55 protein-coding genes and 1 other annotated feature (1 of these 56 running past the window's edge) are annotated in these 57671 nt (G+C 39.8%); of the genes, 10 read left to right on the plus strand and 45 right to left on the minus strand.

The window, feature by feature from the left end; genetic code table 11:
- The 8 genes from AC1D0Y_RS24150 to AC1D0Y_RS24185 all read right to left on the minus strand — a co-directional run.
- Nucleotides 1-970: T7SS effector LXG polymorphic toxin (locus tag AC1D0Y_RS24150; protein ID WP_477707971.1), on the minus strand; the 970-nt coding region annotated here is incomplete at its 3' end.
- 18 nt (nucleotides 971-988) lie between these two features.
- Nucleotides 989-1246, minus strand: a complete 258-nt coding sequence (locus AC1D0Y_RS24155; protein WP_013083474.1) for a YwqI/YxiC family protein — start codon at nucleotides 1244-1246, stop codon at nucleotides 989-991.
- On the minus strand, nucleotides 1243-1674 hold the full coding sequence (locus tag AC1D0Y_RS24160; RefSeq protein ID WP_013057382.1) for a YwqH-like family protein: 432 nt from the start codon (nucleotides 1672-1674) through the stop codon (nucleotides 1243-1245). Before AC1D0Y_RS24160 ends, AC1D0Y_RS24155 begins: the two co-directional genes overlap by 4 nt.
- 336 nt (nucleotides 1675-2010) lie before the next feature.
- On the minus strand, nucleotides 2011-3405 hold the full coding sequence (locus AC1D0Y_RS24165; protein ID WP_014459767.1) for an MATE family efflux transporter: 1395 nt from the start codon (nucleotides 3403-3405) through the stop codon (nucleotides 2011-2013).
- 154 nt (nucleotides 3406-3559) lie between these two features.
- Nucleotides 3560-4192: a biotin/lipoyl-containing protein gene (locus tag AC1D0Y_RS24170; protein WP_060746666.1), complete on the minus strand. Its 633-nt coding sequence runs from the start codon at nucleotides 4190-4192 to the stop codon at nucleotides 3560-3562.
- 29 nt (nucleotides 4193-4221) lie between these two features.
- Entirely contained in the window at nucleotides 4222-5877 is a 1656-nt protein-coding gene (locus AC1D0Y_RS24175; RefSeq protein ID WP_060746665.1) for an MFS transporter, read from the minus strand.
- Nucleotides 5878-6070: 193 nt separating this feature from the next.
- Nucleotides 6071-6508, minus strand: coding sequence for a MarR family winged helix-turn-helix transcriptional regulator (locus AC1D0Y_RS24180; RefSeq protein ID WP_060746664.1), 438 nt, complete (start codon nucleotides 6506-6508; stop codon nucleotides 6071-6073).
- A 117-nt stretch (nucleotides 6509-6625) separates the two neighbouring features.
- Entirely contained in the window at nucleotides 6626-7387 is a 762-nt protein-coding gene (locus AC1D0Y_RS24185; RefSeq protein WP_060746663.1) for an exodeoxyribonuclease III, read from the minus strand.
- Between the two features lie 171 nt (nucleotides 7388-7558).
- Between AC1D0Y_RS24185 and AC1D0Y_RS24190 the strand changes: the two genes are divergently transcribed.
- Complete coding sequence (locus AC1D0Y_RS24190; RefSeq protein WP_165802510.1) at nucleotides 7559-7717, plus strand: hypothetical protein; 159 nt, start codon at nucleotides 7559-7561, stop codon at nucleotides 7715-7717.
- Nucleotides 7718-7803: 86 nt separating this feature from the next.
- Nucleotides 7804-9063, plus strand: a complete 1260-nt coding sequence (locus AC1D0Y_RS24195) for an erythromycin esterase family protein (RefSeq protein ID WP_060746662.1) — start codon at nucleotides 7804-7806, stop codon at nucleotides 9061-9063.
- A gap of 30 nt (nucleotides 9064-9093) precedes the next feature.
- Here AC1D0Y_RS24195 and AC1D0Y_RS24200 read toward each other — a convergent pair whose 3' ends face one another.
- From AC1D0Y_RS24200 to AC1D0Y_RS24265, 14 genes are all read right to left on the minus strand, one after another.
- Nucleotides 9094-9573 (minus strand): heme-degrading domain-containing protein, encoded by a 480-nt coding sequence (locus AC1D0Y_RS24200; RefSeq protein WP_132018890.1) that lies wholly within the window; start codon nucleotides 9571-9573, stop codon nucleotides 9094-9096.
- Nucleotides 9574-9586: 13 nt separating this feature from the next.
- Nucleotides 9587-10621, minus strand: a complete 1035-nt coding sequence (locus AC1D0Y_RS24205; RefSeq protein ID WP_477707972.1) for an oxidoreductase — start codon at nucleotides 10619-10621, stop codon at nucleotides 9587-9589.
- Entirely contained in the window at nucleotides 10618-11388 is a 771-nt protein-coding gene (locus tag AC1D0Y_RS24210) for a DeoR/GlpR family DNA-binding transcription regulator (RefSeq protein ID WP_060746659.1), read from the minus strand. Before AC1D0Y_RS24210 ends, AC1D0Y_RS24205 begins: the two co-directional genes overlap by 4 nt.
- A 274-nt stretch (nucleotides 11389-11662) precedes the next feature.
- Nucleotides 11663-12754: a toxic anion resistance protein gene (locus tag AC1D0Y_RS24215; RefSeq protein ID WP_060746658.1), complete on the minus strand. Its 1092-nt coding sequence runs from the start codon at nucleotides 12752-12754 to the stop codon at nucleotides 11663-11665.
- Nucleotides 12755-12772: 18 nt separating this feature from the next.
- The gene (locus tag AC1D0Y_RS24220) at nucleotides 12773-14389 is read right to left on the minus strand and encodes a YceG family protein (RefSeq protein WP_060746657.1); all 1617 of its coding nucleotides are present in this window, start codon (nucleotides 14387-14389) and stop codon (nucleotides 12773-12775) included.
- Between the two features lie 94 nt (nucleotides 14390-14483).
- The gene (locus tag AC1D0Y_RS24225) at nucleotides 14484-15062 is read right to left on the minus strand and encodes a TerD family protein (RefSeq protein ID WP_025751617.1); all 579 of its coding nucleotides are present in this window, start codon (nucleotides 15060-15062) and stop codon (nucleotides 14484-14486) included.
- Between the two features lie 35 nt (nucleotides 15063-15097).
- Nucleotides 15098-15676, minus strand: a complete 579-nt coding sequence (locus tag AC1D0Y_RS24230; protein ID WP_025751616.1) for a TerD family protein — start codon at nucleotides 15674-15676, stop codon at nucleotides 15098-15100.
- A 23-nt stretch (nucleotides 15677-15699) separates the two neighbouring features.
- Nucleotides 15700-16296 carry a TerD family protein gene (locus AC1D0Y_RS24235; RefSeq protein ID WP_043983012.1) on the minus strand — a complete coding sequence of 199 codons (597 nt, stop codon included), beginning with the start codon at nucleotides 16294-16296 and terminating at the stop codon, nucleotides 15700-15702.
- 285 nt (nucleotides 16297-16581) lie between these two features.
- Entirely contained in the window at nucleotides 16582-20220 is a 3639-nt protein-coding gene (locus tag AC1D0Y_RS24240) for a multifunctional 2',3'-cyclic-nucleotide 2'-phosphodiesterase/3'-nucleotidase/5'-nucleotidase (RefSeq protein ID WP_060746656.1), read from the minus strand.
- Between the two features lie 627 nt (nucleotides 20221-20847).
- Nucleotides 20848-21294: a DUF6376 family protein gene (locus AC1D0Y_RS24245; protein WP_028408237.1), complete on the minus strand. Its 447-nt coding sequence runs from the start codon at nucleotides 21292-21294 to the stop codon at nucleotides 20848-20850.
- A gap of 397 nt (nucleotides 21295-21691) precedes the next feature.
- Nucleotides 21692-22672, minus strand: coding sequence for an ABC transporter permease (locus AC1D0Y_RS24250; RefSeq protein WP_013057401.1), 981 nt, complete (start codon nucleotides 22670-22672; stop codon nucleotides 21692-21694).
- Nucleotides 22665-23576, minus strand: a complete 912-nt coding sequence (locus AC1D0Y_RS24255) for an ABC transporter ATP-binding protein (protein WP_060746655.1) — start codon at nucleotides 23574-23576, stop codon at nucleotides 22665-22667. The genes AC1D0Y_RS24250 and AC1D0Y_RS24255 overlap by 8 nt, the downstream gene beginning before the upstream one ends.
- Before the next feature lie 13 nt (nucleotides 23577-23589).
- Entirely contained in the window at nucleotides 23590-24384 is a 795-nt protein-coding gene (locus AC1D0Y_RS24260; RefSeq protein ID WP_060746654.1) for an SGNH/GDSL hydrolase family protein, read from the minus strand.
- A 23-nt stretch (nucleotides 24385-24407) separates the two neighbouring features.
- Nucleotides 24408-25286 carry an NAD(P)-dependent oxidoreductase gene (locus AC1D0Y_RS24265; RefSeq protein ID WP_060746653.1) on the minus strand — a complete coding sequence of 293 codons (879 nt, stop codon included), beginning with the start codon at nucleotides 25284-25286 and terminating at the stop codon, nucleotides 24408-24410.
- Between the two features lie 348 nt (nucleotides 25287-25634).
- Between AC1D0Y_RS24265 and AC1D0Y_RS24270 the strand changes: the two genes are divergently transcribed.
- Nucleotides 25635-25835: a cold-shock protein gene (locus tag AC1D0Y_RS24270; protein ID WP_013057405.1), complete on the plus strand. Its 201-nt coding sequence runs from the start codon at nucleotides 25635-25637 to the stop codon at nucleotides 25833-25835.
- Nucleotides 25836-26039: 204 nt separating this feature from the next.
- On the opposite strand, the gene pdxR is transcribed toward AC1D0Y_RS24270, so the two are convergent.
- The 3 genes from pdxR to AC1D0Y_RS24285 form a co-directional block, all read right to left on the minus strand.
- The gene (gene pdxR / locus AC1D0Y_RS24275; RefSeq protein ID WP_034651371.1) at nucleotides 26040-27473 is read right to left on the minus strand and encodes a MocR-like pyridoxine biosynthesis transcription factor PdxR; all 1434 of its coding nucleotides are present in this window, start codon (nucleotides 27471-27473) and stop codon (nucleotides 26040-26042) included.
- A 186-nt stretch (nucleotides 27474-27659) separates the two neighbouring features.
- The gene (locus tag AC1D0Y_RS24280; RefSeq protein WP_081085286.1) at nucleotides 27660-27902 is read right to left on the minus strand and encodes a hypothetical protein; all 243 of its coding nucleotides are present in this window, start codon (nucleotides 27900-27902) and stop codon (nucleotides 27660-27662) included.
- A gap of 137 nt (nucleotides 27903-28039) precedes the next feature.
- Nucleotides 28040-29740 (minus strand): pyruvate oxidase, encoded by a 1701-nt coding sequence (locus AC1D0Y_RS24285; protein WP_025751607.1) that lies wholly within the window; start codon nucleotides 29738-29740, stop codon nucleotides 28040-28042.
- Between the two features lie 282 nt (nucleotides 29741-30022).
- On the opposite strand from AC1D0Y_RS24285, the gene AC1D0Y_RS24290 reads away from it, so the two are divergent.
- On the plus strand, nucleotides 30023-30223 hold the full coding sequence (locus AC1D0Y_RS24290) for a cold-shock protein (protein ID WP_013057408.1): 201 nt from the start codon (nucleotides 30023-30025) through the stop codon (nucleotides 30221-30223).
- A gap of 192 nt (nucleotides 30224-30415) precedes the next feature.
- Here the strand turns inward: AC1D0Y_RS24290 and yjcZ are convergent, their stop codons facing one another.
- Nucleotides 30416-30553: a sporulation protein YjcZ gene (gene yjcZ / locus AC1D0Y_RS24295; RefSeq protein WP_013057409.1), complete on the minus strand. Its 138-nt coding sequence runs from the start codon at nucleotides 30551-30553 to the stop codon at nucleotides 30416-30418.
- A gap of 267 nt (nucleotides 30554-30820) precedes the next feature.
- Between yjcZ and AC1D0Y_RS24300 the strand changes: the two genes are divergently transcribed.
- Entirely contained in the window at nucleotides 30821-31057 is a 237-nt protein-coding gene (locus tag AC1D0Y_RS24300; RefSeq protein WP_060746652.1) for a hypothetical protein, read from the plus strand.
- Nucleotides 31058-31086: 29 nt separating this feature from the next.
- On the opposite strand, the gene AC1D0Y_RS24305 is transcribed toward AC1D0Y_RS24300, so the two are convergent.
- Nucleotides 31087-31359 carry a hypothetical protein gene (locus AC1D0Y_RS24305; protein WP_060746651.1) on the minus strand — a complete coding sequence of 91 codons (273 nt, stop codon included), beginning with the start codon at nucleotides 31357-31359 and terminating at the stop codon, nucleotides 31087-31089.
- 143 nt (nucleotides 31360-31502) lie between these two features.
- The gene (locus AC1D0Y_RS24310; protein WP_013057412.1) at nucleotides 31503-31700 is read right to left on the minus strand and encodes a hypothetical protein; all 198 of its coding nucleotides are present in this window, start codon (nucleotides 31698-31700) and stop codon (nucleotides 31503-31505) included.
- Nucleotides 31701-32007: 307 nt separating this feature from the next.
- On the opposite strand from AC1D0Y_RS24310, the gene AC1D0Y_RS24315 reads away from it, so the two are divergent.
- Complete coding sequence (locus tag AC1D0Y_RS24315) at nucleotides 32008-32790, plus strand: SDR family oxidoreductase (RefSeq protein WP_028408229.1); 783 nt, start codon at nucleotides 32008-32010, stop codon at nucleotides 32788-32790.
- Nucleotides 32791-32812: 22 nt separating this feature from the next.
- On the opposite strand, the gene AC1D0Y_RS24320 is transcribed toward AC1D0Y_RS24315, so the two are convergent.
- The 4 genes from AC1D0Y_RS24320 to AC1D0Y_RS24335 form a co-directional block, all read right to left on the minus strand.
- Nucleotides 32813-33583, minus strand: a complete 771-nt coding sequence (locus AC1D0Y_RS24320; RefSeq protein ID WP_060746650.1) for an SDR family oxidoreductase — start codon at nucleotides 33581-33583, stop codon at nucleotides 32813-32815.
- Nucleotides 33584-33687: 104 nt separating this feature from the next.
- Nucleotides 33688-34650 carry a quinone oxidoreductase family protein gene (locus AC1D0Y_RS24325; RefSeq protein WP_060746649.1) on the minus strand — a complete coding sequence of 321 codons (963 nt, stop codon included), beginning with the start codon at nucleotides 34648-34650 and terminating at the stop codon, nucleotides 33688-33690.
- Between the two features lie 118 nt (nucleotides 34651-34768).
- Nucleotides 34769-36283 carry an acetyl-CoA hydrolase/transferase family protein gene (locus AC1D0Y_RS24330; protein WP_060746648.1) on the minus strand — a complete coding sequence of 505 codons (1515 nt, stop codon included), beginning with the start codon at nucleotides 36281-36283 and terminating at the stop codon, nucleotides 34769-34771.
- A 131-nt stretch (nucleotides 36284-36414) separates the two neighbouring features.
- Entirely contained in the window at nucleotides 36415-37059 is a 645-nt protein-coding gene (locus AC1D0Y_RS24335) for a LytTR family DNA-binding domain-containing protein (RefSeq protein ID WP_014459738.1), read from the minus strand.
- Between the two features lie 158 nt (nucleotides 37060-37217).
- On the opposite strand from AC1D0Y_RS24335, the gene AC1D0Y_RS24340 reads away from it, so the two are divergent.
- Nucleotides 37218-37898, plus strand: coding sequence for a DUF421 domain-containing protein (locus tag AC1D0Y_RS24340; protein ID WP_098331817.1), 681 nt, complete (start codon nucleotides 37218-37220; stop codon nucleotides 37896-37898).
- Nucleotides 37899-37930: 32 nt separating this feature from the next.
- Here the strand turns inward: AC1D0Y_RS24340 and AC1D0Y_RS24345 are convergent, their stop codons facing one another.
- The 4 genes from AC1D0Y_RS24345 to AC1D0Y_RS24360 form a co-directional block, all read right to left on the minus strand.
- The gene (locus AC1D0Y_RS24345; protein WP_050690644.1) at nucleotides 37931-39418 is read right to left on the minus strand and encodes a DHA2 family efflux MFS transporter permease subunit; all 1488 of its coding nucleotides are present in this window, start codon (nucleotides 39416-39418) and stop codon (nucleotides 37931-37933) included.
- Between the two features lie 280 nt (nucleotides 39419-39698).
- Nucleotides 39699-40256, minus strand: coding sequence for a 3D domain-containing protein (locus AC1D0Y_RS24350; protein ID WP_014459735.1), 558 nt, complete (start codon nucleotides 40254-40256; stop codon nucleotides 39699-39701).
- A 559-nt stretch (nucleotides 40257-40815) separates the two neighbouring features.
- Nucleotides 40816-41700 (minus strand): superoxide dismutase, encoded by an 885-nt coding sequence (locus tag AC1D0Y_RS24355; protein ID WP_060746646.1) that lies wholly within the window; start codon nucleotides 41698-41700, stop codon nucleotides 40816-40818.
- A gap of 139 nt (nucleotides 41701-41839) precedes the next feature.
- Nucleotides 41840-42670: a hypothetical protein gene (locus tag AC1D0Y_RS24360; RefSeq protein WP_060746645.1), complete on the minus strand. Its 831-nt coding sequence runs from the start codon at nucleotides 42668-42670 to the stop codon at nucleotides 41840-41842.
- A gap of 231 nt (nucleotides 42671-42901) precedes the next feature.
- On the opposite strand from AC1D0Y_RS24360, the gene AC1D0Y_RS24365 reads away from it, so the two are divergent.
- Nucleotides 42902-43567 carry a cupin domain-containing protein gene (locus tag AC1D0Y_RS24365; protein ID WP_060746644.1) on the plus strand — a complete coding sequence of 222 codons (666 nt, stop codon included), beginning with the start codon at nucleotides 42902-42904 and terminating at the stop codon, nucleotides 43565-43567.
- Between the two features lie 56 nt (nucleotides 43568-43623).
- Here the strand turns inward: AC1D0Y_RS24365 and AC1D0Y_RS24370 are convergent, their stop codons facing one another.
- The 3 genes from AC1D0Y_RS24370 to AC1D0Y_RS24380 all read right to left on the minus strand — a co-directional run bounded on the left by AC1D0Y_RS24370 (nucleotide 43624) and on the right by AC1D0Y_RS24380 (nucleotide 45292).
- Nucleotides 43624-43860: a hypothetical protein gene (locus AC1D0Y_RS24370; RefSeq protein ID WP_477707973.1), complete on the minus strand. Its 237-nt coding sequence runs from the start codon at nucleotides 43858-43860 to the stop codon at nucleotides 43624-43626.
- Nucleotides 43861-43915: 55 nt separating this feature from the next.
- Entirely contained in the window at nucleotides 43916-44500 is a 585-nt protein-coding gene (locus AC1D0Y_RS24375) for a hypothetical protein (RefSeq protein WP_060746642.1), read from the minus strand.
- Nucleotides 44501-44584: 84 nt separating this feature from the next.
- On the minus strand, nucleotides 44585-45292 hold the full coding sequence (locus AC1D0Y_RS24380) for a Type 1 glutamine amidotransferase-like domain-containing protein (protein WP_060746641.1): 708 nt from the start codon (nucleotides 45290-45292) through the stop codon (nucleotides 44585-44587).
- A gap of 109 nt (nucleotides 45293-45401) precedes the next feature.
- Between AC1D0Y_RS24380 and AC1D0Y_RS24385 the strand changes: the two genes are divergently transcribed.
- Nucleotides 45402-45905, plus strand: a complete 504-nt coding sequence (locus AC1D0Y_RS24385; protein WP_060746640.1) for an immunoglobulin-like domain-containing protein — start codon at nucleotides 45402-45404, stop codon at nucleotides 45903-45905.
- A gap of 42 nt (nucleotides 45906-45947) precedes the next feature.
- Here AC1D0Y_RS24385 and ileS read toward each other — a convergent pair whose 3' ends face one another.
- From ileS to AC1D0Y_RS24405, 4 genes are all read right to left on the minus strand, one after another.
- Nucleotides 45948-49037, minus strand: coding sequence for an isoleucine--tRNA ligase (ileS, locus tag AC1D0Y_RS24390; RefSeq protein WP_477707974.1), 3090 nt, complete (start codon nucleotides 49035-49037; stop codon nucleotides 45948-45950).
- Nucleotides 49038-49089: 52 nt separating this feature from the next.
- Nucleotides 49090-49331, minus strand: a binding site (T-box leader).
- Between the two features lie 217 nt (nucleotides 49332-49548).
- Nucleotides 49549-50898 (minus strand): FAD-binding oxidoreductase, encoded by a 1350-nt coding sequence (locus AC1D0Y_RS24395; RefSeq protein ID WP_060746638.1) that lies wholly within the window; start codon nucleotides 50896-50898, stop codon nucleotides 49549-49551.
- 214 nt (nucleotides 50899-51112) lie between these two features.
- Complete coding sequence (locus AC1D0Y_RS24400) at nucleotides 51113-51994, minus strand: phosphorothioated DNA-binding restriction endonuclease (protein ID WP_060746637.1); 882 nt, start codon at nucleotides 51992-51994, stop codon at nucleotides 51113-51115.
- A gap of 337 nt (nucleotides 51995-52331) precedes the next feature.
- Entirely contained in the window at nucleotides 52332-53795 is a 1464-nt protein-coding gene (locus tag AC1D0Y_RS24405; RefSeq protein WP_235593606.1) for a sunset domain-containing protein, read from the minus strand.
- Between the two features lie 509 nt (nucleotides 53796-54304).
- Here AC1D0Y_RS24405 and AC1D0Y_RS24410 point away from each other — a divergent pair.
- Nucleotides 54305-55264 carry a patatin-like phospholipase family protein gene (locus tag AC1D0Y_RS24410; RefSeq protein WP_060746636.1) on the plus strand — a complete coding sequence of 320 codons (960 nt, stop codon included), beginning with the start codon at nucleotides 54305-54307 and terminating at the stop codon, nucleotides 55262-55264.
- 154 nt (nucleotides 55265-55418) lie between these two features.
- Here AC1D0Y_RS24410 and AC1D0Y_RS24415 read toward each other — a convergent pair whose 3' ends face one another.
- A complete protein-coding gene (locus AC1D0Y_RS24415; protein ID WP_477707975.1) occupies nucleotides 55419-56090 on the minus strand; it encodes a hypothetical protein in 672 nt (223 codons plus the stop codon).
- A 207-nt stretch (nucleotides 56091-56297) separates the two neighbouring features.
- Nucleotides 56298-57671 carry the 3' portion of a TcaA NTF2-like domain-containing protein gene (locus AC1D0Y_RS24420; protein WP_477707976.1) on the minus strand. The gene runs 339 nt beyond the window's last position, so 1374 of the gene's 1713 nt are visible here — the last part of the coding sequence; its start codon lies beyond the right edge, outside the window; its stop codon occupies nucleotides 56298-56300.

Raw genomic sequence — 57671 nt, forward strand, 5'->3', positions numbered from 1 at the left:
AGATGGCTTTTCCGCCTTTTGCGGCTCTTCCTACCCAGCCGACAACCGGAATGAAGCCGGCTGCTGCCATGGCTCCTGCTGCGACGCGCTGTGAGGTAGAAAGTTTTTCACCCGTAACAGGGTCCACGCCTTCTGCTGCTCGTTTATAATCATAATATCCGCTGACCTCTCCTGTAAAGGTAGAAACCGCGTCCCACGTTTTTTCATACCACGGCTTTTTTGCTTCTGCTTCTTGCTTTTTTTCCAGCTCGTATACTTCTTCTTGCTGCTTGTTATAGTCAACATATGAAGTTGCATAGTCGTTTAGTTTTGTTTGAACTTTATACAGCTCGCTGTCGTGATAGGCTTTTTCGTCAAAGGCAAGCTGATAGACACTTCCTCCTTGACTCGTAGCAAGCTCTAAGCCGCTTACTAGCGTATCCACTACCGCATAGAAATCGTCCATTTCGCTGTATTCTTTTGACCATTCAGCGTCAAGCTGGTTCACTGCTTCAATTGTATCGGTGCGTTTTTTCTCTGCTTCTTCTATTTTATCGTTAAACTCACTCGTTGAAAACGCTGAAATAGAGACGATATCATCGATGCCGTTTAAAATACTCTGCAGATCGTCGTGCTGCTGCGCAACCATTTCTTTAGCATTGCTATTGGCGTTTTTTAGCTCTGTTTCTAAAAATGATTCATCTACAATCGTGCTTCCTGATAGCTTTGCTTTTTCAGCTTTAACGTGAAGCGTTGAAAAATAGCTTTGCTGCATTTTAATTAAGTTTTCCCACTGTCCGGCCGTATCGGCGTGCTGCTTATAAAAAGATTTTATATTGTCAGCGCCTTTTCCTTCTAAGCTGCCATCTAAGTCCGCTACGCCCTGCAGCGCTTTTTTCAGTTCACCCAGCTGGCTTAGTAACTCATCGTAGGCTTTTTCCCTGTCTTGTGCTACATCAAACAGCGCTTTTGCATCGTATACTTTTCCCACAGTCATCCCCCTTTGCTGCTACGAATGGATAATAGATTCGTCTTGTTCTTTTAGTAAGTCTACATTAGATTTTGTATCTTTTACGTTTTTGTTTAGTGCTTTTATATAAGTAGAAATAAGCGTTTGAATTTCTTCTTCGCGCGCTTCCCATTTCTCTGTAGTATCAAGGCTGTTTTTTCCAAGGTCAGGCATTTTGCTAATGGATAAATTTCCAATCGCTGTGCTGACTGCTTCAAGCTTTTTGATAACGTCAGCGTGATCAAGCTTAATTGTCATGAAAACAGCCCCCTTCTAATTTCACTAATCTTGTTTTCTACTGCGTCATAGGCTTCTTCACCTTTAGCTAATAAAGAATCCGCTTCTCCAATAACGGCGTTCAAGCCGCTCAAAGCTCCTTTTTCAGCTTCTAGCGCCCATATCTTTGTTTCAATTTCACGAATGTATCCATCGTAATCACCGTCTAAAATGCCTTTTATGTTGTCGTAGGCTGCCGTACGTTTTTCGTCAAAATCATCCGATAACGTACCCGTCCATTTGTCTCCCAGCTCAGGCTTTTTGATATGTTCAATTTCTTTTAATGAAACAGCTTGTTCATGCTCAATTTTACTTTTAGCCGTTCTTAGCTTAGAAATTTTCCCTTCTACATCTGAGACTCTTCCAGATACTTCACCCAGCAGTCCGTCTAATACGCTTCCTAACCCCATATCGTTCCTCCTGTTCCGCACATTTCGAGTTTAATCCAATAATTATAAGTATAAAATTTGTCTCATTATAGCTAAATAGGAAAAAACTCTCTTTTTTATGCTTCTAGTTTCATGAATTGAGATAAAAATGGAAAATCAGAGAAAAAAGACTCATGTCTAAATACGTCATCCAACCATATACCGTTATCTAAAACAAAGAATAAGTAGAATAAAACCATTTCTTTGTACCTATACCCGTTTTTTCCCACAAATTAAAGCTTTTTGCGTAAAAAGACCAGCTTCACTTCGTTTTTTTACACAGCAAAAAACCTCTGCACATCCTGCAGAGGTTTCGTTTTATACTTGAACCGGCGTTGGTTCTTCAGCTGTTTGTTCGTGCTGTATAAGTCCGTAGTTTTCCCATGCTCGGCTTTTCCAGCGGAAAAACATAATAACTGCGCGCGTCCATTCATCGGCTGCGATGGCAAGCCAAATGCCAGCGAGCCCCATGTCTAAATGGAAAACGAAGAAATAACCGAGCGGCAAGCTCATCATGACCATCGACATCGCACCAATTAACACCGGATATTTGGCATCTCCCGCTGCCCGCAGCGAGTTAATCAGCACAATGTTCATCGTTCTTCCCGTTTCAAGCACAATGCTCAGAAGCAGCACCGTCGCCCCAAGCTCAATAATATGCGGATTGTCTGTAAACACGCTGATCAGCTGTGTTCTGAATGTCATCACAAGAACAACCATCATCATCGTTACGGCACTGGCCCATTTGACGCTTTTCCATACGCGATGGTACGCTTCATCTTTTTCGTTTCCGCCTACTAAACGGCCGACAATAATCGCTGTACCCATTCCAATTGCAATGGCAAATAAGTAAATGAACATTGAAATATTCATCGCGTACTGTCTCGCAGCAAGTGATTCTGCTCCTAAGTACGTCGCATAGTATAAAAAGACAATTTGACAGCCTTGATACATCACTTGTTCAAAAGCCGATGGAATACCGATTTTTAAAATTTTACCGATATATTCTTTTGAAAGCGTAATGTAGTATTGAAATTTCACTCTATATTCCATCACTTGATACAGCAGCCAAAAGAACACAATAAGGGCAACAAATCGGCTGAACGCAGATGAAATCGCTGCTCCTTGCACACCCATTTCCGGAAAGCCGAACTTCCCGAAAATTAAAGCATAGTTTCCTGCAATATGAAAAATGTTCATTCCAAGTGAAACAAACATCGCCTGCTTCGTAAAGCCATGTACGCGAATAATCGCTGCAAGAGAGTTAATAATCGCTTGAAGAAAAATAGCTCCTCCAACGATGGATAAATAGCTTTGTGCATACATCAGCACGTCACCTTGTAAGTTCATCGCTTCCATCATATGTCTGGAAAACAAAAGAAAACCCGCGCTAATGACTAGCCCGACTCCTAAATTTAACGTAACGGCCAAAGCAGAAATCTTTGACGCTTCCATATACCGTTTTGATCCTAAATACTGAGAGACAACAATTGCCGCTCCGTTACCAATGACCTCTAACACCAAAATCGCAATGTGAAGGTATTGATTGGCTGCTCCGACTCCTGATACGGCATCATCTGACAGCGCACTTAGCATAAAGGTATCAGCAATCCCCATTAACATAAAAAGAAACACTTCTAAAAAGATCGGCCACGTTAAGAAAAACAAATTCAGCTTTTCTTTTGGCCCTTTTTTTGTTTCGACCGCGGTCATCCCATCACCTTCTTTACCGATATCCAATTTCAAACAAGAAGTATCTTACCACACATTTCCTTTGTATACATCCCCTTTTTAGCACATTTTTTATTTTATTTGTTTAGGCATAAAAAAAGCCGCTCCCTTAGAGGAAGCAGCTTTTTTCCCGTTATTAAATTGAAATTTTCACTTCCGCATTCATACCTGGAAGAACTTTATCTGATGCGTCATCAATTGAAATTTTCACCGGTACTTTTTGCGTTACTTTTGTGTAGTTTCCTGTATTTTGAGCAGGAAGCATAGAAGACACTGAGTTTGTTGCGCGGCCGATTGCTTCAACATGGCCTTTAAAGACTTTACCTGAATCTCCGTCCACTGTAATGTCGACGCTGTCTCCTTCTTCTAAGTCACCTAGGTCTGTTTCTTTAATGTTTGCATTGATGTAGATTTTAGATAAATCAGCTGTTTGTGCTAACACATCGCCAGCTTTTACTAATTGATTTTGAGATGCGTTGTTTTTAATAATTGTTCCGTCAATCATAGACGTTACGTCTGTTGATTTTTCGCCTTCTTTTAAGTTTCCAACAGAATCACCTTGTGAAACGCTATCTCCTTCTTTTACATTCCATTCGCTTAACTGACCGTTAGCTGAAGCGATGACTTGTGAAAGCGGTGCTTCTACCTGCGCTTCATCTGTTTTAACGTAATTTGCTTTTTCGTAGAAATAATATCCACCAAAGCCTACTAGTAATAAAATCACAATGATTCCAACAATGTTAGTAACCAATAAACGACTTTTACTCATCGGAATTCCTTCTTTCTATAGTTAGTATATTATACAGAGGTTTCTTCTGTTTGAGGTGCCGGCAGCATTTTTCTTTCTTCTTGCGGCTCAGCTTCTTCTTGAACCTCTTCTTTTTGAACAAGAATTCTATTTTCACCGCTCCACGCTTTACTTAGTGAAGCAATGAGCATAATTACGCCTAAAATACCAAGCATGAAAAATAAGTTGTGATACGCATGTAAAATTGACGCTTTTTTAGCGCCTGCTACAACAGCCGTCACGGCCGATGTTTTTGCGTCTGCTTGACTCATTCCCATACCCATATAGCGTTTGATCATTTCAGATAACTGCAGCTTCACCTGAGGATCTACTGAGCTAATTTGACCTCGAAAATCTTCATAATAAATCGCATTTTGTCGAACAACAAACCACCCAATCACAGGTGCTACAATCGCTCCTAATAAATTTCGAATGGAGTGCAGTGAAATGGACCGCATCGAAGCTTGATGTAAATCTCCGGCTAGTGCCGCTCCTAGCGCGCCGGATACCAGTGCCATACTAACACCCATACCAAAGAGCATAATGTGAACATATAAACTTACTAGTGATGTATCAGCTGATACGTTCACCCAGCTAAATCCTACAATGACAATAAGAAGTGATCCAATTGCTCCAAGGTAACCTGGACCAAATTTGTCATATAAGAATGTCGTTGCAAATGCTGAAATCAGTACCCCAACAAAAAAGTATAAATAAAAATAAGAAAGCGTGGTATACGATGCATTTTGCACATTTTGCATGACGCCATTAATACCTGCAATGGCTAGAATATACGCCATATGACCGCCAATTGCCATAATTGTACCTGCAACTGGTTTTACGGCTAGCAGCGATTTTAATGGTACTAGCGGATTTTCAGCCGCTAAATCAACTAAGACAAAAATGACAACTAATCCTGCTGCAGCCAGTAAGAACGGCCACACTTGAATAGAAGCAAATCCTTCGTATCTTAGTTCATACAGTGGATACACTAATAAAATCATAATAAGACTAAGAATAAAAATACTTTTCTTATCCACTGGTCGATCTTCTTGCTGAGTTGGGTCGTGAGCAGGTAATACCTTATATCCAATAAACAGACATACAAGAGAAGCAAGTATTCCTAAAACAAAAACCCAGCGCCAATTATCCATGCTAAGAGATACAGCACCTAAAAAGGCTCCAATCGCCGTTGAACCGAACAGTCCGCCGATTGCTAACACTAAAAAGAAGTTTCGGATTTTATTCGGAAACGAGATCAGCGCAGCTGGAATAATGGTTAAAAACAGCATTCCTGAACTTAAGCCTTGAATCAGACGACCAAGGGATAAAAACGCAACGTTTTCGGAAAAAACGTTGATAATTGAACCCGCTAAAAAGACTAAAACGAACGTTAAGTATGCTTTACGCACGCCATATTTTTTCGTCAGCATCGGACCAATAGGTACCCCAAGTCCAAATGCCAAGTTAGAAATAATAGATGGCAATAGTAAGCTTTGTGTACTCGCATCAAATCGATTTTGAATCAATACTTGATTGACCGTGTAAGATAAATTCAAAAAATACTGAGGGCCAATTGAAAATAGCGTTAAAATCGCCATAATCAAGTATTTAGGTACGCTTAAACCTTGTTTGTCGGAGGCTACTGCTGGATTATTCTCACTCATATTTATTCCTCCTTTTATTAAATTCTTTTCATATGACTAACAATTCCTTACATATTTTATTGTACAAGTTGTATCATGCAAGTTATAGCAGCACTACATATTATACATCTTTTAAAGAAGAAATCAACTTCTTTGTTTCAACTTAAAAAGACTATTTTTCAATAGCCTTTTTGTTCATCTATATGTATTCGCTTTAACATCCATTACTGCGCCATTTTTTAAAATCGAGATTCAAGCGGGATAAACTTTTTTCCAGTGCTAAAACCTCTTCTTCCGACCAATCTTCTAATACTTCAGCATAGGCCTGTTTACGCTTGTTTTGTACATGCTGCAAAATCTCTTTTCCTGAATCCGTCATTTCAATTAAACTAATTCGCCCGTTTTCCGGACTTGGAAAGCGGCGGACAAACTGTTTAGTCTCAAGCGCAGATACTTGCCGGCTAGCTGTAGATAAGCTCAGCTTTAAATTTTCAGCTAATGCATTAATCCCGAGCGGACTGCGCTGATCTAGCTCGCTTAACAGTAAATACTCAGAACGGTCCAAGCTTCCAAGCTTAGGACTGTGCGTCGTTGTTAGACGAACAAGCAGCGCAATTTCGTGCTCAATGGTTTGCAGCGAGTCTCGCTTCACCTCTGTCTCCCCCTTTATCTTATAAAACATTCTGTACTTTTTAATATGTTTACTATACCGCAACCGTTCGCGTGAACCAACCTTTTTTCCGTTTTTCTTCTATTATATAGAAAGATATCATAGATGGGGTACATTTAATTCTAGCATCACAGGGCAGTGATCGCTTCCCATTACATGCGGATGAATAGCAGCTTCTTGAATAACGGATTTGATTCTCTCGGATACGATAAAATAATCAATGCGCCACCCGATATTTCGTTCTCTCACTTTGTTCATATACGACCACCACGTATAGGCTTCTTCTTGATTCGGATACAAATAACGAAATGTATCAAGAAATCCGCTAGCAAGAAGCGTCGTCATTTTCCCTCGCTCTTCTATGGTAAAACCAGAATTGCCTCGGTTTGGCTTTGGATTACGCAAGTCAATTTCTTCGTGTGCTACATTTAGGTCTCCGCATAAAATCACTGCTTTACGGGTATTTAATTTTTTTAAGTACACGAGCAGATCATCTTCCCATTGAAGCCTTTCTTCAAGCCTTGCTAAGTCTCTTTTAGAATTTGGCGTATACACGTTTACTACATAGCATTGTTCAAACTCAAGCGTGATAATACGTCCTTCGTCTTCCGATTCTTTATCCACACCGTATGAAACGGATAAAGGCTTTTGCTTTGTAAAAACAGCCGTTCCGGAATACCCTTTTTTCACGGCATAATTCCAGTACTGATAATACCCTTCTAGCTGCAAATCAATTTGGCCTTCCTGCAGCTTCGTCTCTTGAATACAAAATACATCCGCATTCACTTCTTGAAAATAATCTAAAAATCCTTTTCGCACACACGCGCGAATGCCATTTACGTTCCACGAAATCAACTTCATAAACTTTTCACGTTCTCCTCACTCGATTTATGTATCAGTGTTTAGTGTAGACAATTTTTTGCATGAGTTCAAATAATTTAAAGCGTATACTTTTCTTTTCAAGGTATTCCTGATATTTCTTCTTATTTTATTTTCTGTACCTCAAACACTAGATACAAGAGGTGAAACATAATGTCAACAAACCACACGTATGAAAATAACGAAGAAGTTTCTGCTGTTTCTAAAAAAGAAGAGCATCCTACTAAAGAGTGCGAAACACAGAATCAAACGGCGCTTACTAAAGAAGATTTTTCTTTAAATGATTCTGCTATTAAGCACTTTAGCAGGTAATTCATAAAAATAAAAACGCGTTAACTGGTAGCAAGACTCGCTGTCTCAAGCTCTTGCTATCCATTTCTTAAACATAAGGTGGTCGTATGCTAAAAACCATTCAAATGATAGAAGCCATTAAAAAACATTCTATGCCTTTTGCTGATGTCGATGACTTACTGCCGCTTATTAACACAGCAAGCCGCGCTCAATACGTACTTCTCGGAGAAGCCTCTCACGGCACATCTGAATTTTACGAAATTCGAGCAGCTATTACGAAAGAATTAATTCAGCACTATGATTTTTCCTTTATAGCAGTGGAAGGAGACTGGCCTTCATGTTTTGAAGTTAATCGCTACATTAAAGGATATACAACTCAATACGCGAATGCCGAAGATGTCTTAAAATCTTTTAGCCGCTGGCCTTCATGGATGTGGGCCAATCAAGAAATAAAAGAATTGATTGAATGGCTTCGTGATTATAACAACAACTTGCCAGCACATCAGCCAAAAGTAGGTTTTTACGGCTTAGATGTATACAGCCTGTGGGAATCGATGGAAGCCATTATTGAGTACTTAGAAAACAACCACGCTTCTGATGCTAAGAAAGCGAAAAAAGCCTTTGAATGCTTTGAACCTTTTCATCGCGAAGCACAGATGTACGGAATTTCTTCTGCCCTTTACGGGAAAAACTGCATGGTAGAAATCTTAGAGCTTTTACAAACCATTCAGCAAAAGAAAGATACCTATACTCATGAGCCTGAGGCTGCGCTTAGTATGCAGGTAAATGCGCTGGTAGCAAGCAATGCTGAAGCTTATTATCATACGATGATTACCAACGACAATGAATCGTGGAATATTCGCGATCGTCATATGGTAGAAGCTTTAAAATATATTCAAGCTTACTACAAAGATAGCGCTAAAGGAATTGTATGGGAGCATAACACTCACATCGGAGATGCAAGAGCAACGGACATGAAAAGCAGCGGCATGGTGAATGTAGGTCAGCTTACCCGTGAAGAATACGGACAGAAGCATGTTTACGCCGTCGGATTCGGAACTCATCACGGCACGGTCATTGCTTCTGATAGCTGGGGTAATCCTCATCAGGAATTAACCGTTCCTCCAGCTATAGAAGGAAGCTGGGAAGATGCCATTCACCGAGCAGGTGCTTTTGATCAATACCTCATGTTCACAGAGGAAAACCGAACATTTTTTCATTCAACGATAGGCCATCGCGCCATTGGTGTTGTATACGACCCAGAGATTGAACAATACGGAAATTATGTTCCTTCTCGCTTGTCAAAACGATATGATGCTTTTATGTATGTAGAAAAAACACACGCCTTATCGCCACTCATCTTTTAATGAAATAAGCGGACTTCCAACGAAGTCCGCTTATTTTTGTTGCAAAAAGCTACGAATCGTATCTGCCACAAGTGCATGATCTTCTTCTTGCGACATGCCTGATACGGTAATGGTTCCGATTACGCCGACGTTTTTAACCGAAATTGGAAATGACCCTCCTACTGCTTCGAATTCCTGAGGATCCGCTGCGTAAAACTGCGCGTAAGAACGATCTTTTAACTCGCAGTACAGCTTCATATAATACGAGCTGTGATGGTGACGAAGAACGGTGTTTGATTTTCGTTTAATCCATTCTTCATGATCGGGAATAGCCCCTTCCATCGCATGTTGAAAGAGAGTTTGACCATTTCGTTTAATGCTTACTGTAACGGCTTTCCCTTTACTTTTTGCTTCATTAATAAGGGCCGTTCCGATCTGTAAAGCCTGGTCATTTGTAAATTGATGAAAGATCAGTTCTTTTTCCTGCTGAACCACTTTTTCAAGCAGTTTCTCTGCCGAATGATTACTCACTGTTTCTCGCTCCTTAGTTAAAATAAACCGTTCGTTTTTCTTTGCTGCTTTCAAATGCCGCTTCAATGACTTTAACCACGTCACGAGCTTCTTCTGCTGAAACCGGAAGTTTTTCTCCTCGAAGCAGGCTGTCGGCAATTTTTTGATAATACGTCACATAAGAACCGTGCAGCGTTGGAATTTCTTTCGTTTCGCCTTCGCCAGTGGTCAGCTTACCGTAGTGTTCAGGGCTGTCGGCTCCCCACGTATCATCCACAGGCTTCTTGCCAGCTCTCAGCATATCTTCTTGGCCGTCAATGCCGTATTTAATATAGCTTGCTTTTGTTCCGTGAACTTGAAAGCGCGGCCCGTTGCTTGGCACAATGGCACTTGAATGTAAAATAACGCGAAGAGAACCGTATCCAAGCACTACGTGGAAGTAATCATCCGTACGTGCATGATCTCGCTGACCAAACACATCTCCTTGAACAAAGTCAGGCATTCCAAAAAGATGTAAAGCTTGGTCAATTAAATGAGATCCTAAATCGTAAAGCGCTCCTGACCCAGGTCCTTCATTTTCTCTCCAGCGGTCTCGAACAGCTGGACGATAGCGGTCAAAATGCGCTTCATACATTTTAACGTCGCCTAATTTCCCTTCTTCAATCAGCTGTTTCACCGTCAAATAATCATTATCCCATCTGCGGTTATGATAGACGCTTAGTTGAACATCCTGTTCTTTTGCTAATTGAATTAATTCATTTGCTTCTTTTTCTGATACGACCATCGGCTTTTCAACAATTACATGCTTGCCTGCGCGTAGTGCGTCTTTCACCATTTCATAGTGCATGCCGCTAGGCGTTGTAATAATAACTAAATCAATGCTGTCATCTTCTAAAAGTTCAGAGAGAGTACTCACTACTTCAACATCCTCTAAGTCACTCTTTACTTTTTCAGGATTTGAACTCATTACCTTTGAAATATGAAATTCGTCTAACACGCTTAAAAGCGGCGTGTGAAAGACCGTTGCTGAAAATCCGTATCCTACTAATCCTACTTTTATTTTCTTCATTGTGTTTCCTCTCCTTTATCAAAATCTGTTACGATAAGCCGCACTTGATTTTGTTCTATTTTTTCTTTTACATCCACTTCTGGCGCTTTATTTGTAATTAGGATATCAATGTCGCTCATATCACATACTCGATGTAAAAATTCACGTTCAAACTTTGTATGATCCGCAAGCATAATAACTTGTCTTGCGCATTGAATCATCTGTCTTTTTAAAAACGCTTCTTCTTCACTTGGAGATGTAATACCATCTGCACCAACGCCGCACGTACCTAAAAACAGCTGATCTACTTTGTATTCCTGCAACGTAGAAATCGTTCTTGGCCCAGTGACGTTACGGTTTTTCCCGTTAAACTTGCCCGGCAGCAAAAACGTATCACACGCTGTATATTGATCGAGCAAATCCACATTATCAATGGAATTCGTAATAACGGTTACATGCTTTACATCCATATACTTCGCCATCAGTACGATGGTCGAGGACGTATCTAAAAGCACGTCATACCCCTCCGACATTAACGCAGCTGCTTCTTTAGCAATTTGTTCTTTCGCTTTGGTAGGCGTCCGTTCACTGTAATCAATGATATGACTTGACGATAGCGTTGCTCCGCCTTTAACTCTCATAACCTCGCCGTTTTCTTCAAGCTTGACTAAATCACGCCTCGCCGTATCTTTTGAAACGGTGAACATATCGCAAATTTCGTCTAATGTAATCGTGCGGTGTGTGTGAAGGTATTCAATAATCGCACTCATGCGCTGTTCTTGATACACCCGAATACCCTCCTTTTTTACTTTGATATGAGCTAATTGTAGCGCAAAGAAAAGTTAAAAACCAGCAAAAAAACTTAAAATAATTAAGTTTTTTGCATTTTTAACTTAAATTATAAACGTACACGAACGCCTTTTGGAAATAACTATCTTATTTTGGATAATACTTCTTTTATATCTGATACCCTTTCACGCTTTTCACTAATCTCTTACGGTTCAGACTTCTAGCAAACGTATAGGCAAAAAAGCGGGAATCGTAAAGATTCCCGCTTTTTCGTTACATCTTATGTTCAAGCGCCTTGAAGTTTTCTTGAAATTGCGCTAAGCGAACAAGTCCTTCTTCACGAAGGCGTTTGTTTTCCTCTTCGATTGCTTTTGTTTCCTGCATTCCTTTCATAATAATATTCCACGTTTGTTCCATCGTTTCTACTTTTACGCTAGGAGCACCGGACATTTTGGCAATTTTAACGCTTTGCTGTGAAATGTTTTCTGCATTGCGAATGAGCAGCTCATTTGTGCGTTTGTCTAATTCGTTCATAGACTCCGCTACTAAATTTTGACGTTTTGCTGCGATTGCGTTAATGAGTCCATTTTTAAAAATAGGAATCGTTGTAATAAACGCAGAATTGATTTTGCCGATCAGCTTTGTATTTCCTCGCTGCAGCATACGGATTTGAGGAGCGGATTGATAAGATACTTGTTTTGCCATTTCTAAATCATATAATCGCTGCTCCATCAGCTCAACCGCATTTTTTAAGGTTTGAAGCTCCATTGCCGCCAGCTGATTTCCACTCGACGCTCTTTCTTCAAGCACCTTTACCTCTTGTTTTAACTCTTCTACTTTCACTTCGCCCGCTACAATGTATTTTTCAAGCTCCATATAATACTGATAGTTTTGCTCGTAAAGCTGTTCAAGCGTCGTGGTTGAATGCTTCATTTCAGTTTCATATTTTGTAATCTCTACATATACTTTATCAATTTCAGAGCCCATTGTTTCATATTTTTGAAACAGCTTATCCACTATTTTTTGACCGCGTTTAAAAAGCTTAGAGAAAAACCCTTTATCTTCAACAAAATCCTTTGCATCAAATTTGTCCATAATCTTTCCAAGCTGCTTTAATAATTGACTTGACTCTTCCATGCTAGACGATTTAATTGTACTAAGCACTTTTCCGGAAAACGAGGAAATTTCATTGGCTGTTTCTTTCCCATACTCAAGTAAAGCCAGCTGATTTTTATAATCAATTTGTTCTGCTAAGCGACGTACTTCCGGCTCTTCTCGCAGTTTTGCTTTTACTTCATTAGGCTTTGTTTCTAAAACTTCTTCGGCTTCGTTTACATCTAAAGGCTGTAATTCGTTTGTTGCCATTTAAAAACCCTTCTTTCTTTAAAAGATTCGTTTTAACCATTTTTGAATGAGCGACGGCTCTTTGAATTCTTCATTAAAGCTAATTTCTTCTAGCCAATGTATATCGAAATATTTTTCTTCGACAAACGCTTCTATATCTATTTGACCGGTCGGATTAAAAAGAACAATGTCAACGCCAAATTCATTTAATAGAAGCAGTAAAGCTGCATCTTCACGCGTAAACGTTTCATGTTCATTTCCGTGATAAATAATGAGCCGAGGGACGTGCTGCGTATAATCAAATTTTTGAAGCATGCGAAGCACGTTGTTTGGAAGCTTCAAAGACTGATTAAACAAGTACATTTGATGCTGATACGCATCTTCATGATCCAACCGAAGGAGCTTTGAATGTGCACAGTATCTGGAAATAGCTGCAGCTAGCCCTTGTTGAAGCCCGATAGGCAGCTCTTTATAGCGCCACCAGTTGCTTTCAATCATTTTATCTGGACTGAGTGTCCCATCACTTCTGAGAGCGCCTTGGTAGTGAAAGTGATTATTTCCTTCTATTTTTTGGGCAAAAGGAACAGAGTCAACAGTAAGAGCTAACTCATTTTCTGTTTGCATGAGCTCATGCACTTTACTCCAGTACTCTTTTCGGTTTTTGGAAATGCCAAGCACTTTTGAAAACAGAACCGGCACGTATACATATGGCTTTGACACTTCAAAATTAGGACGAATAAACGCCCGTTCTCTCATTAATAAAAAAATCTCATCATACGTCGTTTTAAGAGTAACTGAAGTTGGAAAATACGAACGAAATTGCCACGGTTTATACAGCATAGACTCCTCTGAATGAAGCACTTGCTCAATTTCTTGAGAAGCTCGAAATGCTACCGTACCTTTTCGAACCGGTTTATCCGTTGGAAAAGGTAAAAGCGAGCTAGTAGAAGGAAACGTATAAACCGTTGTTAAATGTTGATTCTTATCTACTTCTTTTAAATGATCCTTTCCTTCTGGATGAAAGGTAAGGACGTCAAAACCTAGTAAAATCAAATAATAGAGAAAATACTGCTCGCTTTTATTCGCATCTCCATACCACATGATGCGAGGCGCGTGCTCAGGAAAGGCTTTATCGACCATCCAAGGTTTTACATGATTCCACTGCCACTTTATTAAATCGATTAATACGCGTTGAAAATGCCCGTCCATAAACCCCTCTGCGTGCTGTTCTTTAAAACACGTTAACGTTTCAATAAATTTTTCACGTATTCTTCTATGTATAGCGGGATTTTCTGACTTCACGATCAGCTTTTTTCCTTCTAAAAAAGCAAACAGTCGATTGACAGAAAGGCCGCGTTCTTCTTGATTAATTTTAAGAATCGTTTGTACTTCTTTTAATCTATCATTTGAAATGGACTTATCAAGCTTATCGTGCAGGACAAGGATCGATGATGATGAATGCGCAAGTTCATAAAGAAAAGCTGCGTACTCGTCCGCATCAAGATGGGTGCCTACATATCTTCCTGCCACTTGTTTATAGGAAATTTGCTGCTCATTTTGTATAAAGTCACCTCGCAGAGAAACATCTTGAGAAAAAAGAGAAGTTCCATTTTGCTCGTTAAGATTAATGATATGAGGATCAATTAGTTTACTCACGCCTTACAGCTCCTTTCTTTTCAGACATATACATGCTAAAAAGAAAGGGTACTCGTTAAAGCACCCTTTCTTTTTCATTTATCCCATGCCTTTTTTATACGGATAATCCGTAGTTGCGGCAAAGGTCGGCCAAGCCACCGGAAAATCCGCTGCCAATGGCATTAAACTTCCAGTCGTTTCCGTGCTTGTATAGCTCGCATACAACGACAGCTGTTTCGATTGAAAAATCTTCACCTAAATCATAGCGCAGTACTTCTTCATTTGTTTCAGCATCAATCAGACGAACAAACGCGTTGGATACTTGTCCAAAGTTTTGTCCGCGAGCATCTGCGTCGTGAATCGTGACGCTAATTCCGATTTTTTCAACGTAGTCAGGAAGAAGAGAAAAATCAACGGCTATTTGCTCATCGTCTCCATCTCCTGCACCCGTACGGTTGTCACCGGTATGCTCCACAGCGCCATTTGGACTTTTCAAATTGTTGTAAAAAACAAACTCTTCGTCATTTACAACCTGACTTGATTTATTGGCTAAAAATGCACATGCATCTAAATCGAAATCCTGAGATCCAGCATATTTATTTGTATCCCACCCAAGACCTACTATTACTTTTGTTAAGCCTGGGTTCGTTTTGGTTAGGTCAATGCGCTGACCTTTTGATAAAGAAATTGACATAAAAATATCCTCCGTACGTTTTCTTACTTTAATGATTAGGCGTTTAAACCAAAGTCGTTGACAAGTGCCGCTAAGCCGCCTTGATAGCCGCTGCCAATAGCATTAAACTTCCATTCTCCGCCGTGTCGGTACAGCTCTCCTACTACAACGGCTGTTTCGATCGAGAAGTCTTCACCTAAATCATAACGAATTAACTCTTCGTCATTTGTTGCATTTAAAATACGAACGTAGGCGTTGCTTACTTGGCCAAAGTTTTGACCGCGTGCTTCCCCTTCATGGATCGTAATGGTAAACGCGATACGTTCAATAGATTGAGGCACATTTTTCAAATCTACTTGAACCTGCTCATCGTCTCCTTCACCTACGCCTGTACGGTTATCTCCGGTATGCTCAACCGCTCCGTTTGCACCCGTCGTATTGTTGTAAAAAATAAAATCAGATTCTGAAGCGCATTTTCCTGCTCCGTTTAATAAAAAGACAGATGAATCTAAATCAAAATCGTTTCCACCGTCATACTTATTTACATCCCACCCAAGACCTACTACTACGTTTGTCAATCCTGGATTTGTTTTTGTTAAATCTACTTTTTGTCCTTTTGAAAGATTAATAGCCATTTTATTCCCTCTTTTCTAGTTGTTTATTTTGTATATTTGTTTGCAATTTCTCCTAATCCAGTATCTCTCGTTGCATCTCCAGTTGCTGAAAACTTCCATTCATTCCCGTCTCGGTAAATTTCACCTGCAAATAAAGCTGTTGCTCCTGAATGATCTTCAGATAGATTAAAGTGTACAAGCTCTTCGTTTTTAGCGCTGTCCACAACGCGGATAAAAGCATTTTTAATCATACCGAAATCTTGGTTTCGCTCAACACACTGATAGATGTTGACCACAAACACAAGTTTATGTACGTTTCCGGGAACATTTTTTAAATTAACAAAAATTTGTTCATCGTCCCCTTCACCTGCTCCGGTAAGATTATCGCCTGAATGCTTAACGCTCCCGCAGTTACTATGACGATTCCCAAAATACACAACGGCTGAGTTACTTACAAGCTTATCGTTCGAATTGAGCATAAGAACAGACGCATCGCAGTCGATGCTTGGTCCGTTTCCTCCGAAACCAAAAAAGCTGCGTTTTTTTACAGGATCCCATCCTAATCCAACCGTAATAGAAGATAGGCCTTCTCTTCCTTTTGTTAAATCAATTTTTTGACCTTTTTGTAGATTAATAGCCACTTTTATTTACTCCTTTACTATAGCGAACACGTTCTTTTACAGGTTCTATATAACTTTACATAATAGCGTAGATAAATGAAAAAATAGTGAAATCTTTGATACTATTTTTAACGTTTACGTAAGTCTTCTTATGGAGAGAATACCACAATTTGGTGATTGTTTCAAAAATTAAGCTATGTTTTATAACGTAAATTCATTGACTGAGAGTTTAAAATTTAAGTTAAACTATTAAAAAAAGACTGTCTCTAAACTGGAAATCCGAGTTATGAGACAGTCTTTTTTGGCTTATTGAGCTATTTTCAAAGTAGGTTCTTGCTGTTCAGCTGTTTTAGCAGCTGCCACGTTTTGAATACGGCCTTCAGCTTTGTATTCAAACGGGCTGTTGAGTGTTTTAATATAGTTTACCGTTGCTTGTAAATCTTCTGGTCCCACTTCCATATCTGAAGAAAGTGCACCAATACCGTATTTTTCATTTCCATACATATAGTTATTGACTACTACCGTGTATTCTTTTTCTTTGTCGATTTTACTTCCATCTGGAAGCGTGATATCGACTACTTTATTCGTACTTCCATCCCACGTATAGTTAAATCCTGCAATATGAAAATCTAGTCCGGATGATGTAATTTGATTGTTTAACACCGTTTCTAAATCTGCTCCGCTTAGCTTTACTTTATTTAAGACGTTACCAAACGGCTGAATTGCAAACAAATCACCGTATGTCACGTCACCTGCATCAAGCTGTGAACGAACGCCTCCGCCATTCATTAAAGCAAAATCTGCGTTCATTTCTGCTTTCATGCCGTCAGCAATTAAGTTTCCAAGTGCGATATCACCTGTTGGCCCGCTAGACGGATAGCCTTTTGCTAAATCAGTAGATGACTTTCCAACCACTTCTGCTTTAATAGGTGCCGCTAAGTCTTCATATTTTTGCATAATCTTTGAAACTTCAGGATCTGGCGTATAGTCTTTTTGATATACGGTTACAATTTTTGCATCTTTTTTTACGATGTCACCCGTGTTATCGATTTCAACGTCTACGTCAGAAAACGCTGAGCCGTATGAATAAGCTTGAACAATTAGTTTGTTATCTACTACTTTGTTGTTGTATACGTGATTGTGAGCTGAAAAGATCACGTCAACTTCATCATCAACTTTTTTAGCGATATCTGCTGCATCAAACTCGGTAGACGTTCCATTTTGATTAGATGGATTATGAGCAAGTACTAAAATGGCTTTAATACCTTGTTTTTTCAACTCTGCCGTGTATTTATCAATCGCTTCTGCTTCGTCCGTAATTTTTAAGTTTTCATTTCCTTTACGAACAATCATGCTTGGCGTTTCTTGTGTTACAACGCCGATGAAGCCGATTTTCTTGCCGCCTACTTCTTTTATTGCATAAGGTTCCGTAATTAATTTATTCGTTGACGTATCATAAGCATTTGCCGCTACTACTGGGAAATTCATGCCGTCGTATCCTTTTGTTCCTTTTGGATGGTCTCCGCCTTCAATCATGCGGTGAAGCTCAGCAATGCCTTCATCAAACTCATGATTTCCAAGCGTACCCACATCAAATCCAAGTGATTCCATCACTTCAACCGTTGGCTCGTCTTGAAACAGCGCTGAAACTAACGGGCTTCCGCCAATCATGTCTCCAGCATGAACTAAAAGCGTATTCGGATTTTCAGCTTCTTGTTTACGAATAGCTGCTGCTGTATATTTCATATTTCCAGCTAACAGCGATTGGCCATTTGAATTGATTTTTGTATCTGTATCGAGCTGACCGTGCAGGTCGTTCATGCCTAACAGCTGAATCTTTGTATTATCTTTTGATTCGCCGTTTAAATTAATTTTGTAAATGCCGAATCCTTTGTCATCCGTTTTATTTGTATACGTAATGTTGCTTCCTTCAGTTAAATAGCTTTCTCCGCGCGGTGAGCTTGTGAACGTCACGTTAGCCGTTCCGTTAATTGGTGCAATGGACCAGTTATCGTCAGCTGTTGGTGTAATTTCTTTTTGCTCGGTGATGTAGTCCATTAGAATTTGACGGTTTTCATCCGCTGAATCCACCACGAGCTCGCTTCCTTTTAGACCAGGGAAGTTTCCGCCTCCGCCAGCTCGGTAGTTATTTGTCACAACGATAAACTCTTGGTTCGGATCAACCGGCTTGCCGTTATACGTTAAGTTAACAACGCGGCTTGAATCTCCGTGAATCACGTTTCCATTCACATCGTATTTTGCTGGTTTTGTGACGTCGATTTGGTATTGAACGCCGTCAATTACGTCGAAGTTATAAACAGGGAAGCTTGGGTTTAATAATTCCTGCTCTTCTGTTTTGTTCGGTGTAATTTGATTAAATTTACCGGCAGACATATCAATCCAGTCTTTTACAACAGAACCTTTTACTTTAACCGCTTTTAACGTGTTGTCATATAGATACAGGTCGCCAGCGCTTCGGATCGTTAAGTCACCTTTTTTAATTTCCGTATATTCATCCACGCCGTTTCTTCCTGCTTTAAAAGGCGCTCCCACTGATAAAATCGGAAGGTCTTTATATTCCGGCTTGTTTTGAGAAACGTATTTTTCTACGTAATCTTTTTGTGCATTTGTTACCACTTGAATAGATGGATCATCTTTTACAAGAGAAAAATAGCTGTGAATATCATCCGTCGTTTTACCAATTGGTGTGTTCACATATTTAACCGTTGCATCGTGATCTTTTTGAACTGCTTTAACAACACCTTTATCCGGTTCTACCGTACTTTGCGTAACCGTTTTCCCTGACGCATCTTTTACGTCTTTATACGTTTCACGCGTGGACGATTGAGAGCTTACTACTTTCCATTTTCCTTTTTCTTCTTTTAACGTTAAGTCGATTAAACCAAGTGACCCTCCGCCGTAACCTGCTTGAACAGCTGGAACGCCGTTGATCGTTCCTTTTGCATTATCAACGCCAGGAAGAGGTTTTTTATCTGCTCCAAGAAACAAACCGTCTAGCGAAGCTTCCGTTTTAGCAGGGAAGACTTTATGCGTGTGTGAAAACGTAATAGCGTCAATGCCTTTTACTTCACTTAATGAGTAAATGACATCTTCCGTGTTTTGCTTGTTGCTGCTAAACCCAGAGTGAGTCATTGCAACAACTACGTCCGCGCCTTTTTTCTTCATTTCTGGAATATATTTGTTGGCTGTTTCCACAATGCCTTTTGTAATGACTTTTCCATCAAGGTTTGCTTTATCCCAATCGTTAATTTGAGGCGGCACAAAACCAATGAAACCAACTTTAATCGTTCGTTTCTTTCCATTTTCATCGACGACTTTTTTATTCATAATTTTATAAGGCGTAAATTTATTTTTATCATTTTTCGGGTTGTTGTCATGATCATCAACGTAGACATTGGCATTTATGTAAGGGAAATTTGCATCGTTGTACGCTTCTGTTAAGAAGTCTAATCCATAGTTGAACTCATGATTTCCAAGCGTTGCAATATCGTAATCCAGCTGATTCATTGCTTTAAATACAGGATGAACTTCACCTTTTTTCAGCGGGTTAATCTTGGCTTTATACGTGCCTAGAGGCGTTCCTTGAATGAGGTCTCCGTTATCTACTAATAAGCTGTTTTTTACTTCTTTTCGAGCATTTTTGATTAAGGTAGCGGTTTTAGCTAAACCTACTTTTTCATAAGGGGCGTCTTTGAAATAATCATAGTTTAATAGATTCGTATGAACGTCGGTTGTTTCCATCAGGCGTATGTTCACAAGCGCATCTTTTTTATTGTGGCCTTGATGCTTGCTTTGCTGTGAGCTTTGTCCAGGATGACGTTCTTCCGCTCCTGCCTGTGTAGTTAAAAGAGGCATAGATAATAGAGAAAGTGCCAGTGATGTGGATAGGATTTTCTTCGTTTTACTGCGAGTATTCTTTTTCATCTACCATTCACCTTTCAAGTAAGTTATCATCGCTATAAATCTAGCAACTGTTCAAAAATAGTATAGCAGAAAAGATTTATAAAGGATGTAAATTTTTTGATTTTTTAGTAAACCATTTGTATGCGTTTTATTAACTTTTTGTAAACGGAAAAAATTTTTTTAGTTTCTCTCTTCAAAACCAAGGACTATAGTTTTTATTAATTGGATGAACCCTCCTTTTAAAATGAGTCTTATTACCTAATACATCAACGTTCCCACGCCCCCTTTTCATTCAAAAAAAATTTATTTCAAGCGGTGTGTATATATGTACTATACATAGGGTATGAAAAGCAGACATTAAGTTTGTCACAGCTTCTAACAAAATTTCGTAGATATAAAAAAGAAAGAGAAGGTTTTTGTCTTCTAATAAATAGATATATTTATATAATTTTACATTTATAACACGGAAACGAGGTTGAGTTATAAGACATACCTACTATATCAATCCAACCTAAAGCATCTATACACATGAAACCTACGTTCACCCTACAAATAAAAAAATCCGAACGAAGTTGATTCTCCATCAAGAATCTCGATTCATCGTTCGGATTTTCTTCAACTACATACTTTTGTCCCAGGCTCGCTTTTTTACTGACCTAATTCTTTAATTTGTTTCATAATACTTGATACATCTTGAATTGATTGAAACAATTCACTGTTTTTTAGCGCTTCTGGATTGAAGCTGCCATCCTTTATATTGGCTTCATACGCTTCAATTCCACTAATGATTTTTTCATTTTGTTGAACAAGCTGATCGTGCACATCAGAAGCGATGTCAGGAGCTTTTGTTTGATTAAATTCTTCAGCTTTTCCTTTCATTTCCTGTAGCTTTTGCTCTAGCTTCTTTATTGCCTCGTCATCATTAACAGCTTTTTCCGCTAGAGGCGGTATTTCTTCAGCAAACTTTTGTGCTTCACTCACGTAATCTTTCGCATCGTTTGCGTAGTTCAGCGTACTGCTTGTATCTTCAAGAAAAGAACAGCCGCCGACCATAAAAAGAACAGCAGTTGATATGACTAGCATCCACTTTTTCACTTAGCACTCAACCTTTCTTATTTTCTTTTCTGCTATCTTCTTTTCGATTTTCGTTTCTTTAACTCTTTCATAATAATGGGTACAGCTTTTTTTATTCCTTTTTTTACAGCGGGGCTTTTTAACAGTCTCGATAGTTTTGACATTTTTAAGCTCCTCTCTCATTTTGAAATAACAAAAAACACCTTTACCACATGTGGTAAAGGTGTTTTTATCCAGACCTTTACCAATGGCAACATTGGCAAAGGTCTCGCTAACAATTTGCATTGTCAATAAAGCCGGAGATAATAATCTCGAAATGACGACTTTACTGCAAGAGCTACTCCCCTTTGAGCAAAACAGCATTTTTTGTTAACACAATCATAACGCACGTTCCTGATTATCGTCAACTTATACGGAATTAGTACACGTCTTTTTTGGTGAATACCAGAAACGACACGAGCAGCCCGGCAAGTCCCCAAATGGTTAAAACACCCAAGGAAAACCCTAATGTCATTCCTTCAGTCGGAGGAGCTGTTCCTTGCAGATAAGAAGTTAAATTTAAATTAACCATAAACAAATACTTAGCCGAATGCCATGAAGAAACCATGCTGCTTAAAATCGTACCTGCAATCAAACAAGCAAGCATCACACCCATACCCGCAGCCGTACTTTTAATTAAAACAGACAGCATAAAAGCAAGCGTTCCAACCACCAGAGATACAAACCAAGCAAGACCAAACTCCATTAAAATATATCTCCACTGCGAAATTAAATGAACGTCCGCTGTATTCAAATCATTGCCCTGCACGCTAAATCCCGTAAGAATAGGCGCTGTCCAGCCTTTAAATCCAAATACAACGCCAGAAATGAGATACGACAAAACGCCAAACATTAAAATTAAAAACGAGACGGACATGACGAGCGTGATGTATTTACTAAGCAGGATTTTCCACCGTTTCACAGGCCTCGTCAACAATACCTTGATGGATCCCAAGCTGTACTCTGAAGACACTAAATCCGCTGCAATAATCATAATCATCAGCGGCAGCAAAAGCTGAATGGCGTTTTCAATGAATCCTCGCACAAACGTTGGTGCCCCTGGTTCCGAAGGATTGATATCATTATCTAAATAATACTGTTGCTGCGCCACGCGAATTTCAAGCTGCTTGCGCCAATCATCTGAAATTTGGCTTCCGCTCAGCCGGTTTTGCGTATCGATAATTTCTTGCTGCAGCGTACTGCGCCAATCGGTCGTTCCTAGCTTTTCTTGAAGGCGCTGTGTTTCGCGAAGCTGAGCATAGGTGAACATGGAAATCAAAACGCCCATAATAAGAGTAACGATTAACAGGCGCTTTTTTCGAACGAGCTTGATCATTTCATTTTGAACCAAACTAATCAATCGATTCGCCTCCTGTCATTTCGATAAATAAATCTTCAAGAGTTGGAAGCTTTCGATTCATTTCTTTTACCGTTACTCCTGCTGCAATGAGCTGTTTATTCCACTCTCCCGCTTCAGCTTCTTCATAAAACGTCGTGACGTACTCCCCCTGCACTTGTACAAAGTCCGTCACTTGTTTTAAAACGTCTATTCCTGCAGGCTGCGGATCTAGCTTCCACAGTAAACGCTCTTGCTGAGTTAACAGGGTCTTCACCGATTCTGTGTGAATAACTTCTCCTTTTGCGATAATCGCTACTCGGTCACACATTAGCTGAATCTCGCTCAGTAAATGACTCGATACTAAGACGCTTAGACCTTCACTTTCAGCTAAAAAGCGAATAAATTTACGCATATCCCGAATCCCAGAAGGGTCTAGTCCGTTCGTTGGCTCGTCTAAAATAAGCACTTTTGGTTTTCCGAGAAGCGCTTGCGCAATTCCTAAACGCTGCCTCATACCTAACGAATACGTGCGAACTAAATCGTGGATACGCTCTTGCAAGCCAACTAATTCCACCACTTCATGAATGCGTTCTTCTGTCATAGAAGGAATCATGCGTGAAAAGTGCTGCAGATTTTCCCAGCCGCTTAAGTATGGATACAGCTCAGGATTTTCAACAATACAGCCGATATGTTCCATCGCTTTTGTAAACTGCTTCGATACGCTGTATCCACAAATATAAATGGAACCAGCGGTCGGGCGAATCAAGCCGACAAGCATTCGAATCGTTGTCGTTTTACCGGCTCCATTGGGTCCTAAAAAGCCGAACACTTCGCCTCTTTTTAGTTCAAAATCAATATTTTTGATAATTTCTCGTTTTCCTATTACTTTTTTCAGTCCTTTTACTGAAAGCGTTACTTCACTCATATCATTCCCTCCCTTACCACGTAATAAGCGATGCTACACGTTCTGCGATCAGCTTGTAGCCTTTTGCATTAGGATGAAACTTATCGGTATATAAGTAGTCATCTACCTTTAGCTGAAACAAATCAAAGGTCGGAACAAAAACAGTTTGCTTATAATTAGCACTTAATTCACTGCTTTTGTAATTCCATTCTCGTACAATAGCCGTTGTCGTTTTTGCATCTTGCAGGTTACTAAACGGATTGTATAAACCAATTAAAAAAATCGTCGCGTCTTTATTTGCCGACCGGATGCTTTTTAAGATGCTGTCTACGTTTTTTAAATAGTCATTTTCTAGCTTTTGAATATTGTTTTTATTTAAGTTCTGCAGCGTTTGTCCGCCTTGAAATAAGTCATTTCCTCCAATGGTGATCAGCACGGTATCTGCCGACTTAACCTGCCGCTGAATTTCCTGCTGCTTTACTTGACTTGCCAGCTGCGAAGACGTTTGACCTTTTATTCCAAAGTTACTTAAGAGAATTTTCTTCTTCGTTTTTTCTTCAAGATTATCTTTTAAATACCCAACGTATCCTTTTCCCGCTGCATCTCCTGTTCCTCTTGTCAGTGAATCTCCTAAAGCAACAATCGTATAATTCTTTGTACTTTTGTTACTGCTGCTTGTTTCTTGCTTTGGCTTTGGCATTTCTTTTACAGTAGATTTTGAGGCGCTAACATAATCATAAATAGACATTCCAAGTCCCGCTGCAAACAGCAGACACGAAATAATCGAAATCAAGGATACAATCCATACCCACTTTCCTTTCGCTTTCACTGGCTGCACTCCTTTTCGTCTTTTTAGTTATCTTTTTTTAGAGCTTCAACTGTTTTTAGTAAAGCAGACCAGTCTAAATGACCCCAGCCATTTTCGATTCCTTGTTCATAATGACCTTTCACAAGCTCTCCTAACGGAAGCGGAGCGGACACTTTTTTGGCTGCATCAATAGCCAGGTTTACATCCTTTAGTCCAAGCTCCAGCTTGAACCCGGCCGGATCAAAGTCTCTTTTAGCAATTAAATTGCCGTAATTTTTATACACAGGAGATGCAAATAAGCTATTAACCACTTCAAGAAACTCTTCCGCTTGCATGCCATACTGTTCTACCATGACTACTGCTTCAGAAACAGCTTCTAACATCGATACTAATAAAAAATTATTGCCAAGCTTAGCTACATTTGATAAGTAAGGCTCGTCTCCTACAGTGAAAATAGTTTGACCAATCGCTTCAAACAGCGGCCAAACGTGCTCTCTTGCTTCTTTATTACCTGCAACTATTACTTTGAGAGCCCCGGCAGCTGCTGCGTCGGGGCGACCTAAAACAGTCGCTGCAACAAAATGCTGTCCTGATGCAGCATGTGCGCTTGTTAATTTTTCCGACAAATCTACGCTAATAGTACTCACAGAGACGTGAATACCACCTTCTTGAAGGCCTGCAAGTACACCGGCTTCTGAAAGCGTTACTTCTTCTAAAGCCTCATCATTTGAAAGAATTGTGAAGACAAGATTCGCTTCTTGTGCTGCTTGAGCAGGTGTCTCCACAACCTTTGCTCCTTTTTTCACAAGACTTTCCGCCTTCGAAGCAGTACGGTTATAAATAACAAGTTCATGACCCGCCTTTATCATATTTTCCGCCATCGGTAATCCCATATTTCCTAAACCAATTAAACCCACCTTCATCTTTACCACTCCATTTCAGCACTCAGTATGTACGTTTCTTATGCTTGTCGTCTATCTTTAGAAAAAGCATATTTTCATTATTATATAACTACAGTAAAAGCGAATACAAAGAATAGCCTTTCTATAATGTTCAAAATGTGACATTTTTTAGACATGATTTATAAAAAACTTGTCTAAAAAATACGAATGGTTTTTAAATAAAGCGCTTGCAAACATAGGAAATTTCTGCTAAGATGTAAGAGAATTATTTTTGTTCGGTGGGGATGTATGAGTATTGTCACTTTTCGTCTTTAGATTTGAGCAAGAATAGTACCACAATGTGCGAGTCCGCACGAGGAGGCAACAATTATGGAACAAGGTAAAGTAAAATGGTTTAACGCAGAAAAAGGTTTTGGATTCATCGAGCGCGAAGGTGGAGACGATGTATTCGTACACTTCTCAGCAATCCAAAGCGAAGGCTTCAAATCTTTAGACGAAGGTCAAGCTGTAACATTTGACGTAGAACAAGGTCAACGCGGACCTCAAGCTGCTAACGTTCAAAAAGCATAAGAAACACAACATATCAGAAACAGATCCTTTAAAGGATCTGTTTTTTTGTGTACAAACATAAAAAAGCCCTGTTTTTCAACAGGGCCAGTCGGTACAAATACAGAAGTAAAGTTAATGGTACTCTTAGTATAGCACAAGATCATAACAATCTATACGAAATAATAAAATAAAACTTTCATCCGGTACGTTTACCTATGTTTATAGCTATTCCAGACTCTCTAGGGCGCTTGCAAATCGTTTGATTCCTTCTCGAATGACCTCTTCTTCCCCTCTGCCAAACGTAAAGCGAATAGCTCCGCTTTGAGAACTCAGCACGCTTCCTGGTACAAAAGCCACTCCTCTTTTAAGCGATTCTTCCAATAGTCGATAGTCATCGACCGGCTGATTTACTTTGCACCATAAGTGAATCCCGCCTTGAGGTGAATCGAAAGATACTTTTGATCCGAGCAATTCGTTCAGACTCGACGACAGGGCATACTCTTGCTTTTTGAGCTCTTGTCTAAGCTTTTCAATATGTGAAGAAAACGTAGGAGAATCTAAGAATTGATAAGCAATCCACTGCGGAAAGATGCTGTGGCCAAAGTCAATTTGCTGCTTAGCGTCTGCCAGGCGCTGAATCACTTGCTCTGGCCCTACTATCCAGCCAATTCGAAGGCCCGATGCCACAATTTTAGAAAGCGAGCTGATATAAAGGACATTTCCGTTCTCGTCCATCGATTTCAGCGTTTGATGTACATTTCCGTCAAATGCCGTGAGTGAATAAGGATCATCTTCAATAAGCGGAATGCCGTATTCTGAAGAAAGCTCTAAAAACCGCTTTCGGCGCGCTTCTGATAACACAATACCAGTCGGGTTTTGATAATACGGATTTAAAAAAACCATACGAATGCGATGCTTTTTATGTAATTCTACTAAGTCCTCCGGGTTGGCTCCATTTTTATCTACAGGCAGCAAAAACGTTCGTAAACCTGCTGATTGAAAAAGCGGCAGTGAATAGCTATAGGACGGATCTTCAATCGCTACTGCATCTCCTGGTTTTAACAAACACTGAACAATCAAATGAAGTGCTTGCTGTGCACCTGATGTGATTAAAATAGAATTAGCATCGGTGGAGATTTTCCGGTACTCATGAACATGAGCAGCAATAGCGTCACGCAGACGTTCATTGCCGTGAGGATGATCATAGCCTAAATGCTCATTAAACGGCATGCCCGCTAATATTCGCTGAAAATCTTCACTTGGAAATAAGCTAGGAGCTAATTCTCCGCTGGCTAAGTTTACAAAATCTGTTCGCAAAGCTTCGCTTCTTATTCGCTGTACGAGCGGTAAATTAGGCAAAAATGAACCGTCTTCTACATATCTCCCCCAGTTTGGAATACGTTTACGGGAAATTCCCCAGATGCTTGAACTAACTCGCGTGCCGCTTCCTTTTTTACGTTCTACGATTCCAAGTGCCTGCAGTTCTTCATAAGCAGCTACTACCGTGCTTCTGTTCACGTTTAGCTCAGCAGCAAGCGTTCGTTCTGATGGCAGCATAGAATCCGGCGGAAACGCTCCCGATGAAATACAGCTTTCAATATATTCTGCAATTTGTTTATAAATCGCTTTTTTGCTAGCGCGATCTGGTCTCCAGTTCATGCGGCGTCAGTCCTTACATTTAAACTTTCTTATTAGTAGTTTATCCTTTATCTCTCTTATCTTAAAGCAGTTTTATAAAAAAAGACCATCCAATTCGGTGTTTTTTTGCTCATCCACTTCATCAAAAATTATAATAGTAGCTATTTTTCATTTTTAAATATTTTAGTTTACATAATAATTTTATAGTTAATCATATTGAATGAATTTCACCATAAAAAAGAGATTGAGACATAACCACACCAGTCCAATCTGAAGACGAACAAATGTGATACATGAGCTCATATGGGTTGCTTGGTACACCGCAGTTGATTTCCGTGCAAGACTTCGCTTTCCGCGGGCGGCCGGTGAGCCTCCTCGTCGCATACGCTCCTGCGGGGTCTCACCTATTCCGCTTTTCCCGCAGGAGTCTTCGCCTTGCTCTCCAATCAACTGCTAGAAGCAACGAAATACATGAAAACTACATTAACCATGCCAATAAAAAAAACCCAAACGAAGTTGATTCTCTATTAAGAGTCTCGATTCATCGTTCGGATCTTTACTAAAGTACTTTTGTCACAGCCTATTTTTTATAGAGGCGGTAAATCTAGCTTGCCTTCTTGAAACAATTCTTTCACCATATGCTTGGCATAACCCGTTGCTTGTCCTAGCGTAATCTTAGCTGGCATAGGCGCTTCGTTTGCATCAACGATTACATCGATAATACACGGCTTGTTTTGCCTAACAGCACTTTCAAAAGCCGGCAGCAGCTCTTCTTCTTTTTCCACTCGGTAGCCAACACCTCCGCAAATATCTGCATACCTGGCAAAGTTCGGATTTGTTAAGTCTGTGCCGAATTCAGCATTTCCCATTACTTCTTGTTCAAATTTAATCATACCGATTTTATGGTTATTAAATAGCACCACAACTAGCGGAAGATTGTATTTAACAGCTGTAATAAAATCTGCCATCGTCATCGCAAAGCCGCCGTCTCCACAGACCGCAAATACCTGCTTCTCGGGATAAGCAATTTTTCCAGCAAGTGCGCCCGGCAGCCCGCATCCAAGAGTTGCTAGCCAGCTTGAAATCACAAACTGCTGATTTGTCATACGAAAATGACGCGCCATCCATACTGTGACGTTTCCTACATCTACGGACAAGACCGCGTTATCAGCCGCTACGTGCTGAAGCGCTCGAATCACTCGCTGTGGCTTGATAGGTAGGCTTTCTTTTGCTTCTTGGGTATCAAGCTGACTCCACCACTTTTTCATACGTTCTTGACTTTGCTCTAAAAACTGGCGATGCTCTGAGCGGCCAACGTTTTCTAAGAACCACTGAATGGTTGTTTTTGCTTCTCCTGCAAGCCCTGCATCTACAGGGTACCTTTTGCCAATTTGTGCGGGATCAATATCAATATGAATCGTTTTCGCATGGTCTGGCAAAAAGCCTGTAAACGGATAGGACGTTCCAATCATGATGAGCGTATCCGCTTCTTGCATCGCTTCATACGCTGGCTTTGTACCGATTAATCCAAGTCCTCCAAGACAATATGGATGTTCATCCGGTATGGCGCCTTTTCCAGGAAGCGTAAGAACAATAGGTGCTGCGATTTTTTCTGCAAACGCAAGCAGTTCTTCTCTCATTTCATGTGTGCCTCGACCGGCTAAAATAACCGGACTTTCTGCTTTACCAATCAAATCTTTTGCTTTTTCAAGGTCTTCTCTGTGAGGAAAGACGTCTTGTTTAACGATTATGCTTGATGTTTCTCGTGCTTCTGATCCGACTTCAAAACGAGGGATATCATCAGGAATAGTTAACACAGCTACACCTTTTTTAGCATAAGCTGTTCGAATCGCTTGATTAACAACAGTGGGAAGCTGTTCAGCGGACATGATTCGCTGATTATATACAGCCACGTCATCGAACATTCGCTCTAAATTAATTTCTTGAAACGCATCGCTTCCGATGAGATCGGACTCCACTTGCCCTGTAAGTGCTAACACGGGAGCTTTGTCTAACTTTGCATCATACAAACCATTCAGTAAATGAATCGCTCCCGGTCCGGCAATAGCCGTGCATACACCGATTTTACCGGTTAGCTTGGCATATGCAGCCGCTGCGAGAGCTCCCGCTTCTTCATGCCTCACTTGAATAAATTTAATTTTATCCTGGGCTTTGCGAAGCGGTTCAATAATTGAATTAATGGAGTCTCCTGGCATGCCGTAAATATGATCAACGCCCCATTCAATTAACAGTTCAATCAGTTTTTCCCCTGCTTTTTGTTTAAACATATGACTGACCCCTTTCTTCTTATATATAGAGATAGTGTGACCTGATACGCTCTTTCTTACTTATTTTCACTCGTATAATTTTCGTTTTCTTTCATTAAATGAATGACCGCTTTCATTAAATTTTCTTCATTCCTTGCAATTATCATTAACTTTTGCTATTCTATAAGAAGAATTATTTTTGTTCGGCAACAATCGATAGGTGAATACTTTCGTCTTAAAGATTTTGATCATGAGCAAGGATAGTAATACAATGTGTGCATAGCACACGAGGAGGCAACATTCATGGAAAAAGGTACAGTAAAATGGTTTAACGCAGAAAAAGGTTTCGGATTTATCGAGCGCGAAAACGGCGACGATGTATTCGTACATTTCTCAGCAATCCAAAGCGAAGGATTCAAATCTTTAGACGAAGGTCAAGCTGTAACATTCGACGTTGAAGAAGGTCAACGCGGACCTCAAGCTGCTAACGTTCAAAAAGCATAAGTAGAAAAAGACTCTGATTTCAGAGTCTTTTTTTTATGTAGAACCACGCATAAAACCTTTTTAACATGCAGTTTGTACACGTTATTATAAATAATAAACTAAAAAAGTCTCTTCATCCCGAAGAGACCTTTTGTGGAAGAAATAGTTGAAGAAATAAAGTGTGGATGTTGCGTCGTCATCATTTTTTAATAATTAGCACCAGCCGCCGCCGAAGCAAGAAGCGCCGATGATGATTAATAAGATGAAAAGTACAATGATTAAAGCGAAACCGCCGCCGCAGCCACCGCCGCCATAACCACAACCGTATCCGTAACCTCCGTAGTATCCCATGTGTTTCACCTCCATTTGCTATACTTTAAGATATGTGGATTTAGTTAAATTGCTCCTAATAATTCCATAGAACTTTTGAAAATGTTTGTCATACACTAAAAATACTGCGTTTTTCAAACATGCCCCATAAAGAGATAAAACATTTGATTTTATGGGCATTTACTCCTCTTTTCTTTATCTTTTAGAAATGTAATCGCTCCCTTTTTCATGAATGTACACCGTGCTGAATACCTTTAGTTATGTACATTCACACGGGAGGGATTTAATATGTTAACACTCGAAATTTCAAAGCAAGTCGTTAAAAACGTCTACCCTATTGTCTTATCGAATCGCAGTAAAATCTTTCAAGAGGTAGTGAGCGTCGCCGCTTTGCAAGACTACTTTGGTCTTGATCATGCCTTTAGCGTGTATGCAGCTGCCACCATTATTTATCAGCTAGAAGCCGACGGATATGTATCCAAACCTCTGAAGCACAATGAATACAAGCGAATTTTGCTCAAATAAAAACAAGCATCCCCGCAAGGATGCTTGTCTTATTTATAGCTATACCTGTCGAATAACTGCTCGACTCTTTTGTGGTAATCAGCAAGGTAGTCAGAAAGCTCAGTTTCACTCAATTTATTTGCCTGTTCCTCAAATAGTGACAGCAGCGAAATTTTAATCATTTCCATTTCCGTTTCCGAGCGATTTTCATTTCGCAAATCTTTTCTTAAATTCCACAGGCTTTGCTCCATTTCATGCTTTAATTGTTCTAGTGAGTGTGTTTCTTCAGATCCGGCACGAATGTCTTTTTTAAATCCACTCATCTTATCACTCCTCGCATTTGCACCTGCTAGATAGTATCTAATGTATACTATACCATAAATAACTATACGAGGCTTAAGCATGCCTTTTAAGCAATTGGTCACAAAATAAAAAACATCTCGTTGGATGTCTTTAACGTTACCTTTTATCTTACTTCGTCTTCTTCACCTTTTACATATTTAAAAAATGAATCAATCATTTCATTTAAAAAATCATTGCGATCTTCAAAATTCATAATTTCTAAAAACTCCACAATATCCTTATCTAAACTAATAGAAGCGGGAACATAAGCAGCCGCTTCCCTTCTTTGCGGGAATGGAATCACATTATTTTTCTTCTTCATAAAACACCGTCCTTTTTCTGTGCTTTACTAGTGTAAGCTTTCAAGGAACGATTTGCAAGTCCCTCTGATGTAAAATTTTATATAAACATTCTTCTGAAAAGACAGGCTATATCTTTAGCTACTCAAGTAGTCTCATTTGACATTAGCTTTTTCATGTTCTGACGTCATATTAATAATTCGCCGCTGTTTTCTCTTTTCCTTTTGGCATCTTTTAGCAAATTTAAACACAAATATTTTAAAAGAGGTTTTTATTTCCTCCGTATAGGCTAAAGAAAGGAAACAACATTTTTATATGGAGGGGTTACAAATGATTGCATTAACTGGAAAAGTTGCGCTCGTGACGGGAGCGGCGTCTGGAATTGGACGTGCTTCAGCCATTACATTAGCTGAACAAGGAGCGCGCGTTGCTCTTTTAGATTTAGACGAAGAAAAATTACATGAAGTAAAAGAGACCATCATGTCGAGCGGCGGAGAGTGTATAGCCATTAAAACAGACGTCTCCGACTCTGAAAGTATAAAAGAGAGTATCGAAACGATCAGCAGCCTATGGAGTCAATTACATATTGTTTCTATTAACGCAGGCATCAACGGTACGTTCTCTTCTATTGAAGAACTATCACCAGAAGATTGGACAAAAACAATTGATACAAATTTAACAAGTACTTTTTTAACCGTGAAGCATTCTATTCCTTATTTGAAAGCTCAGGGAGGAAGCATTATTATTACTAGCTCAATTAACGGCAACCGTACATTTTCAAATATCGGCATGAGCGCATACAGTTCCTCAAAGGCTGGCCAAATGGCGTTCGGCAAAATGGCAGCTCTTGAACTTTCTACATACGGAATACGGGTAAACGTCATTTGTCCAGGAGCAGTTGATACAAATATTGAAAGCAATACATTCCGTCAAGAAGACAAATTAAAAGAAGTGGCGATTCCAATTGAATATCCAAATGGCAATCAGCCGCTTGCTAAACGCTCAGCTAAGCCCGAAGAAGTAGCAGATTTAATCTTCTTTTTAGCTTCTGACGCGTCCAAACATATTACCGGAAGTGAAATGTTTATCGACGGCGGAGAATCGCTGCTGTAACGTACAAGCCCCTGCGTCAATGTCAGGGGCTTGTTTTTTTACTTTTATGAACAACGTCTACTCCACCCGAAGCGGATATAATGCTGCCTGTAATCATATCTGAGTTTTCATCACAAAGAAACTCAATAATACGCGCAATGTCTTCTCCCGTACCTGATCGGCCCACAGGCGTTTCCTTGTCTTCTAGTAATCTTGCTTTTATAATATCACTTTCTTTCATGTCCCCTACAATATCTCCGGGACAGACCATATTGACCGTAATCCCGTATTCGGCTACTTCTAGAGCAAGCGATTTGGTCAGAGAAGCTAGCCCTGACTTAGCGGCACTAAAAGCCGCGCGGTACATCCATCCAGGGGTGTACTCTACATCTTGAAAACCGTATGTAATAATCCTTCCAAACTGCTGCTTTTTCATAATAGGAACAACCGCTTTTACAAAGTGAAAAACGGAGCTTAAATTCCCTTCCAGCATTTCATACCATTCACTGTCTGTGTACTCTATTAATTTTTTTCTTTCAAATACATACGGACCTGCATTATTAATTAAAACATCAATACGTCCAAATCGCTCCATAGCCTGTGCAACGACGTGTTCAATATCTGCTTTATTCGTTATATCTCCTTCTACGAACTGTACGTTGTCTTTATATTGATGCCATTCTTCTTGCAGTTCTCGCACTTTATTTTTATCACTGCGAAAATGGACGGTAACGGAATACTGCTTTTTTAAAAACTGTTCTGTTACCTTCTTGCCAATACCTTTATGACCCGCTGTAATCAATGCATGTTTCATCTACCTTCACCTCTTTCACTCTACTTATCTACTATATATATTAGACAGCTCCTTAGTTTCTCCTTTACTAACAGAAAAAAGCCCTTGACTAAAGGGCCTTTCTTTTACGGTCTTAACAAAATTTTCCCTGTACTTTTCCGGCTTTCAAGCAGCTCATGTGCTTTTGCTCCGTCTTTTAAATCGAACACCACGGGATCAGTTAGCACAAGCTGACCTTTACTGATCCACTCAAACAGCTGCTGGGAACGTACTTTACGTTCTTCATAAGATACAAGTACGTTCCACAGATCTCCGCCTGTGAGCGTTTTAGAGGTATCCATCAGCATACGCGGGTCGACCGGGGCCGGATCGCCTCCTGCCATTCCGTAAAATACCACGGTTCCGCCTGTTTTTACGGCTTCAAAGCTTTTTTCTAGCGTAACTCCTACAGATTCATAGGCAACATCTGCGCCTCGCTTCGTTACTTCTTTCACTTGTTCCACCCAGTTATCTTCGTATAAAAAGACATAGTCAGCACCTGCTTGAGCCGCTGCTTTTGCTTTTTCAGAAGATGACGTTAAGCCAATGACTTGTCCGCCTAATAGCTTGGCAATTTGAACTAAAAGCTGACCTACGCCTCCAGCAGCTGCGTGAACAAGTACATAATCGCCGGGCTGAATGCTGTAGCTGTCTTGTGTTAAATAGTGCGCCGTTAACCCTTGTAAAAGCACAGAAGCAGCTGCGTCAAACGAAATATCATCAGGTACGGCAATGATTTTATCTTGTGGCACGGCAACAAGCTCTGCATTTGCAAAAGGAACGTCAGCAAACGCAATACGGCCTCCTACGTTAACATGACTTACTTCTGCTCCTACTTCTTCTACCACACCTGCTCCTTCATATCCTAAAATATACGGAGGTGTACCCGTTAAGTGGTAGTTTCCTTTTCTTCGGTACACATCAGCAAAATTAAGTCCAATTGCTTTTGTTCTTACTAGTACGTCTGTTGGACCAATAGAGGGGTTCGGTATATCTTGATAGTGAAGAACGTCAGGTCCTCCAAATCTTTCAAACACTAATGCTTTCATAGATAAGTTACCTCGTTTTCTTTATGTATTCCCTTTCATCGTAATTCAACGAGATAACAAACACAAGTTTCTTACTCAGCAAAAAACGCTTTGTCTCCTAAGGAGACAAAGCGTTTTTTCAATTTGTTTGCGCTACAACTTCTCGCATCGTTCCATTTTTTTGATAAGATGTATGAAAAGAAAAGGCTTTTTCAAGAACGTGCGGTGTTTGTCCGCCTCGCGTGAGCGCTTCTTCGTAATACGCCATAAGCTGATCGCGATACATTGGGTGGGCACAATTTTCAATAATGCATTTTGCCCGTTCTCTTGGAGCGAGTCCGCGTAAGTCCGCATATCCTTGCTCTGTTACAATCACATCCACATCGTGTTCCGTATGATCAACGTGCGAAACAAATGGCACTATGCTTGAAATATCACCGTTTTTAGCAATGGATTTTGTTACAAAAATACCGAGACGCGCATTTCGGGCAAAATCTCCTGAGCCTCCGATGCCATTCATCATTTTTGTTCCCAGCACATGCGTGGAATTGACGTTTCCGTAAATGTCTAGCTCTAGCGCAGTGTTAATAGAAATCAGGCCTAAGCGACGAATGATTTCGGGATGGTTTGAAATTTCCTGCGGGCGAAGAATGAGCTTATCTCGATAGGCTTCAAAATTAGAGAAAACTTGTTTCATTTTATCTGCTGAAAGCGTAATTGAGCAGCAGGAAGCAAACGTAACTTTTCCTGCGTCAAATAAATCAAACACAGCATCTTGCAATACTTCTGAATACACCTCTAAATTATGAAACTCTGAATCTAACAAACCGTGGAAAACGGCATTTGCCACAGATCCAATTCCAGATTGTAAAGGAGCAAGCGATTCGGTTAATCGCCCTTCTTTAATTTCTTCACGTAAAAATGAAATCAAATTTTGAGCCATCACAACCGTTTCTTCGTCAGGTGCTACAATCGTAGACGGTGAATCTAGCTGATTTGTAAACACAATGCCCTTTACTTTATCTAAATCAATTGGTATGCCTAACGAACCAATCCGGTCATCAGATTTTTTTAAAGGAATCACATCTCGCTGTCCTTGAACGCCTGGATCATACAGATCGTGAATGCCTTCTAACAGCTCTGGCTGTGCTGTGTTAATTTCAATAATAATCGATTTTGCATGCTCGGCAAACACCATCGAATTGCCGATTGACGTTGTTGGAATCATCATTCCGTCATCCGTAATAGAAACCGCTTCCAAAATAGCGAAATCTATTGAATCTAACACGCCTGAACGCACCCATTCAGAAGTATGCGATAAATGCTGGTCGATAAACTGAAATTCACCTTCATTAATCTTTTTACGCATCGTCGGATCAGCTTGAAACGGCAGGCGTTTGTTTAACATACCTTTTTCTGCAAATAGCTTATCCACATCTGACCCAAGTGAAGCACCGGTATACACGCTGACTTTTATCGATTCTGTTTCTGCTCGTTTCGCTAGCGCAAACGGCACAGCCTTAACATCTCCCGCACGCGTAAAGCCGCTTAAACCAAGCGTCATTCCATCTTGAATCCAAGACGCTGCTTCTTCAGCAGAGACAACGCGATTCTGTAGTGCTTCATGCTTAATTCGACTGCAAACGTTTTCCATTCTGTTCACTCCTTGTTTTTTCTCTTTTTACCATTTTACTGTAAAGGGAGCGTCCACAAGAGTTTTTGGAATGAAATGGACAAAAATAGCGACAAAACAGCATATTTGATGATAATTAAGCTAAATGACGGTTAAAACCCAAGCAGCTTTCGAAAATAACTGGCGTACGACTGACTGACCGGAATTTTTTCTCCGTTATTCATCACTAACAGAAAGGTTGAATGTGTATCAGGGTAAATTTCTTGAATTTGCGTCACATTGACGATAAAGGAACGATGACAGCGCACAAACTCTTCTTTTGGAAGCACATAATCAAATTCATTTAACGTGTATTTATGCGTACCTGTATACTTCTGGGCGTACACATAGGTTTTTCGGTCACGCGCTTCTACGTAGATGATTTTTGAGAAAGGAACCGGTATCCATCCCTCGTTCACCTTTAACGTCACAACTGACTTTCCGCTCGTTAACGCGGGAAAAATCGCCGTTACGCATCCTTGAACATCTCCTTCATCTAAAAAGGGCACGGCCATACCATAGTAAGGTGTGCCAAATACGTCTCGGTGAATAAATTCCGACACTTTTTGCTTTCGTTCTAATGCTTTATATGTAATCGTTCCTTTTTTTATTTGATCTCCAGGGCTGATTTTTAAGTTAATTCGTTTGCTTGCTCGGTAATACACGTACGTTTCTAGATCTGAAACGGCAATCGACGCTTCATCGGAGAACAATTCACTGATGACATCTAATAATGCGGATGCTTTAAATGGTTTCATCTTTTCACCTTCTTTTGTCTAGTTAAACACGTTGCTTCTTTATTGTAGCGCAAAAGCAAAAGCGATTGGGAGACAAGCATGGAATTTATCCTTTTAACTGCATAAAATTTCTATTTTTTCACAACATAAAACAATGAAATGAAGGAAGGGTGAAATGTATGGGCTATGCTGAATCGACGTTTCGAATCGCCTGTTCATTTTTTGTGCTGCTTCTTTTAACGCGGCTCATGGGAAAAACAGAAATCAGCCAGTTAAATGTATTTACATTCATTACGGCGATTACGATTGGTAATATCGCTTCTTCCCTCTCCACTGATAAGCGAGTAGAGATTGATAAAGGAGTGTATTCTCTGCTAGGATGGACATTTTTAACGATCGCTATGGGCTATCTTGGAATGAAATCGAAAAAAGCGCGGCATCTTATTACCGGTGAGCCCAAAATTGTGATTAAGCAAGGGAAAGTGATGGAAAAGGCGTTAAAACAAGTCCGGCTAGATATTGAATCTCTTTTAGGCATGCTGAGGCAGCAAAACGTATTTTCCATAAAAGATGTCGAATACGCCATATTAGAAATCAACGGAAACCTTTCCGTTATGCAAAAACAAGATAAAAAGCCGAATTCGTGGTCAAAAACGCTTTTATTTCCCACTTCAACAGGCGTTATTTACGACGGAAAAGCGAATGAAGATGCTTTGAAGGACCTGCACGTAGATAACAACTGGCTGCATAAACAGCTAGAAAAAGCGGGAGTCAACTCAATTGATGACGTCTTTTACGCTGAGGTTCAGTCCGACGGATCGCTTTATATTGACTATAAAAAAGACAAAGTTAACTCATAAAAAAATCCGTACCAAAAGGCACGGATTTTTTATTAGCTTGCTTTTTTTACACGATTTGTAATGGTATCTTCTTTTGGTGATGTTTTACGAATAAAGAAGGCTAAAACAAACGCGATCACACTTAAAATCGTTGCAATCATAAACGCATCGTTAATACCCATTGCTGTACCTTGATTCACAGCTTCAGCCATACTGCCTTTATCTGTTGGCAAAATTTGCTGATTCGTGACGATGTTTTTCACGTGTTTTTCACCTTGATTCATCATAATAGATACAAAGAACGCCATTCCTACAGCTCCAGCAACCATTCGAAGCGTATTAACCATCGCCGTGCCGTATTTATTTAAGCTAAGCGCAAGCTCATTTAATCCTGCTGTAAAGATTGGCATCATGAGCAGCGACATACCAAACATACGAACAGTATAAACAATCATCACATACATAAATGTTGTTGTCGTTTCAAGTTTTGTTAATTCATATGTTGTCACAACGGTAATCGCTAAACCAATAACAGCAAGCCATCTTGCGCCGAACTTATCAAACAGCCGTCCTGTAATCGGAGACATAATCCCCATTACAATTCCTCCTGGCAGTAACAGCAAGCCTGAAAGAAACGGTGAGAAGCCCCGTACGTTTTGCATATAAATCGGCATTAAAATCATACCTGAAAACATTGCCATTGTCACAATCACGTTAATGATTGTTGTTAATGTGAACATACGGTAACGGAAAATACGGAATTCAAGAAGCGGCTGATCGATTTTTAACTGACGGAAAATAAAGAACAGAATTGAAATACCGCCTACAATGAACATAGCTAATACTTCAGTGCTGGTCCAGCCCTTTGTACCGCCCGTAGCGAACGCATACAGCAAGCCGCCAAATCCAACTGTTGATAAAATAACGCCAAGCACGTCTAGCTTCGGTCGGCTTGTTTCCGTCACGTTTTTCACTAAAATAATTGCCGCAATTACGTTAATAAGTGCAATTGGAAACATCATAAAGAATAAAACGCGCCATGAGTAGTGCTCAACAATTAAGCCAGAAAGCGTCGGCCCTACTGCCGGTGCAAAGTTCATTGCTACCCCAAAAATCCCCATCGCAAAGCCGCGGCGGTCAGGCGGGAATAACGTAAAAATAACATTTGTAATTAACGGAAATAAAATTCCTGCTCCTGCAGCTTGCACGACGCGTCCCACTAAAATAACAGAAAATGTCGGTGCGATACCGCAAAGGAGTGTTCCTACTGTAAACAGACCCATTGCTGTAATATACAGCTGCCTTGTCGTAAATCGATTCATTAAAAATGCTGTAATTGGAATAACAATTCCGTTTACTAACATAAAGATGGTCGTTAACCAGTTGCCCGTAGCCGCCGTTACATGGAAGTGATCCATCATTTGCGGAAGCGCGATGTTAATGAGCGTTTGATTTAAAAAAGCGACGAGCGCTCCCATTATCATTACGCCAAAAATAGACCGAGTTCGGGCTTGATCGGACTGTTGTGTTTGTGTATTCATTTTAACAAGACCTTTCCCTTTTAAAATTATCTGTATGTAAATCTTCAGATGACAAACAGGTTAAGAATATATTTTATGTGTTCATTCTATTAATTTATGTCACGAATATTTAATGAACTTAATTATATACCGGATAAATATATCCGTTTCCGAAATATTTGTCAACAAATATGATCATTTTCGTAAAACTTTTCCATCAGTATATATAAAGTAGCATGCCCTTTAATGAAGAAAAAAATGAGAGCCTTTCAACGAAGGCTCTCATTTCCTTAAGAAATACTTATTTTAAGATTTGAACTTTTACCGTTTTTCTTCCCCATTTTAACGCTTCTTTTTGAGAAGGAAGAAGAACATCAATTTTATTTCCTTTAATCGCGCCGCCTGTATCAGCTGCGATTGCCGTACCATAACCTTCTACGTATACTTTTGAACCAAGCTTAATCACTTTTGGATCAACAGAAATCACTTTTTGATTTGGATTCTTTTTTAAATCGATTCCAATCGCCGTTTTTCCGCTGCAGCCTTTGCAGTTCGCTGTGTACGCTGTTGCTGTTACCTTAAATTCTTTCACAACGTTTGAAGACTTCGCAGGCGCTGCTTTAGCAGGCGTGCTTGATTTTACTTGAGATACTTTTAATACTTGTTTCGGATGAATGCTGTCTGACTTTAAGTTATTCCACTGTTTCAGCTGACTAACCGATACTTTATATGTCTTTGCAATTTTGTATAGCGAATCTCCGCTTTTTACTGTATATGTATTTGTTGCAGCTGATGCACCACTTGCCACTCCGAACAGTGACATTAGAACTAAACTGAACGTAATCATTGTCTTTTTCATGTAATTGATTTCCCCTTTATCTACCAATACATAAAAAATAACACATGAATATTACAGTTATATTTCAGTAACATGTCAATAGTTTGATAGTTTAGTTACAGTTAAAATAAAGATTCTTCCTTTTAAATTAGTAAATTAATCACATTTACTCTTCAAAAACATACATATTTAGGTATATGACGGTGCTTTTATACACATTTATAATAGATTATTTCATTTGTAACATTTAACTGGTTCTAGAGGCTTATCCTTTTGTTTTATATTGATTATTTAGAACATAGTTTATTTAAAATTAATAAATGCGTTAAAGGAGCTTAATATACATCACTTTTTACACCGCTGTTGATTTCCGTGCAAGACTTCCCTTTCCGCGGAAGTCTTCGTTTTGCTCTCCAATCAACAGCTAGAAGCGCACACATACATGATCGTCATAACAATAAAAAATCCGAACGTGTTGGATTCTCCATCAAGAATCTCAATTCATCGTTCGGATCTTTCTTCAACTAAAATACTTTTATCATAGCCTTTTTATTTGAAATTAAGATGCCTGCATTCCTTGTTAATATGGCTGCCACTGAAGCATTTTAGCTGCCTCGAACCTTTTTTCTACATTTGGCCAGTAAACTATTTTCCACCAATTATCAACGTACGGATCACGTTCATTTTTGTACTGCAAATAATAGGCGTGTTCCCATACGTCTAATACGAGCAGCGGAATCGTATCCCACTGCGTGAGAAGCTGATGGCGCTCAGCCTGTAAGACTTCAAGCTTTCGCGAACGAGGCGACCATACTAAGATAGCCCAGCCCACACCTTCCACTTTTTTTGCAGCTTGAGAAAAGTGCATCATAAATTTCTCATAGCTGTCAAAGTCTTTTTGAAGCTGCTGCAGCAGCTGTCGTCTCGGCCTCCCTCCTCCTTCTGGACTCATAATTTCCCAAAAGATTGTATGCAAGTAATGACCTGAGCCATGAAAAGAAGCTTCCCGTTCCCAATGTTTTATGAGGTCAAAATTGTTTGTGTTACGGGCTTGCTGCAGCATGAGCTCTGCTTTATTTAATCCATCTACATAGCTTTGATGATGCTTGCTGTGATGAAGACGCATGATCTCTCGGTTAATATACGGTTCAAGAGCTGAATAGCTATAGCCAAGCGGCGGCAGCTCATGCTGTCCTGGCGCTATCGATTCTCGCTCCCTGCCGTCGTCTCCAAGCCGCTCTTTTAAAACTTTATCAATATGCCGCACTGCATTATTGATTTCCTCTAACGTATATTCGTTGACATCTTCTTCGCTTAAATATTCAAGAACGTCTTCTTGCGTGCGCGTTATATATGACGTTATATCTACTTCTGTAATGGCTTCTTCAAATACAGGATCACATACTTGTTCAAGCCAGGTCTGAACTTCCATCAAGTATCTTTTTCTCTCATCTTGATCGGCCATACTTTCCCTCCTTACACCTCATCTTCACTATCATATTCAAAAGAAAAAGCAACATAACTTCCTACTTGTATCTATTGAGGTAGAAAATTCGACATAAAAAAGCAAGAGCTCCTTAAAGGATAAACTCTTGCCTTTTTTCTTATATCTTCTTCGCCATATTTACATAATCAATCGTTTCTTGCTTACTAACAGCTGCATGCTTCAGCTTTGGGTTATAATAGAGCTCCACTTTTATATTATTAATTTCACAGTCCTCTGGCATATCCTGCAAATCCGTTAAAAACGGCAGCAAGTGATTGTCCATATCGTATTCAAACGCCCCGTTTTGCAAGTAATACACTTTTGGCACATAGTTAATATGGCGAAAAAACTTCACTACGTTAATTCGCTCACCGTATGAGGCTATCACTTCATCTTCTGTTAGGCTCGGATAAGATAAATTAAACACTTGCCGAACCGGCGTTTTCAGCCACTTGGTCAAGCACGTCTGCGGATTGTTGACAAGCGCTTTTGCTCCTTTTACGTATCCCGCTAAAAACATTGACATAAAGCCGCCGCCCGAAGATCCGTAAAATAGCACATTAGACGAATTCACCTGCACTTTTTTCATGAACTTTTCAATTAAAAACGCAATGTCTTTTAAATAAAAACGGTCGCTTGTCCCTTGCCCCCACGCAAGTGACACCTTTCCTAAATAAAGCGTAGGATCGTTATAATAAATAATTGAATCTTGGAATTCATTCATCCACGAATGGCGCTGAAAATATGGAGGACCTGCCGGCATTTCTTGACTTGCGCCTCCTCCTGAACCAAACACAAGCAAATGAGAAGACTCTTTTTTCAGCCTTACTAAAAACTCAAACAGCACTCCGTTCCACTCGACTCCTACTAAAACGGGCTTATCAAACGGCAGCTGAAGTTCATCCAGCTTTTCATACGTACTATTTATCTTTTCATATTGATCAAGCAACAGCTCTGCAACTCACTTTCCTTAAAATGATCCGTCTTATGCGTCTGACATTGATCATGGCTCTGTAAAAAAAGAACCTGTTACAGTGTATGAAAATCAGTGGACAAATGTTTGTACACGTTATCAAAAATAGGCCTTACCTACATATCCTCCTAGGCTTCTGTCACGAAATAAAACTCTTCACATACGATACAGCATCATAAAAAATTCAAGGATAGGAGCTGGAGACCCTTGTCAACGCCCTATATGGATTACAATAATCCAAACGTACAATACTTTTCTGATGTGAATAAAAACAGACTTAATACGCGCAATGATGAAAACTATATTAACCGGCTAGGAAGAGATGTGCTAAATACTCTTGGAAACGTATCATTACTTGATATTTACTTAAGCAAAAGCCGCGTGGTCGAACCGCACTATCATCAAAATGCCGCTGAGCTTGTTTACTGCATTTCAGGCTCAGCCGTCGTTTCATTAATCAATCCGTTTAACAACGAAGTCACAAATATTCCGATTACTCCCGGTCAAGTAGCCAATATCCCTCAAGGCTGGTGGCACTGGGAAATTGCGTCTGAAGACAATACACATTTACTTGCCATTTTTGACGCCCCTTACCCAGAATACATTTTTGGATCGGACATTTTAAATAAGACGCCTATTGAAGTCCTTGCTCACACGTACTGCTTAGATCCGGAGCAGCTAAAGAAAACGCTGGCTCCGTTAAAAAATCAAACCATCGTAATTGGACCACCAGACGAATGCGGAGAAAAAGAACACTATAAAAAGAAAAAACAAGGAAGCCCCGTTCACCACCAGACGCCTCCTTATACGTATCCTCCGCCTCAGAATTCTTATTATCAACCTCAAAACCCTTATCACTATCGATACTGGTAGAGGCAAAAAACCCCGCTGCCAGTGCAACGGGGTTTCTTAATGAATACATAACGTTATTAATCTGTATATGTACTATGAAAGGATGCTTCAATATATGCAACTTGGAAATGATAATGTCCAATTAAATATTTCACAATGTCCACTTGATCAATTTTGCCAGGCTTATCGACCATCGCTTCTTTCACCATTTTTTCAAATGTACCTTGATCAAACTGTTCTTCATGAACAACAATTGTCTCAGAGTACGTTTCATTTTGTCCTTCTGAAATGCGGTAGTAATACAATTTTTTCACCTCAATTTATCTTAAATATATGTATACCCCTAACTAATAACCCTCAAACATTTTTTCAACGTTCTTTTTCCACTTTACGATAGGCTGCGGCTTTTGCTTTTACAAGCAGCCTTGTAACCCAGTACGCCACTAGCGTTATCCCTATATCAATCAGAAAAATATAGAACAAGCTCATTCCTTTTCCTGACTCAATAAATTTAAAATGGTGTTCAAGAGGCGCCAGTCCAAATGAAAAAACAGCGCTCAGCAGAATTGTATACAGATAAAAATTCTTTTGGTGATTCGTACAATATTGATAAAGGAGCAGAAAGCCTACCGGCAAAATAGAAGCAGTAATATTTGTTGCGTTTGGAAGCTGTGGTGTTAAGAAAAATGTGTGCGTTAAATAACCGGTTCTTCCAAGTGCAATATCAATATATGCCCAAAGCATGTGCACTGTGTAACCGAAGAAAAACACCTCAAAGATCCGCGTCCGGTCTACGGTAAAATACAACAACACAAGAGGAAGAACGAGCGAAGCAAGCACCACCCAAAACTGCCAGTTTCCAAAATCCGAATACTGATGCCAATACGACGATAATAACTTCTGCAGCTTATCGCTTTGTTCATGTATGTTTCCCCAGTATCGTTCATAACTCACTGAAGTAACCTCCTATATAGAGTCTCTGCTTATATATGTACGAATAAGCTCCATTTTATACAGAGAAACATGGGACGCGGCCATTTATTGCTTGTCATCACCCAAATAGGTCACCGGAAGCTCACGTTCAACTACTTCTTCCTCTTTTCGATCAACAGCATATGCTTTTGCTGTTGGTCTTGAGCTAACTGATGCGGATAGCTTCTCATCTTTAAAATGCAGCGCGACTCCATCATCTACAGCATAGCCTTCTTTCATTTCCCCGCTTGCAATTAACTCATGATACGACGGTCTTCGATTGCTTTCTCCGTCGTAGTGAGGACAGTTGCTGCCGGTTAAAAACCCTAAACAGTCGATTTTAGACAGGTTGTTGTTCATTGAATCAGTGACGCCTTCTTCAAACCAGCAAAGTGAACCTGCACTTATTCCTGCTAAGATCACTCCTTTTTCATAAGCCTTTTTTAAAATCGTATCCAGTCCCCACTCGTTCCATAAAGAAAGCATATTCCTTGTATTACCGCCGCCTACATACAAAATATCCTGTTGCAGCACATATGCTTTTAAATTTACAAAGTTTTGAGAAAAAAGCGATAAATGAGACGGTGTGCATACCAACTTCCCAAACGCTTCATAAAACCTTTCTATATAGTTATCCGCATCTCCGCTTGCTGTAGGAATAAAGCAGATCTTCGGCACATCTGTATGAGCTTGTGAAAGTATGTATTGATCCAGCAGCAGGTTATCCGGCTCCATTGAAAAGCCTCCGCCGCCCATGGCTATAATTTGTCTCATTTCAATTCTCCCTTTCAAAAAAGTGATATAAAAAAATGGAAATTAACACTGTTTCCAATAGATGGTTTTCAGTATAATGGAAGAGTGAAAAAAAGGTGGTGCAAAGCTTTTGAAAATAGTACGAACACTTTTATTAATACTGGGCATTTTTATTATCTTATTTTGTATCTTTGGCTATATCGATTATAACGGTCAAAAAATGGATTTAGGAGCCAAACAAGAAAAAAACATCCCATCTTCCATTAACACTAACGGGGGAACTATTACACTATCTGCTGTCAGTAAAAAATACGATAAAACGCAGTTTGGCTTTTTTGTTATCCAAAACAATTCGAAGCATACCTTAACAATTCCTTATGAAAATACGACGGATCACTTAAAAGACGGAAAGTGGTACGAAGTTGTGCTAAACGGATTGGAGTTTCCTGATAAAACTGTCACGCTGAAGCCAGGGAAATCACTCAAACTAGATATCGCAACTCCTAACTACAAAGTAGGAAAATATCGTTTTGTTCAACACTTTAAAGATGAAAACGGAAAAGAGTATGTGTTAGCGGCTCCTTTTGAAATTGTCTGGCCGAGTCTTAAAAATGTTCTCGGACAGTTTGATTAAAGGTAAAAAAGCACTTACCTGCTATGAGGTAAGTGCTTTTTATCAGCTTTGATTTAAAACACGAAGCGTAACTTGCTTTGTTCCGACTTTTACCGTCTCTCCGTTTTTGATGGCTTCTTTCACACTGAGACTGTGCAGCAGAAGATTTTCTTGAAGCAGCGTTTCAAACTTCGCAACGGCTTCCTTCACTTCTTCGTCTCCGCTAAGTTCCAAATCAATACGTAAGTTCACGGGTAAATCCAGCTTTTTGCGATAATCTTGAACCGCTCGAATTACTTCACGAGCGACTCCTTCCTGCACGAGTTCTTCGGTTAAAGCCGTATCCAACAACGCAGTGTACGTGCCGTTGGATGCAACCGCAAAACCTTCTTTTGGCACTTTTTCAACAAGTACGTCTGCCGTTTCAAGCGTTAGGTTTTCTCCTGAAGCAAGCGTAACACTTAGCTTGCCTTGTTCAACAAACTCTTTTCCTTTCTCTTCTGAAAGGTTTTTTAACGCTTGGTTGACCTCATTAACTTGTTTTCCAAACTTCGGTCCAGCCTGTTTAAAATCGAGTTTTAACACGTATGAAACAAGCTTGTCGTCGTCTTGCTCCACGTTAAAGTTCTTCACATTAAGCTCATCTTTGATGACATCATGGTATGCTTCCCACTCTACATCTTCTTCCGTTACCACAAGCGAAAGACTTTGCAGAGGCTGCTTTACTTTTAACGAATGCGTATTTCGGATGCTTCGGCCTAGTTCCACCACTTGAAGCACCGCTGCCATTTCTTTTTCCAGCTTTTCATTCACTTTGGTTTGATCACACACAGGATAGTCTGCCAAATGAACGCTTTTTCCTGTCAGATTTTCATGAATATCATCCGCAACAAACGGCGCTAACAGCTGACTAAGCGTGACTAACACTTTATGAAGCGTATCGTAAGCCGCTGCTTTTTCGCCGTCCATCCCTTCTGACCAAAAACGATTGCGAGAACGTCGTACATACCAGTTGCTTAGCTCTTCAATAAATGCCGCGATTTCACGAGCGGCACTTGTAAACCCGTAATCTTCAAGATGTGCTGTTGCTCGCTTAACCGTACTATGCAAACGTGAAAGAATCCATTTATCCAATTTTGTTTTTTTCAATTCATACGTTTGCTCAGGGTTATAGCCGTCAAGCTTGGCGTACAGAACGTAAAAGCCGTACACGTTCACAAGTGTATCAATCACTTTTGACTTCGCTTCTTGCACGACGCGCTCTGAAAATTTCTTCGGATTCCAAGGCGCACTGTCTGCTAAAAGCGCCCATCTAAGCGCATCCGCACCAAATGTATGAATAAGATCAACAGGGTCTAGCGCATTTCCTTTACTTTTAGACATCTTTTGACCGTTTTCATCTAACACGTGGCCAAGAGACAAAACGCGCTTATAAGGCGCTTTTCCAGTAAACAGCGTTGAAACTGCCATCAAGCTGTAAAACCAGCCGCGCGTTTGATCAATTCCTTCTGCGATAATGTCTGCTGGAAACTGCTTTTGAAACAGCTCGCTGTTTTCAAACGGATAGTGATACTGCGCAAACGGCATCGAGCCGCTGTCAAACCAAACGTCAATCACTTCTGGCGTTCGCTTCATTTCTCCGCTGCAGACCGGACACGTTAGCTGCACGTCATCTACATACGGCTTATGAAGTTCAATGCTGTCATCTACGGAATGTGACGCATGTTTCTGAAGCTCTTTGATGCTTTTTGGGGCTACTTGATGCTGACATTCACCGCATTCCCATACGTTCAGCGGCGTTCCCCAGTAGCGTTTTCTGCTGATGTTCCAGTCCACCATATTTTCTAAAAAGTTGCCAAAGCGACCGTGCTTGATATGATCCGGGTACCACGTCACGCTTTCATTGTTTTTCAAAAACTGTTCCTTCAACGCCGTCGTTTGGATAAACCAGCTTTCATTTGCGTAATAAAGAAGCGGCGAGTCGCATCGCCAGCAAAACGGATAGCTGTGCTCATGCTTTTCTTTATGATACAGCACGCCTTCATTTGCTAAATAACGAACGATATCAACGTCGCAGTCTTTCACGAAACGTCCTTGAAAAGGCGGCACTTCAGACGTGTACTGTCCTTTTTCATCCACTACGTTCACAAATGAAAAGCCGTTTTCTTTTACAACTCTGTAATCATCTTCGCCGTATGCAGGTGCTAAATGAACAACTCCTGTTCCGCTTTGATCCGTTACGTAATCAGCCGTTACGACTTCGTGCCCTTTTTCCACTTTCACAAAATTAAACGGCGGCTCATACGACATCCCTTTTAACTCATTTCCTTTATGTTGAGATAAAACCGTATACTCTCCTTTTAACACTTTGTCTGCGAGTGCTTCTGCCACTATATACACGCTATCGCCTTGCTCGGCGCGAACGTAGTTCATCTCTTCATGCACCGCAAGCGCCACGTTTGACGGAAGCGTCCAAGGCGTTGTCGTCCAGCCTAAAAAATACTCATCATCGCGGTTTTTCACTTTAAATTTCACCGTTACCGTTAAATCTTTTACATCTTTATACCCTTGCGCTACTTCATGCGAACTTAATGATGTTTGACAGCTCGGGCAGTAAGGTGATACGCGGTGGCCTTTATAAAGAAGTCCTTTATCATGAATCGTGCCAAGCACGTTCCATACGCTTTCAATGTATGAATTCTCCAAGGTGATGTAAGGGTCTTCCATATCAACCCAATAGCCAAGCTGCTTCGTGAACGTGCGCCACTGCTTTTCATACACAAACACACTTTCCTTACACTTGTTGATAAAAGCTTCTACGCCGTATTTTTCAATATCATGCTTCCCTGAAATTCCGAGCTGCTTTTCTACACCGAGCTCTACCGGCAGTCCGTGCGTATCCCAGCCTGCTTTTCGAATCACTTGATGCCCCGTCATCGTTTTATAACGAGCCACCACGTCTTTAATCGTCCGGCCTAACGCATGCCCTACGTGAGGAAGACCGTTTGCTGTCGGAGGACCTTCATAAAATACAAACGACGGATGCCCTTCTCGATTTTCAACCGACTGGTGAAACACATTTCCTTTTTGCCACTGCTGCTGGATACGCTGTTCGCGCTCTTGCGAAGACTCCCTTACATTCACTTCTTTCATGTGATACCACTCCTTTTAAAGTTAAAAGCACACAAAGAAACCCGTCCCTATGACTAGGGACGGGTTTTAACCGCGGTACCACCCTGGCTTCTATTGATCCGGTCATCAATAGCACTCAGCAACGTACAATCATACGCGTTCTTTTTAACGGTAGACTACCGTTCAAACTTACTTATCGTTCAGTTTGACTTCTCAGAGAGGATATTCCCCTGCAGCTTGAACACTGGCTTTCAGCTATCACCAGCTCTCTGTGGAACAAACTTGCAGCGTACTGATTCTCTTCAACGAATTTGTGTGCTTTTATTAGTAGTTATTGTATGCGGTTTGGAAGGGAATGTCAATGTTTATGAAATTTGTGTATGTTTCTCCGTATATGCAGTCGTCTATCGATAAAATAACTGCTTACCACTATTTGCTGCCTTTTTCACGCTTTCAGGAAAAGGCAATGCACACAAAAAACCACCTCATTTAAGGTGGGTATTATTTGGCTCTCCGACTTGAAAGATGCTCTTTAAAACCAGTTAATAAAAGGCGGGATGCTCTGAGGGAAATGAAATAGATTGCACGGGTCATATGCTCGCTTCACTTCTCGAAGCTTTTTAAAATTCTCTCCATAATACGCCGTTGGCCAATCTCTGATGAACCGGTCCGGCCAGTTCACATAATCTCCAGTTGTATATCTTGATAAAGCATTTCTTAATTCTTCAATCCATCGAATGTTTGCTCTCTCTTCTGAAGGATGACTCCATGTAGCAAGGTACTCCTGTGCGATAATAGCATCTCTATAATAGAAGGCCGTTTCATTAGAGGCAACTTCCTCCACTGCTCCCCCAAGAGACTGGTGCCAAATACTAGATTTTTCGTTTGGAGCATTTTCTAAAAAATGCTTCATTGTTAAAATAGCGTCTTTTGGAAAAGGTTTATTAAGAAAAGAACCTGACCTTTTTCGAGGGGCGGGTTGGTTTCCGCTCGGATCGTCAAAAAATTGTACAGCTTCAATATATGAAACTTCCTTTATTACTACTTTTTTAGGACACCCAACATCTATTAAAGGCTGCAGAAGTTCCTTTAACTTGAATGATGAACCAACGAATTCACCTTGAGCGATAATCTGATTTGCTTCCTTGGATTTTAACTCAACCTCCGAAGTTAAACGCTTATCGGTATTTGTGGCCCAGTGCTGCCATGCATCAAAAGCAGCTTCGAAATCTTCCCATTCCCATGTAATGGAGAAGATTGACACCTTTGAAATAGGCTGCACCTTAAAGGTAAGAGACGTAACAATACCAAAGTTTCCGCCCCCACCTCCACAACAAGCCCAAAAGAGATTACTGTTGTGATTTTTATTTGCCTTAATGAGTTCAACTTCTCTCTGTTCATTTACTATGGCCATTTCAACTTCAAGCAAATTATCACAGGTAAGCCCAAACAACCTTGATAACATCCCAATTCCTCCGCCAAGCACAAGGCCTACAAGACCAACACTGCTTTCCGTACCTGCAGGGATAGTCGTTCCTTTTTTCCATAATTCATTATATACTTTCCCTAGATTAGCTCCTGCTTCTATTTTTGCTGTCATGCTTTTACTGTCGATCTTGATTCTATCCATTTCACTGACATCAATCACTAATCCAGCGTTTACTAATGAAAAATTTTCATAGCTATGCCTACCGCTTCTTATTCGAAATGGGACATGATTTTCCTTTACCCACTTCAATGCATTTACTACATCGTTTGTATTCTGACAAAATACAATTATTCTTGGAAATTTAGGCACACCTAAATTATTATTTGTTCTAGCCTGATCATATTCCGCATCATCAGATGTAACGATTCGTCCAGTAAGCTTTGTTTCCTCCACGATATAACCCCTTTCTTAATACAGATAAGATGCTTATATCCTATGAATTTTCTTCAGAAAAGACACACAGTTTAAAGGGAGGAAACAGAGAATAGAAAACTTACTGGAGGGGTTCTGGACAGAATACTAATTTATTTTTAACGTATTTTAAATGACGCCACTATATGTAAAGTACTTCCTAAGTATAAACATACCAAACTATCATTTATAAAAATCAGTTTATATCACTTGCTTGATATCTAGGAGGTCCCCTGAACACTTCTCTAACATGCCACCCAAGAAAATCTTCACTCGGCTGATATGCCGGATGAATCGGATCTCTAAGCTTTTGTCCATGATACTTCATAAGCCACTCTTCAAATCCATTTGTGCCGTGTGCTTGAGTTGCCACCAACAGCTCATTATGATCTGAAAAAGTAAAAACTCCTCGATCAAATAATTTATGATGCATTGAACATAAAGCGATTCCGTTACTTTCAATATCTGGCCCTCCCGCTTGATGCCACTTAATATGAGCGGCCTCTACACCAACTAAATTATGTCCAAGACGAACGTTAAACCCACAAACAGCGCAGCTATATCCGTAAGCTTGAAGAATTTTCTCTCGAAACTTTGGATCTCTTCTTCTCTTTAACTGTGTTTCAAAATCCAAGCCTACGGCTCTTAATATATCTTCATGGATCGTATCCGGAAAATGCTCATTTAATAAAAATTGCGCTGCATCTTGAAGCAGCGTAGGATCATTCGCAAAGAGATTATAAACATCCGATGTAAAACCGCCCATTATATTTGTGCTTAGCAAATATTTATCTGTAAAGCTACGTTTATCAACTTCTTCACTTAGCTCCCATATTCCATCTCCTGTCAAACGAACAAAAGGATGCTCTGGATGGTAGGAACTCCGAGAAGGTCCAAACTCCATAAGCAGCTCTTTTAAAGGAATTTTCACCTCGCTATACGGCAAGTGAATTTGCTGTTTAGACTGCAGCTGACCTAGGGCATACATTATCAACAATGGTTTGTGCGGAGCTCTTTGATCCCTTTTTTTCCAGATGTTTAAGTTCTTTATTTTTTGTAGTACTTCTTCTCTGTTCATAAGCTTGCTTTAACTCCCATCTATAAAACTGTTTAAAACCTTAGAGCTAAGACCGTTTTTGAAAAAGTATTAATAAATGTAAGTATAATAGCTAATTCTATTATATGACAGCATCAGATGAGCAAGGGAACTTTATTTGCAGACGCGTTTACAAAACGCTACTTTAAGCTTTCTTATCCAAGTTGTTTTATTCAAAGAATTCTTTTTTCATATCTTCTCTGCTTTTAAAACTTACTCGTTCTGTGTCTTTGATACATACGTTATATTAATCCTCTCATAAAGAAAAAAGCTCTCCAAGAAACATATAGGAGAGCTTTTAAAGGTTGCATATATTTTTTTATCGTTGGGATTCTCTATATCCAGCTGCCTGTGCATCCGCTTCTGAACAGAACCAAACAATGTTATCTTGAGTTCTGTCATAATAAGCTCCGCCAGGTACGTGGTAAATTTTCGAGTTTTTGTTACCTTTGATTTGTCCCGAACAAGACATATTAGACTGTTGATCATCACTCGGATCATTTTCAAATGGCTTATAATTTCCACTGTTGCTAGTAGAACTGCTAGGTGTAGACTGTTGACTAGCTGCTTGTTGTTGAGCTTTACGCTCTGCTTCTTGTTTTGCAGCTTGCTCCTCAGCTTTTCGTTCCGCTTCTTCTTTCGTCGCTTGCTCTTGAGCTTTTCGTTCTGCCTCTTCTTTTGCCGCTTGCTCCTCAGCTTTTTGTTCCGCTTCTTCTTTCGCCGCTTGCTCTTGAGCTTTTCGTTCTGCCTCTTCTTTTGCCGCTTGCTCCTGAGCTTTTTGTTTTGCTTCTTCTTTTGCTGCTTGTTCTTCAGCTTTTTGTTTTGCTTCTTCTTTTGCTGCTTGTTCTTCAGCTTTTCGTTTTGCTTCTTCTTTTGCCGCTTGCTCCTCAGCTTTTTGTTTTGCTTCTTCTTTTACTGCTTGCTCCTCAGCTTTTTGTCTTTTCTCTTCTTTTGCTGTTTTATCACTATCATTCTTTTCAACTTTTTGCTTGCTGCTATCAGCACCATCTTTTTTAGATGAAACAGTGACGCTGTTTTGCGAAGAACTTACTTGAGTTGAAGCAGGGGTAGAAGTTGATTCTCCATCTGTAAAAGCTACAGCAATAAAAAAACAACTAATAATTAAATATAGATAAGAAAATAATACACGTTTTCTTGTTTTGATTTTAAATTTAGGCAATACCCACTTTGGCTTTATTAATCCAACAAATAAGCCTATGATGCTTAAAAACAGAATCAGTAAAGCTAGTCCCATAATAAAATTATGAGTAGCTGCTGGTAATAAGGGATGTAATATGAATAAAAGAATTAAGGTGTAAACAGTAGAAGCCATAAACATTTTCCAAGTTGTCTGTGAACGATATCCTAATACCTTAGTCCAGACAGGTCTTTTTACTACGTTAACTTCCATAGAAGAGTGGTTACGAATAACTTGCTCTACTTCCTTTCCTTTTACCTCTATTGTAATATCCCTATTTTCACCATGACCTACAAATGTAAATACTGATTTTGCAATGCTATGGTCAATTGTAACGCTAGAGAAATCAGCCCATTCATACCGCTCAATTAACATTAAATTCTGTTCAGCGTTGTTGTTAAATTCATAAAAATTCATACCTTTATCGTCTACTGCCGAGTAACATACATTTGAACTTCTTTTCCCGTAATTAGCTTTTGATACTAGCAACAGCTTATTTTGACTATTTGTATAATTGTTCTCTATATAAGCTTTTGCAATTGCTTCATTGGATTCTTTTTGGTTCTTATACCTTGTCTTAGACATTTTGACCTTTCCCTCACTCTTTCTTGATTCCTTACACTAAAAATAGATAAGTTAGTGTGGACCTACTAATATTCGATTCATATGCAACTAATCTATCTTACAATAAAATGTTGTATAAACGGGTATTATATTTCCTTTAATTTCTTTAAAAGGACTATTTTAGATTTGACCTGCACTTATAAAGGGAATGAAAAGATTAAAAGAAGGAACGAAATGTTATGAGTATAATATTTTCAGCGCCATCTCCCCTTGAATACTCTTTCTTACTCTTATTTTTGTAATTAAACAAAGAGATCTTCCCTCTTAACAACATCTACTCAAATAAAACCATCGGCTAAGATTTAGCCAATGGTTTTATTTGTTGGGGTCTTTATTTATTTTTAAGAATGTTCATCTGTATAACCCGGCTCCTAAAGGATCAGTAAAAGAGATACTCATACCTCTCCAGCACATCAAATAAACATATACAGAATGATAACTCTGATGGGATTCGAAAGGAGAAATCACCTTTGACAAAATATCGGATCATGACCTTTGATGGAGGCGGTACTTTAGGTGCTTTAAGTTTACAACTTTTGAATAGATTGGTTTATCAAAACCCCAAGTTAATTAGTGAAACCAATGTTTTTTCAGGAAATTCGATTGGTTCATTTACTGCTCTCGCATTAGCAAGCGGAAGATCACCAGAAGAGACGTTTCAGTTTTTCAAAGATCACATCTTACCGGCGTTCAGCGTTTCCCGACCGGGCGGACCTGTTTTTAACCAACAACTACCCTATTCTGGTTTTATTAAAGCCATACGAATGTTTTTCCCCCGAGACCTTCGCCTTAGAGACTTAAAGAAGCGAATTGTTGTGCCATCCTTTCACTTATTTTCACCGGAGCTGAATCGTTGGAATCCTGTGTTATTTCATAATTTTCCTGGTTCTCCCTATCTTAATGAAAAAGCAAGTGACGTAATACTTAGGAGCAGCGCTGCTCCCGCAACGCAAAGAGCTTATCAAAACTATGTTGATGGTTATACAGTAGCAACTAATACCAGTACAGCTAGTATCGCGTTTGCAGTGGGAAAAGCAAAGCAGCCGTTAGATCAAATTGCCGTACTATCCATCGGAACAGGTGAACAGCCAACTCAATTAAGAAGAGATACAAAGGGGTGGGGAATGGTGAGTACCGATAACATACGCCCTGAGGATATGGAAGACCTTCCGCCAAATTGGGGAGTACTTTTAGACCGGTCTTCTAATGAACCCTTGCTTCCGTTTCTTCAGATTATCTCTGGTGGATCGAGCTACTATGAATCAATGGTTAGCTCTGAGCTTTTAGGCGATCAGTTTTTCCGGTTGAATCCGCGAATTCCTAATTTCTCTAAAACGGATCCTTCGGTTGTTCCCGCTCTTATTTCGATTGCTAATAAAACGAATTTACGGCCTGCGTTTCATTTCATTGAAAAAAACTGGAATTGCTAATATTTTTTAAGGAGAGCATTGAAACATGGAATTTGTTGTTTTATGAACACAAATTCCTTTTTTAGATAACCCCTTATATTTTAGCCAGCCATGCTAATTCGTTCGTTATTATAATCATGTAATCATGATTTTTCATTCTTTCTCGTTTCACCTATTAAAACTTTACACTTTTCAGCATTTTCACAATCAACTTATCTTGTTTTTCCCCTTGTTTCTCTGTTAAATGATCTCCAGTATATTTGTAATAAAGCTCGATTACTTTATCCGTATTTTTATCTGCTATATATGCTACGTATGTATTTGGAACATACTTAATATTGTTCTTTACAACTTTTTCTTCAGTTCCTTTAAAATATGTATATGCTGAATCGTAATATATACTGATATGCGCTGTTTCTATCTTTTTTGGTTGATTCACATGTAGGTTCTTTTTGAACAGACTCTCTACATTTACCTCCTCATTTTCTTTTACCTTCTCTGCCAGTTCTACGTTCATGTATGAAACTTCATTTTTATTATTAGAGAAATTTCCCGAAGAAGCCACCCATCGCTCATAAAACTGACCGTTGATAGCATAGTCTTCTTTATTTTCATGAATTAACTGATACTCCTCTGGAAACCACATCGTATACTGCCCTGTCTTTGACTTAAACTCGTAAAACTCGTTATCTGCTTTTTTGCCTTTATCTAAGAATTCTCGTGTAAAGTGATCATTAAAAGCGGGGACATTTGGATAACGGGTTTCATTTATCATCCATATACCTCCTATTAAAATAGTAGCTCCAGCAATGACTGCACTAACTGTTTTGGTGCGTTTTTTCATCATAGCACCTCCTTTCACTTATGTTCCGACCTATATTTTATACATGTTCGATACTACCATACTTCTACTGGAAGAAGCATGAACACAATCAATGAAAGACTCATAAATAGTTCCTACCACTCTACAAAAAAAGGAAAAACCGACTCCAACCAAAACAACCGCTAGCCCCTAAAAGGAACTAGCGGTTATTCATAACCTCTCAGAAACCCTTCACTCCTCCACCGGCTTCTGCTCATCTGTTAACGTATCAATCTTAGTAATTTGAAGTTTATCTTTACCTGCAGCTTTCACATGATAAATTCGTTGTTTCTTAAACTGCGTGCTTGCGTCATATGAGTCGGTGAATGTGTACACTTCGTTTGTATAAATGCTGTAGGTTCCGTCATCATGTGACTCTGTTTTTGTCACTAAAAATTGATCGTTAGCAAACGATACGTTTTTGCCGGCAAGTGATGTGATATAGCTTTTTAGCTGCTTATACACTGGCTGATTCGAGTCGATATAAGGCGCCATCCCACTAAAGTCGCCGCTGTTTAAGCTTGAAAAGTACGCGGCTTTATAGGAAATAAAAAAGTTTTCAAGATCCGTTTTGCTTACAACATCTGGCTTAGGCTGTTCATTTTTTAACGACTGCGTGCTGGCCGTAGCTTCTATGTTTGAGCTTGTTTCTACCGTTTGATTATCAAAATTCATATATACAATCGTCAGCAATAAGACAAGGGCGATAGCGCCTCCTATTAAAATAGGAAAAGTGCGCCGTGATGATTGCTGCTTTTTGAGCACGGGAAAGTCTGCGTAGGCTGGCAGCGTAACAGGGTTTATACTTAGCTTCAACCGAGATAATGCCCCTGGTATTTCCGTGCTTTTTACACTGGCAAGCGGCTGAAGTGCTAAAAATTCTTCGTATGCAACAATAAACTCGTTTACTGCTATTCCTTTGTACATGCCGTAAATTCGATTCCACAGTTCTCGACACCGAGTATCCTTTATATCTTCACTCAGTTCGTTAAAAAATGGTCGTGATTTTTTAATAAAAGCCGCTAACCACGTTTGATGAACGTCGACTTTGTGGACTGCATGTAGGTCGTTAAGTGATTGCTTTAACTTGGCGTGTTCATGTGCATCGTTTTGGATAATGGCTTCCATGCTGCGTTGCGTTTCTCCCAGCACAGTAGAAAGACTCTTACTCATTTTTTCTTGCAGCGCATCAAACTGACTGCGGATATCAGGCCAGTGAAGTTCGAGTAATTGTTTTTGTGCAGTCGTGGCTTTTCGAATACTTTCATTTAGCTCATGCTGCTTTGTGCGAAAGGCGGTCGCTTTTTGTTTGGTGACCAATTTATTTTTGCTTAGCTGATGCCATTCTTGCTTCAAGCTCTTGGCTTCTTCGAGTACTGTGGCGGTCGCTTGTTTTACATGTTCATGCCTTTTTTGAAAGTCAACGAACGCTGACAAATACGTATTCCAGTTTTCCTTCATTTCTTTTAACGATGACGCGTTAGCGTGTTTTTCTGTTAGTTGAAAAAAGTCGTTTCTAAACGCTATCATATCCGCTTCAGAAAAAAGTTCTTTTCCGAAAACCTC

It is taken from the genome of Priestia sp. P1_B12_1 (genome assembly GCF_056406695.1).

Coding starts and splice junctions, on each gene's coding strand:
- AC1D0Y_RS24325 (WP_060746649.1), bottom strand. CDS start 34,650: ATGAAAGCATTAGTGTTTGAAAGATTTGGAGGACCTGACGTTCTTCAC.
- AC1D0Y_RS24205 (WP_477707972.1), bottom strand. CDS start 10,621: ATGAAGAAAATAAAAGTAGGATTAGTAGGATACGGATTTTCAGCAACG.
- yjcZ (WP_013057409.1), bottom strand. CDS start 30,553: ATGGGATACTACGGAGGTTACGGATACGGTTGTGGTTATGGCGGCGGT.
- AC1D0Y_RS24320 (WP_060746650.1), bottom strand. CDS start 33,583: ATGAAACATGCATTGATTACAGCGGGTCATAAAGGTATTGGCAAGAAG.
- AC1D0Y_RS24310 (WP_013057412.1), bottom strand. CDS start 31,700: ATGAAGAAGAAAAATAATGTGATTCCATTCCCGCAAAGAAGGGAAGCG.
- AC1D0Y_RS24340 (WP_098331817.1), top strand. CDS start 37,218: ATGGGCTATGCTGAATCGACGTTTCGAATCGCCTGTTCATTTTTTGTG.
- AC1D0Y_RS24225 (WP_025751617.1), bottom strand. CDS start 15,062: ATGTCAATTTCTTTATCAAAAGGTCAGCGCATTGACCTAACCAAAACG.
- ileS (WP_477707974.1), bottom strand. CDS start 49,037: ATGAAAGAAGTGAATGTAAGGGAGTCTTCGCAAGAGCGCGAACAGCGT.
- AC1D0Y_RS24270 (WP_013057405.1), top strand. CDS start 25,635: ATGGAACAAGGTAAAGTAAAATGGTTTAACGCAGAAAAAGGTTTTGGA.
- AC1D0Y_RS24405 (WP_235593606.1), bottom strand. CDS start 53,795: ATGTCTAAGACAAGGTATAAGAACCAAAAAGAATCCAATGAAGCAATT.
- AC1D0Y_RS24380 (WP_060746641.1), bottom strand. CDS start 45,292: ATGAGACAAATTATAGCCATGGGCGGCGGAGGCTTTTCAATGGAGCCG.
- AC1D0Y_RS24190 (WP_165802510.1), top strand. CDS start 7,559: ATGTCAACAAACCACACGTATGAAAATAACGAAGAAGTTTCTGCTGTT.
- AC1D0Y_RS24265 (WP_060746653.1), bottom strand. CDS start 25,286: ATGAAGGTGGGTTTAATTGGTTTAGGAAATATGGGATTACCGATGGCG.
- AC1D0Y_RS24300 (WP_060746652.1), top strand. CDS start 30,821: ATGTTAACACTCGAAATTTCAAAGCAAGTCGTTAAAAACGTCTACCCT.
- AC1D0Y_RS24415 (WP_477707975.1), bottom strand. CDS start 56,090: ATGATGAAAAAACGCACCAAAACAGTTAGTGCAGTCATTGCTGGAGCT.
- AC1D0Y_RS24185 (WP_060746663.1), bottom strand. CDS start 7,387: ATGAAGTTGATTTCGTGGAACGTAAATGGCATTCGCGCGTGTGTGCGA.
- AC1D0Y_RS24255 (WP_060746655.1), bottom strand. CDS start 23,576: ATGAGTGAAGTAACGCTTTCAGTAAAAGGACTGAAAAAAGTAATAGGA.
- AC1D0Y_RS24305 (WP_060746651.1), bottom strand. CDS start 31,359: ATGAGTGGATTTAAAAAAGACATTCGTGCCGGATCTGAAGAAACACAC.
- AC1D0Y_RS24330 (WP_060746648.1), bottom strand. CDS start 36,283: ATGGAAAACGTTTGCAGTCGAATTAAGCATGAAGCACTACAGAATCGC.
- AC1D0Y_RS24160 (WP_013057382.1), bottom strand. CDS start 1,674: ATGGGGTTAGGAAGCGTATTAGACGGACTGCTGGGTGAAGTATCTGGA.
- AC1D0Y_RS24355 (WP_060746646.1), bottom strand. CDS start 41,700: ATGGCCGATCAAGATGAGAGAAAAAGATACTTGATGGAAGTTCAGACC.
- AC1D0Y_RS24345 (WP_050690644.1), bottom strand. CDS start 39,418: ATGAATACACAAACACAACAGTCCGATCAAGCCCGAACTCGGTCTATT.
- AC1D0Y_RS24285 (WP_025751607.1), bottom strand. CDS start 29,740: ATGTTTAAACAAAAAGCAGGGGAAAAACTGATTGAACTGTTAATTGAA.
- AC1D0Y_RS24215 (WP_060746658.1), bottom strand. CDS start 12,754: ATGGCAACAAACGAATTACAGCCTTTAGATGTAAACGAAGCCGAAGAA.
- AC1D0Y_RS24400 (WP_060746637.1), bottom strand. CDS start 51,994: ATGAACAGAGAAGAAGTACTACAAAAAATAAAGAACTTAAACATCTGG.
- AC1D0Y_RS24170 (WP_060746666.1), bottom strand. CDS start 4,192: ATGAGTAAAAGTCGTTTATTGGTTACTAACATTGTTGGAATCATTGTG.
- AC1D0Y_RS24155 (WP_013083474.1), bottom strand. CDS start 1,246: ATGACAATTAAGCTTGATCACGCTGACGTTATCAAAAAGCTTGAAGCA.
- AC1D0Y_RS24350 (WP_014459735.1), bottom strand. CDS start 40,256: ATGAAAAAGACAATGATTACGTTCAGTTTAGTTCTAATGTCACTGTTC.
- pdxR (WP_034651371.1), bottom strand. CDS start 27,473: ATGAACTGGAGACCAGATCGCGCTAGCAAAAAAGCGATTTATAAACAA.
- AC1D0Y_RS24195 (WP_060746662.1), top strand. CDS start 7,804: ATGCTAAAAACCATTCAAATGATAGAAGCCATTAAAAAACATTCTATG.
- AC1D0Y_RS24230 (WP_025751616.1), bottom strand. CDS start 15,676: ATGGCTATTAATCTTTCAAAAGGACAAAAAGTAGATTTAACAAAAACA.
- AC1D0Y_RS24290 (WP_013057408.1), top strand. CDS start 30,023: ATGGAAAAAGGTACAGTAAAATGGTTTAACGCAGAAAAAGGTTTCGGA.
- AC1D0Y_RS24335 (WP_014459738.1), bottom strand. CDS start 37,059: ATGAAACCATTTAAAGCATCCGCATTATTAGATGTCATCAGTGAATTG.
- AC1D0Y_RS24240 (WP_060746656.1), bottom strand. CDS start 20,220: ATGAAAAAGAATACTCGCAGTAAAACGAAGAAAATCCTATCCACATCA.
- AC1D0Y_RS24315 (WP_028408229.1), top strand. CDS start 32,008: ATGATTGCATTAACTGGAAAAGTTGCGCTCGTGACGGGAGCGGCGTCT.
- AC1D0Y_RS24165 (WP_014459767.1), bottom strand. CDS start 3,405: ATGACCGCGGTCGAAACAAAAAAAGGGCCAAAAGAAAAGCTGAATTTG.
- AC1D0Y_RS24175 (WP_060746665.1), bottom strand. CDS start 5,877: ATGAGTGAGAATAATCCAGCAGTAGCCTCCGACAAACAAGGTTTAAGC.